Below are 57671 nucleotides of genomic sequence, written 5' to 3'. Positions count from 1 at the left end.
ATAGTTCCGGATTCATTGGCGAATGGTACTACTCCTGCATAGCAAGCCAGGTGCTTTGCGTTTTCAAAGTTATTGAAGTTATTGGTAATGATTACAAATTGTATTGCGGTTACTTTGCCAACACCTGGAACACTTTGGATCAATTCAACATTTTTCTCTATGCTAGGGCACTGTTCAATACAGTCGTTAATTTTTTGATCAATATCCTTGAGGCTTTTTTTCATTGCTTTCAGTAGTGGTCGGAATAAATCCGAGAGTTGCTTGTACATGCGTGGGTCATGTGATTTGGCTTCACGCAACTGGTTTTCCAAGGCAACCTTTTGCTCCAAGATGGATTGACGTGCTTTGCAGTTGGTGTCAAGAATTTCAATGCTCTCATCGGAAAGCACATGAAGCACTTTTTTGTCCTGATACCGCATAGCATATTCTGCAATACGCAAAGCATCCTTTCGGTCTGACTTACCTCGCATATCTGTGGCTGCACGCTTGATTTTAAGTGCGTGTTCAACCCAAAGAGGAATACCCATTTCATGACAGACACGAATCAATGGCTTGTTGTAAATGCCTGTTGTCTCGCAGCACACAAGAACAGAAGTCGACTCCAACTTCAATTTTTTCATTAGAGCTTTCAAAAAAACAGCAATCTTCTGATCATTGTTTTTGACCACCCGCTCTAGAACAATTGAGTAGTCTGAAAGAATTACGGCACAATCCAACTTTCCTTTGGAAACATCAATGCCAATAAAATACTTTTGATTCATAATTATAATATTTTTGTTTTGCTTCCACAGGAGTGCATTGACTAAGTCCTTGATAATAGGTCGTAAGCCTCAATTTCTATTTGGTCCAGTCACTCAAAGAAACAAGGGTCATAATCTTAGTATAGGCCTAAAAACCTTTAACACTAATTGATTCCCCTTGTTTCTTGTGGAAGTGATTATTCTTCAAATTTAAACACGATACAAACTAAAGGGCACTAAGGATTTTTGAAAGAAGGACACATGGGAAAAAGGTAGTGGGAAGGGGGTAGTGGGGTGTGGGTGTGGGTGTGGGTGTGGGTGTGGGGAGTGATGGGGGGTGGAAATGGGTTTTGGGAGGGGGATATGGATTTTTTTGTGGGGGAAATAAATAAAATACTATATTTGCAGCCTCAAAACCGGCCTCGTAGCTCAACTGAATAGAGCATCTGACTACGGATCAGAAGGTTTCAAGTTTGAATCTTGACGAGGTCACTAAAAATCAACAAGTTAAAAGGAGTGCGAAAGTGCTCCTTTTTTCATTTGCACACATTTTGCACACATTTTTCCGGAATTGGTTTTGTGACTGCCCTTTTTTCTTCTGCTCCTACCCACTTTGGCAGTGCCTCTTGACCATTTGACTGTTCTATTCTACTCTATCCACTTAGGCATCATTTTGGTGATTCATTTCTTATTAAAAATTAATTCAACGAATGAACAAAAGCTTTTCTCACCAAAACAGGATAACATCAACAAATCAAAAGAAACTCTAAATTAGAATGTAGCTAAATAAGGGAAGGCTTCAGTCCCAAAAGTGCGGAATTTCAAAAGCCCAGCAACGCAAAGCCCGAAAACGTTAGCTGCCAGCAATCAAGTCCATATCTTTTAAACTATCTCGTCTCGAACAGGAAGAAACCCCTTTTCACCAAGAGATTTTATAATGCTTCGAAGAAGGTAGCTATTATCAAATCGAAGTACATACTTTCTTGTGCCTTCTTTTTCATGCACAAGCATTTTTTTATCAATTAATTTCCGAATTTGCCTTGATACTTCTGCATCCACCTTTCCAGGAAAGAACTCTTTGATATCAGAAGCCTGAATAACTTGCTGTTCAACTACTTTTTTTAGAATTTTCGATTCGACATCAGTGATGTACTTACGTTCCAGCGCATGACCTATTGCCGGAATTAAAATTTCTTTACTGAGAAAATTCTTATCTAACAACTTATCAATTTTTTCAATCTCCTCCTTTAATCCTTTCAGAACATATTCTATCCATATCATCAGGCCTTCTTCTGTCCCCTTGTCCGCTTCAGATAAATTGGAATAATAATCGTTACGGTTGCTACAGAACACCGCTGTTGGATTTATTATTCTACCAACGTTTACGTTAAATCCAGTTTTTACGAGCATTGCATATGTAAAAAGCCGGACAGTCCGACCATTGCCGTTGCCGTAAGGGTGAATCCAAACAAATCTATGGTGAGCAATTGCAGTCTTTAGCAAATCATATTTTGGACTATCTTCCCTATTAACAAATTCAATCAACTCATTCATGTAATCATCAACACGTAACCACTCAGGTGGTATATGCAAGGATTTATTTATTTTCAAATTTACTCTTCTATATTCACCTGGCGTATTATCGCCTTCGCCATTTGGTGGTGGTAACAAGTCTTCCACAATCATTTTATGCATCTCGCTTAAAAATGCTCTGTTAATTGGATAGTCATTTACGTTCTCCTCAACAAAGGCCATTGCCTTTTCGATATTCTGAATTTCCTTTATGCTGGGAGCAATATTTTTAGTTTCGGTGAGTTTTGTTTCAATATATTCTGCAACTGTTGTATTATTTCCTTCAATTCTTGCGGACCCGATACTTTCAAGAGTATGAAAAATCCGTTTCAACTGAAAAAAAACTTTTGGGTGCGTTGATCCCACTAAAGGTTTCTTGCGCAAATAGTCTAACTCGATGATTAAATCGGTCAAAGAAGATCCAAAAGATGGTTCTACCAGTTTTAGATCATAATGTAAAAATTTCGCTTCTGACATTTTAAAATCCTGCTAAGATGATTTAACAATATTAAAATCAACAATTAACACTTTAAATATAAACAGCCCTACATATCAATTGATTACAAATATACACCATTTTACCACAATTAACAAATATATCAACTAACATTTACACATTAGTCCCTATGACAATTGACGACTATTGGCCAGAATTGAACAAGAAAACTGAGGTTTTTACAGCAGCACATTTGAACACAGAAAAGCCAGCAGCTAACATCGCAAAAAAAGTAAAAGCGCATTTGGTACACTCACTTTCTGTTTTTCCTAGCAGCAACGCTGCACAAAAAATTTTTAATCACAGAAATTTATTAAAAATATTTTTGCGCAGCTTGGCGGGTTAGCATTAAGTTCAGTACTTTAATCAAGGCTGCGCTACTACTTTTATGCGTAGTCCGTAAGCGGTAATACCCTTTTTAGACCAATTTGGGCGTTTTGGATGACTACAATCAGCGCTATTCTTTTTTGCTGTAAAATGCAATTCATCTTTATCAATTTTATTTCTTAGCAATAAAGCAATCGAGCTTTGCATACTTTGCAAGGTGACTCATCCCTTTGCTGGAGCTTTTATTAATAGAATTTAATTCCGCACAATGGCGGTCTCGCTCGGTTAAAACTCATTGCGCTGTTTTGGCTCTTTGCTTCGCTTTTAAAGCAGGTTTTCTATCCAATGCTATGCATATGGAGGTGACAGGTGTTTCTTTGTCTTATGATACCACTAAGATGCTGTAGCTTTGCACTACCTATAACACGGCCTTTGTGTAAGCCGGGTCACCAACTAAAAATGGTTAACCCAACTCCCTTTCCATTTTTTTTGCTATTTTTCTTTTCGTAACCTTTTTCCGACCTACTCAAAGCCCGAAACAGCTACAATAAATCGTAAATCGAAATCCATCAATATTTCAGTGCCCTTTATTACTGCTTCACATCCAAATACTGCGGCTTAAACCATTTTTAGCTCCGCCAGACTATAATTATGCATTAAGATTGTTGAATTAAATTCAACACAATGCTCGAAAAATTCAGAACACAGTATGAAAAGAAACTATCCGTAAAACTGATAACAGTTTTCCTGGTTGTAGTTGCCTCCATCGCTATCATGATTCCAATTGTACAGCTTGCTTTGCTGTTTGGAGTAGATTTGATGAAAGACAATAATGTTCAAATGAAGGTTGATTTTGGTAACGTCTTTTTCTTCTTTCTTTTTGGCACTTGCACGATTGCAATTATTGGCCTGGCACAGAAATTCCTCCACAAAAGCACACTCGCTGATCTCGGATTTAGAACCAAAATTTTAAAGCATTTCTTCATTGGTTTTTTGGCTGGCGTGTTGATGCTAGCACTGGAATACCTGGTGCTGGGTATAAGCGCAGGAAAGGTCCAATTTGTCTCGCTAATTCCCAACAATGTTTCCATAGCAGCATATATTGCTTATTACAGCTATTATTTCTTTGGGGTATTAATTTGGAATTCTTTCATTGAAGAATTGGCTTGTCGCGCTTTTCCTATTGAAGCACTACGGAAACAACTTAATCCACACATTATTTTCACACTAATAGGCCTAGTTTTTACTTTGGGACATTTTATTGTTCGCGAATTCGATATTGCTTATGCGATAGACTTGCTTATCGTCTCTTATGCTTTGTCCGGGATTTACTATTATTCCAGTTCCATTTGGTTGGCCATTGGAGTGCACACTGGCATCAATTGGTTTGGTTTTTCCTTTAGCGGAGCAATAGAAAACTGGAAATTAGGGGCCTTGGTTCGAATTGAAATTCAAGATATTCCAACAGGCATTTTTTATGCTACGGGTCCGCTCATTGGAATAGCCGTTTTCCTGCTTGTGCGACTTGCCCATAAAAAAGGGCTTTTCGATAAAAAACTAAGCTAGAAAAGGAACAACATCTATCTTTACACCACATGGCAAAGGCAACCAAGAACAACAGTTTTCGCATTTACCCTTGGGTATTCATCCCGTTAGTGGCATTGGTCTACTACACGACATTTTACATGATGAGTATGATGAGCGATGCAGATTATGGTTTCGATTGGATTGCCGTGCTCATTTTTACCATTCAATTTGGGGTAATTTGGTGGCTTTCTCAATTTACTCTTGATCGGTTGCTAATAAGAGGATGGAAGATGAACATTCCATTTTTCCTCCTTGGCGTAACTGCAATTGTTTTATTAAACGAATGTATCTATTTTACCTTTAGGAGTATTTACGTCACTATCAAGTATCCGGAATTTCCTTTATTCAATTGGTTTCTGCTTACTATCACCACACTTGAAGGTCTATTAAAAGGAATTATGATTATGAGCCTTTTGTTCAGTCTCCATTTTTTCAAGCGATGGAGACTAGAAAACGAAGAAAATGAACGCTTAAAACGAAACGAACTGGAACTACAGAACCGAGCCTTAAAAAGTCAGTTAAATCCCCATTTTCTATTCAATAATCTGAACACATTATCTGGATTAATCCGGCAGGATCCAGTGATTGCAAATGAATTTTTAAAAGAAATGTCGGACATGTATCGCTACATATTAAAAACAACTGAATCGGAGGTTGTCCCATTGATGGAAGAAATACAATTTGCAGAAAGCTACACCCGTTTACTTAAAAAACGTTTCGGTAAAAACTTCAATTACTCCACTGAAGTAAATGATTTCAATTATGTACTCCCCCCCATTTCACTGCACTTATTGTTAGAAAATGTTATCAAACACAATAGGATTGACGAAGAATGTCCTCTGTATTTAACCATTAAACAAAAGGAAGATTCATTGGTGGTTGAAAATACAATCAGCCGAAAGAATAATGTGGATTCTACAAAAAAAGGACTGCAGATTTTAAGAGAGCAATATAGCTTTCTCACCAACAAATCCATTGAAATAAACGAAAAGAACAACTTGTTCTCGGTTAAACTACCTTTATTGAAAATAACAAGATGAATGTATTAATAATAGAAGATGAAGAAAGCGCTTTTGAAAACTTGAAATGCATCTTGATGGAAATTGATCCATCAATTTACATCGTATCCTGGTTACAGAGCGTTGAACAATCCATCCAATGGTTTAAAACAAATGATTTTCCTGATCTCATCTTTTTAGACATTCAATTAAGCGATGATTTGAGTTTTAAAATCTTTGAGTCGGTTGCCGTATCAGTCCCTATTGTATTTACAACTGCTTTTGATGAATACGCCATCAAAGCCTTCGAGATAAACAGTATTGATTACATTCTAAAGCCCATCTCAAGGAGCAGTATAGAAAAGTCAATTACGAAATTTAAGTCGTGTATAAACCGAGCTCCTTATTCATACAATAATCTGATTCAGGATCTAAAGTCTTTTTCGCAGCATCAACCCTATAAAGAACGATTTTTGGTAAACAAAGCAGATGAATTATTAATCATTCCAACCGCAGATATCTCCTATTTCTTTAAGGATAACGAAACTTACATTGTATTAAAAAATGGAGAGCGCTACGCCATAAAATTTACCTTAGATGAGCTTATTCTTGTGTTAAACCCTAACCAATTCTATAGAATCAATCGTCAAATGATTGTTAGCGTTAATGCCATATCTAAAATTACATTGTGGTTCAAAGGAAAACTAAAACTGCAGTTGATTCCGGAATTTAATACTACGGTTTTTGTTAGTAGAGAAGGTGCAACAAAATTTAAAGCCTGGATGGACAAATAAAGACTTTTGATTACACCGCTATCTAACCATATTTAGAAAATTAAGGAAAAATGTAATCTAGATGTAAGTACCCCATTTACCCAACAAAAGAAAAATAGAAATCATTAGTATTCCATTATTCAAGCAGAAATGTAACTTTACTTCATTGATGCGTATATATTAGGAACTCCACATTCTTTTTCCTATTTTACACTACTCGATTAATCTATATCCATGCTAAAACACCTCCTCCCTCTATTCCTTTTTCTGAGTTGCTCGGCACGGGAAAAGGATAATCATCCTATATCAGCATCCAACGATCTTCGGGGGAACTGGGCAGTACCGCAGGTGGAAGGTCATTGGAAACTGGTAGCAAGTACCATTGTTAAAGATGTACCTTTTATCAAACCTGATCTCAAAAAACAAAATGATTTAATCGCAAGGGAAGAGGGTCCCTTCGAATATTACCGTCAAGGCGATCTCGTTTTTGAAAAGGACAGTCTCTTTCAAATCGATTACCCAATGGAAATCATCACGCGCTCTAAATTCAATATCGATACCGGTTACATTGTTACCCAATTCGGGGATTATACGAGCGCCTGTCCGATGGAACAACGAAACGACACCTTATACCGCTATGTGCCGGGAACCTATGGTCCGGAGTACCTAAAAGAAGCCTACATAAAAACGGAGTTTAGCGATAGTACCTTAAGCTTTTTAAAAAAGTACCGTGTCAACTACCCCGAACTGGCCGGCAAATGGTACTTGCAACGCGAGTATGATTACGATTACGGTACCCATTATGAATTGAAATTCCCCTATACCCTGCCCGATTCCATTGAAATAACCAAAGCGCAATTTGTAACGGCCTTAAGTCAAAAAAATGTCTATTGGATAAAAACCAGCGGAAAAAAACGGGATTATTATTTTTGGTATGATCATCCCTATTTACACGTTACACCGGGATCCTGGTACAAAGGAGATGATCCCTGGATTCATTTCAGGAGGGGGGATTAAATGGAATCATAAACAGCAAAAACAATTTGAATAAAAAAACAAGGAATGCTTAACATGGAAAATTCCTTTTTAAAATTAGTATTCGGTTTTTGGTTATCCATTACCTTTCTATGGTGTGCATGCAATCAAAAGGCGGTATCAGATTACCCTAAGCCATCCAGCACAGCTGAAAATCCATCATTATCTGAGAAGCCCGCAGAACCGGATGTTCAGTTGACCTTTTTCGATACAACCTTATTCCTGGAGGAGATTAATCGTTTTATACCAACCATTACATCCATAAAAAAAGAATTTGTTTGCAGTATAAACAAAGAGGAAACTGATGCGGCAGTACAAGTTGCATTTCAGGGCAGTTCTACAAACTCCGATCTTGTAAAAATGAATATTATCCATTATAAATTTTTCGCACCGGAAGATATAGTGTATAAAACAATTTCGGTGACGAGTTATGAACACCAGGATACGTCAACGATTAATCAACTTTTTACTGCAATGAAAAACGGTAATGGATCTGTTCCTGTACTATTCCCAAATGCTCAAAATTTTGTATATAAATCAGCGAATCACATTTTCTGGATCAACACCTATGCTTTCTATCCGTACCAGAATTTCATGAAGATCAAGGAAAGCCTGAGAAGATCTCTAAAAAATTATTTATTTGAAGATTCCATTCGTTCTACACTGGGATATAAATAGTATGAAACCAAAAAAGTATAAAATGACCTGCCCATGTTGTGGCTACATCTGCAGAAGCGATTCTCCTAAAGGTCATTTTAACACTTGCGAAATTTGCTTTTGGGAAGATGATCCGATACAATCAGAAGATCCCAACTATTCCGGAGGGGCCAATGACATTTCCTTAAAAGATGCACAACGAAATTTCAACCTATTTGGAGCATGTAATAAAGAATTCCTGAAATTTGTTCGTCCGGTCAATGAGTTGGATATCAGAGATCCGGAATGGAACTATTTTAAGGATTAGTGGGTTATTTCGGTGGATTTTTGCTATCTTTTGTCATAATTAAATTTGGGAATGAACAAAAAAACCGGAGTCTTACTTAATTCCATTTTCATTTGGCTCTTTTTTCAAATTGCCGCTGACGTCAATGCTCAGGTGGATAGTACCAACCAAAAGGCTGTTTCATTAGCTAAACAAGAATTAACCTATTATTGGCATGGGAGATTTTGTCCCAATCTGAAAAACACACTCTTCATTTACGGATTTAAAATTGAATGTGTCGGTTGTGAATTAAATAACCGAATTCGAAGAAATAATAGAAGGGTTATTAAAAAAATTAATCGTGTATATGGTGAAAATTGGTTCGAGCAAAACAAAGGAAATTTTTACTTTTCATAAGGTTAAATTAGCCAATGGATGAAATTATATGGTGATGAATCAGTTAAAATGGCACAAAAAATAATATTTTTTATAATAATCAATTTTATCATTTTAAATGTACACTCACAGGTACCATTTTACTATTCAATAAAAAAAGTAGAGGGCCTTGTCTATTCAAAGGATCATTTGCCTATCCATGTAAAAGTGGTTTCGAGAAGAAAACTAAACATTCAAGGTTGTAATGACCCTGAATTAGACACCTTGCTGCGCACGCTTCAATTGACAAGAACAGGAAGAAAATACCTGGAACATTTAATTACCAGCTCTTCCAAAATAACAATTGAAATTGAACCTAAGGTTGGCATCATCTATTATTCCGGCAAATACTATTTAATGGCAGGTTTAACAGGTCCCAGTGAAAATCAATCCGACTCCCTGATACAGGAATCTTCTAACTTAAAAGTCAAAAACAGGAGAAAAAATACAAATTGGGTTTTTCAGGAAAATACCATAACCATTTTTTCGGAATCAATAAATTATAGTCTTGACAGCAATTACAGCATCAAAAAAGAAAATGTGGTGCTGTTTGACCACAAAAAAAATGAGCACATAGCGCATTTTAATCTTGATACGATTAAAATTGAACCCGTGCAACATCCGGAAATGCTCTATCAAAATAAGCGAGAGCTATATTATTTTTGTTTCATTCACGAAATTTTCCATACTACACCTAAAAACATTGCTCTTCAAATTGAAAAAAACAATCCTGAATCGGATGCTTATAAAATCGAAAAAAAACTTTTTAAAAAAAGAAAAAAAATAAATAAACTGAAACTAAAAAAGTAATTGTTGCACTAAGAAAATATTTAAGGTTATTCGTATCATAATATTCATATAAAATGGACTTCTCCCCTTTTAATCCAATAGTAAAACTTTGCCTTCAAGGCATGGAAATGGAGGCGAATAGTCAAACCACAGAGGCTGGAGAATACTATTTGCAAGCCTGGAATGAAGCACAGGATGATTTCGGTAAATTTCTGGCCGCTTATTATTATTCCGGAATTCAGAAGGATCAAAACCTGCAATTGCATTGGTTAAGGATATCTGTTCAGCATGCAAAGGCTAGTCCTTCCATTGCTGCAAGGACCGCATTACTGACCCTTTACCAAAAAATAGTTCAGTTATTGGAACATGAGAATGAAAACTCAGTTACAGAAGCGTATAAAAAGGAGATAGAAGCTTTAATAAATCATCCGCCGGATCCAGGTCCTTTTTATCATGGTACTAAAGCGGAATTAGAAATTGGAGATTACCTATACCCCGGAAACAGATCAAATTATCAGGCGCAATTAACCATGAATCATATTTATTTTACGGCACTAATCAATGGAGCAGGATTAGCGGCAGCATTGGCTAACGGAGAAGGGAATGAACAGGTTTACATGATAGAACCATGTGGTGCTTTTGAAAATGATCCGAATGTTACGGATAAAAAATTCCCCGGTAATCCGACGCGCTCCTATCGTTCTGCTGCGCCATTAAAAATTATAGGACGGTTAGATCATTGGGAAAGATATCCGCAGGATGAAATCGAAAAATTCAAACAAAAAATAGAACAGGCAAATGGTAAAATCATCAATTAATACCGGAAACGAACAAGAACAAAAATGAAACAACTCCTTTTGCCTCATTGGTTATTTGGAATATCGGGACTCCTCTTTCTGGTCCTTGCTCTTGCCATTGGTGGACAATTAGAAATGAACTGCCACGACACCTATTATATCATCCAATTCAGTCACATTGGTCTAATGGTATTCATGATGCAAGTTTTTTATGCAGTCGTCTATTTTATTTTGCGTAGATACCTCATCTTTGCTGCCGGTATTTTTCATTTTCTCCTTGCAACACCATTATTGGTTTTCATTTACGTTTTTATCATTCAAAATATTCAGACCAATATCAATCAGTCGACACCCTATTTTAATGAAGGCTATCAATTATTCACCTATATCTGTTTGTTTATAGGCGGACAATTATTCTTTCTGATCAATAGTATTACCGCCATTTTAAAATGGACGAAAATCAAATCATCCAATAATTAATCTCTACCATGAAAGAATTTGCCCTCTTTTTCAGAATGAATCTCAGCGATCCTTCACAACAACCCAGTGAGGAACAAATGATCGAATACATGAACAGCTGGAATGTTTGGATTCAGTCGATTCGCGAAAAGAATCAACTCATTCCGGGAGGCAATCACTTTTCTAAAAAGGGAACGGTTCTGCTTCCGGGAAAACAACAAAAAGAAGGACCCTACGAAAGTGATAATTGTTCGGTGGCAGGATATATTCTCATTCGGGTGAATACCATGGAAGAGGCCATTAATATTGCAAAAGAATGTCCTATTCTAAACGGAAAAAACACCAGTGTTGAAGTCCGCGAAACCCATACCAGCGAGATGAATCAACATTCATAAGGAAATGCTCATTCTGCTCATCTGCCAAAAATGCTTATCTTTCATATGAATTTCCAGAAGCAGAGCGAAATGACATTCATAAAATTACTTCCGCTTTTTTATTGGATCGTTAACCTGACCGTTTTCGCCGGTATTCAAACGCAAATTCCATGCGATGGATTTCTTTGTGTTATTCCAATGATGGTTCTTAGCTGGACTATCTTTTTTGTTAGCACGGGACTTCTCATTTATCTTCATCCGCTTAAATTGAAAGACTATTGGAAAAGCGCATTGTTACTTTGCACCCTTGTGATGTTCATTTATTTCATCGTTTACAATAACTTTCTCGATCTTCATACCTACACCACCTACCAATGGTGGATCGATTATTCAGTTCCGGGAATGCTGTTGTCATTAGCAATTACCATCTCCATTTACCTGAACCATAAAGCACCGAAAGCGTGAATCAGGAACACGTATTATTCTGGACCAAAATAAAAAACTTCGAGCTCGACGATCCCGATGTGGACTTCAGTTTTTCTGATCGTTTGGCGCGTGAAAATGGTTGGAGCATCGAATTTGCACTTCGGGCCATTGAAGAATACAAAAAGTTTATGTTTTTGATTTCCGTTTGTAAAGAACCTTTAACACCTTCCGACCAGGTAGATCAGGTCTGGCATTTGCATTTAATCTACACCCATTCCTATTGGGAAGAATTCTGCGGTGAGATTCTGGGGCACCCGGTTCACCATGGTCCAACCAAAGGCGGTAATCAGGAGCGAAACAAATATGTGAACCTCTACCAAAACACCTTAATGAGGTATAAACACTATTTCGGTTATGAAGCACCAAAAGACATTTGGCCGGAATCTTCAATTCGTTTCAGCGAAATAGAATTCCGCCGTGTCAACATGAATCGCTATTGGGTAATTTCTAAATTTCATCGTTTAAAAAAATGATGTATCTCGAACAAATTCGTCCTGCCGAAAACCTGATTTTGCTCTACAACAATAAAGCAAATCACAAAGAAGTGCTAAAACTTACCCTGGCCGATTTATTACTTCGTCAGGTATTGGAAATCACGACTGAAATCAAACAAGGATCCAGAAAATCGCGTGAGATAAAATACATTCAGCGCGGAGTTCTTTTTGATGCCTACCATCCGCATCACTTCGAAAAACCGTTTATCAGTCCCTTTCAAAAAAGTCCCGGCATCCGCATCATTATGCAGAAGTACAGTAAAATAATTTATCAGAATACGGGAACTGAACCAGAGTTCAATTATCAATTGATAAAACATTCCGGAATACGATTGTTTTTTAGTCAGAATATTTTTCAGCGCATTTTTAATCGCTTTCGCCTTAATGATTTGGGTGAAAACGCAAGAAATGAACTCCTCGAAGAGATAGGGAATATGGAGCGGCAATTGCAATACCTGATCAAAGAAGACCGCGAAAAAGCGATAGCTGTAATTCGTTCCCTGCATGGAAATATTTATCTGCTAAAAGGAATCAACAGTTCAGAAATAAATTATCTCGACGAACTAGTGAAAGCAACCATTTATTCCTCCTATGGCACCTACAATGGTGAAGGTTGTTTTAGTTTTACCACTACCGATTTTGGTTGCTCTTCCTGCTCGGGTGATGGTTGTAGCGGTTGTAGCGGATGTAGTGGTTGTGGCGGATGTGGAGGAGCTTAAAAAAATTGAACATGAAAAAAACAAAAATATTAATCGCCGGAATTGGAGGTGTTGGTGGATTTTTCGGAGGAAAACTGGCTGCCTTTTATAAGAGCAATCCGGAGGTTGAAATTTCATTCCTGGTCCGTGGTCCCCATTTAGAAAAAATCAGGGAGAAGGGATTAGAAGTCAGAACAACCACCGGAACCTTGATGGCACATCCCTTTCATGCCGGCGATCAGTTTGATTCATCGCATCGATTCGATTTTATTTTTATTGCCTGCAAAAGTTATGATCTGGAGAAGGTCCTCCACGATATTTCCAACAACCTTCATTCCAATACCGTGATTATTCCTTTGCTCAATGGAATTGATCATCATGAAAAAATCAACCATCAATTCCCTAATCACGCTGTTGCTGATGCTTGTGTTTATATTGTTGCACGAAAAATAGCTCCCGGTATCATTGAGAACAGCGGGAACATTCAAAAATTATTTTTCGGATTTCCCCAAAAAGAAGATGAACGATTACATCTCTTGTTTCAACTTCTCGTTCAATCCGAAATCGAAGCGAACTTAACAACGGAAATTCAATCGACCGTTTGGGAAAAATATATTTTCCTTTCCCCTATTGCGTGCATCACTTCTTGTTATGATCGCACCATAGGTGAAGTATTGGCGCAAGAAGATTCCTATACGGATTTACTTTCCCTATTGGATGAAATCCTTCAACTGGCCAACTTTAAACAGATTCACATTCATCCTGAACTTCGAATGAAAACCATCGAAAAATGGAAATCACTCCCCTATTCCAGCACCAGTTCCATGCATAGCGATTTTAAGGCCAATTCATCCAGAACCGAACTGGAATCTTTGTGTGTTTATGTTTTGAAAGAGTTGCAGCAATATAAACCTGCTGAATGGAATTATGGAAAAATTGCACGTATTCTTAAGGAGAAATCGATGGACGCTACCGGGTTAAATTAAATACAGTGTTTTATTTGAGCGTATTTCAATAGGTCGTTTCGCCTTCCGCAAATATTAACTCAGGTTAAGCACTTTTCATTTGTCTTTCATCAATTTTGTATCACTAATTCAAAAGCGATGAAAAAGTTAATCCCTTTTCAGATCCTGTTTCTCTTTTTCCCATATGCCCAAAATTGGCTTAATCAAGGACAGATTCTTCAGGAATAGTCCATGCGGACTTGCTGCAACAAATGGAGGATAAAGATCCCGATGAAACCGATTCCTCAAAAATAAAAAGGCTGGCACTGGTCACCATGAAAAATGGTGATGAATACACCGTGGTAATTACCCAACGGGATAGCGTTCAACTCACCATCACCAGTAATGGTGTTGAAATCCGCTTAAACGTTCAGCAAATAAAAAAAACAGAATATTATGATACCAATGAGGAATTCACCTACCCGAATCCTCATCCTTCACGTTACTTTTTTTGTCCTTCAGCCATCCCCCTCGCTTCGGGTACGGGTTACTACCGAAATTTAATGCTAACTACGATTAGTGTATTTTTTGGAATCGGAAACCATTTTACGCTGGGAATAGGAATGGAATTAATTTCAAGTTTATTCGGCCGGCCCACTTTTTTTATTAGTCCAAAATGGGCAACCAAAGTGGCAAAAAATTTCCATCTGGGTTTTGGTGCATTGGGAATTGCATTGCTCAACCGGAGTTTTGGAAACCGCATGAATGGTATTGGTTTTGCTCTGGCCACTTATGGTACAAACGATGATCATATGACAATGGGAATAGGAATAACCAACCGTGCCGGAGAATTTGGTAAAAATCCTGCCTTTACATTTTCAGGTCAGGTTCGTGCAGGAAATAATATTGGCATCATGACCGAAAATTATTTCTTCATTTCCGAAAACCAAAAAAATTATCTTGGAATTTATGGTGTCCGGTTAATGAGTCGAAAAAATGCATTCGATATCGGGTTATTGGTTTCTAAAGACATCAGTCAGATTATACCCGCCCTTCCCTTTGTTGGCTATTCAAGGAAATTTTAGACCATCGTTCCCGGAATTATTCAGCAGGAAGTTGGTTCTTTTCCATTTGCAAGGCTTTAGGAAAAAGTATATTATTTTCCAGATGAATATGCAGATGTAAATCTCTTTCAAATTCGTTCAATAAAGCGTAGGTAACGCGATAGGTTGCACAGGCATCTGCAGGCGGATTGTAAGCGGAACTAAGTTGAGCAATTTCTGCAAATCGTTCTCCTTCCTGTATATGTTCACTTTGCATCATGGCAATCGGATTTTGTATGCTTCCGAAAGGAGAAGACGCAATAAAAGACCTTCCTTCATCACCTGGCTTATTCAGCTTTCGGATATACGGGAATAAAATCAGCTCTTCTTTTTTCATATGCTGACTCAATTCACCGGCTGATTCCAAAAACAATTCGCGAATACGAAACAATTCAGGATGCGCTTTACCATGCACACGGCATAATTTTTCAAGTAGAGGTTGAATCTGCAGAATTTTTTCATTTACATAGGTATGGTGAACCCGCTCAATGTAATCACATAGAAATACTGGGTTCCACAAATGATACTCCTGATCGTCGGCGATTTTAGTTTGCCTAACCTCCTCAAGTGTGTGGAGTAATAAATCGGTATCAATCGACCGTTCATCACAGACCTCCTGTAAAGTTCGGTTTCCACGGCAACAAAAATCAATACCCATGGATTGAAATACCGAGGCCGTACGATAGTCTTCCGCTACGATGGACCCAATAGTATGTTCAGTTTCAATTTTCATATTCAAAGTTTTAATGTTGACAGGCCAGCACTCCGGCATAAATGAGAAGGCTTAATTTTATTATTTCGAGCAAAACATAATACCTGTGCAATGAAGATGGACCGGGATTTTCATTCCTCAACCATTTTAAAGCACGCTCATCCAATGCAGGCAGTAACCAGAGGGTCTGAAGCACCAGGATAATTCCACATAAAAGAAAGAGCAATAGGAAGCGCTTTTCCGGATTCACCAAAAAGAATATGTGTAAACCAATAAGGGTGAAACAAAAAAGCCATTCAACAACATTCAACGCACGAAAAACCAATCTTCCTATGCTCAGTCCTACGGACAATGTAACACCGGGAGCTAAAAATTTAATCCAGGCTTCCATAAAACTAATGGCAGTTACAAATCCAATCCACAAAAAAATAATTGCAATAAGCATGATTCAGAATTTAATTTTCAACTAAAACAGAAAGCGTCCGAGGTTAATCGAACAAACGGTTTCAGTTTTTCATTAAGCGATTCCACTATAGGCTACAATAATTAATAGTGTATTGATAAGAACGCTGGCATAAAATACCAGTAAACAAATTTTTCCCGGAGCCTGTGCTATAAACATAGCGTTAGATGCCATGGTAATCATTGCACATCCTGCCAGTAACCAGGCAGTGCTATTTCCTTTCAAAAGATACATACAGGCAATAGAGCCTAAACAGCTTTGAAAGGTGATAAGGATGGTCATCCAGGCAAACCTCCCCTCTTCAAATTTTTGCGACTGCAGTTCCAGCCATCCGAGGCTTGCAGATTCTGATTGATTTTTTCTCTGTTCCATTTTTTTAAAAGTTAAAAAGACCTTTTTATCCTTTATTAGTGCAAATTTTTTTATCGTTTTAATACAGCACCGCCCTTGTGAATGTTATGTGATAATTCGTTTACGCTGGTACTTTCCAGCATTTTCCGTAAATCATCCCGGATTTGTTTAAACTGATTGTGTACCGGACAAGGTTTTTTGGCATTGCAATCATTTAAACCGAGTCCACACCCCTTATACACGCCATCGCCATCTATAGCAAAAACAATTTCACTGAGTTTTATTTTTTTAGCTTGTGTCGGTTCAATGAAAAATCCTCCGTTGGGCCCCTTAACTGATTCTATAATTTTATTTCTGCTTAAGGTCTGAAGAATCTTTGCCGTAAACGCTTCCGGAGAATCGATCGATGCCGCTATTTCCTTAATACCGCAACGCTCCCCTTTTTCAGATTGAACAGCAATATAAAGTGTAGCACGTATGGCGTATTCGCAAGCCTTGGAAAACATATCATTGTTTTATACAAAGATAATTGTTTTTAATTAAAAGACAAATTTGTCCTTTAATTTTAATTGAACCTTAAAAATCAACCCATAAGCTCAGAAAAAGACTGGTTTTCAAATGGTGATCTCAATGAATACCCTGTGATTCACTTCTTACATCCCAATAGCAATATTAGCACCTGCTTTAAAATAAAATCCGTTCCCTTTTAATCCGGGAATAAATCCGGCTTCGTAATTGCCGATAAATCCTCTGCGCATTCTTCCGTCTTCAAAACCAACGACAAGTCCGAATGGACGAAAATCGCGCAGGTATTCGCGTTTGGATGGTATTGCGGGAAAAGTTGTACTTCCGTCGATCGGACTGGAAGATCCGCCGTAATAATAAACATCACCAAGGGTGTGATGCACGGAATACAGGGCATGAATATAATATTGCGTGTATTTATCCCAGCGACATTCATTCCCGCTGCTGTATCGTTTGATTTCATTGTTCTTCATCTTCGTAATAGCAATACCGCCGTATACCGATTGAGAACTTGTAAATATGGATCCCTCCATTTGAGATTCCTCTGTAAAAGGATTCCCCGCAAAACCGCGACTGAAATATAGTCCGCCTGCAAAACCAAAATGCAATACACCGGTCACTTTTTCCTGCTCATAATAAGTGGTAATGATATTTCCGCTTCGTTCTGTCCGGTCGATGCAACGCAAATTCCTCCAGCTTGCTTTTCCGGCTTCACTCATTCCAAAACGCACACCGATTTTCATCTCCGAAAAAGGTTTCATTTCATCGTACTTATAGGTCAGCTTTTCAATATCGAGCCAACCACGCTTATAAATGATCTCGGGAATTAATTTCCCTTTTAACAAATAACTCTCCAGACGAATACCGCTGTGTATCCCCATAAATCCGCCATTGTATAAACTACCCAATCCATAATCGAGCAATAAAATCTGAGCACGTAATTTTAGCGGATCACTTTTTTCTTCTTTTGCATCACCTTGTGATAAAGCAGTGAATGAAAAACAAGGGATCATTAAAATAATACCTGTACAAAGGATTCGGAGTTTCATGGAATAACTATTTTATCGCAAAACAAAAATCCTTTTCCTGAAACATAAATTCAATACGCAAAAAGTAGTAAAACATTATTAATCAAAAAAAAAGAGTGGCATTTACCACTCTTGATTATTCAAAATACCAATATTTACTTTCTACCCAAAAAGTAGTATCGCTTATTCTTTCTTTTTCAGCAATTCTTCTTCAATCACTTGCTTAAATACATGTTTAGGCAATGCTCCGGGTTGCATCATGGGTTGACCTTCACCGGGAATAAAAAGAATACTTGGAATACTCCGTATCTGAAATACATAGGATAATTCCTCTTCGGCTTCGGTATCTACTTTATAAATAATAATCTGATCCTTGTACTCATCACTCAACTCTTCGAGAATGGGAGCTACCATTTTGCAGGGACCACACCAGTCGGCATAAAAATCGATAATGGCGGGCATTGTGCCTTTATATTTCCAGTCCTTTTCGGTGGTATAATCGAAAATCTCGTTGCGAAATTTTTCTGCGGTCAATTTTACGGTTGGCATATTATATATGATTTTATGAATACAAAATTACAATGCACCAACGCCAATGGAAGTGAGAAATGTCACCAAACCTATTCCGCATGCTTTTTGATATCGGGCAAATAAGCCTTGATATCATTAATCCGTGTAGCATCACTCGGGTGCGTGCTTAATATTTCGGGAACCGATCCACCTTGTGCGGCCATACGCTCCCAAAAATCAATCGCCTTCCACGGATTATATCCCGCCAGGTACATAAACACCAACCCCATCTTATCTGCTTCACTCTCGTGCGTTCTGGAGTATTTTAAAACACCCAGGGTCGACGCAACCCCGTACGATTGAAGAAACACATTACGCTTGGCAGGATCGGCCATTACGCCGCCTAAAACCTGACCAAAACCGTTCACGGCCATTTGCTGACTCATCCGTTCGTTTCCGTGGCGCGCAACGGCATGGGCAATTTCATGTCCCATTACAACCGCCAGAGAAGTATCGTCCGGACACAATGGTAAAATTCCGGTATACACCACCACTTTTCCACCCGGCATACACCAGGCGTTAACGGTATTTTCTTCCACCACATTAAATTCCCAGTTAAATCCTCTCACACGTGATGAAGCATTGTGTGCATTCAAAAAAGATTCAACACTCGATTTAATTTTATTTCCTACGCGCAAAACTTTTTGAGTGCGCTGATCATTCCGCGGAAGTACTTTATGGGTAGCCAAAAAATCGCGGTAGGCGGTATCTGCCATGGCAATTAACTGGTCTTCGGGTAATAATTTTAATTGTTTGCGATTGGTAATGGGCACACGCACACAGGCGGTGATAAAAACAAATGAAAAGGCAAGTACAAAAAATTGTTTCATGATGTGTTATTGAATTTCGGCTGTTAAACCAAGGTCGAGTAATTGAGTACAAATGGGTTTTAATTCGTCGTACGATCCGCGTTTCACACCGCATTTACCAGTGAAATGTACGAGGTAAGTACATTGCTCCGCCTGAATGGGATCGTGTTTGCAATATTTAATCAGCGAGTCAATCACAAAATCAAACGTATTGTGATCATCATTATACAACACAATATCGCGTTGTTCCGTTTCCTGTTCCAACACCAGGAGATCTTCTTCTTCCTGCCATTGGGGACTAGCAAAAGATAACTTATTCATAAACCTGTTGAATTGCGTCCGACAAAGATATTTGTTTTCCATCTTTTATTGCAACAATGCGAACGGAAGAAAGTCCTTCCGAAATCAACTTCGCTTTTAGTTTTAAAGCAGCATCCAGATCCGCCACATTTTCTGCATAGGCCATGGTGAATCCATTGGCTAAATTTTCTGTTTTCAGGGTAATTTCAGGAATGTTTTCTACAGCTTCCGAAACTTCTGCTGGTAATTCGCCCTGATATTCGGCAACAATTACATTAAAGCGTAATCCCGCAGTATAGGCTTTCGATAATGAAATTTCTTTATTGTCGGAGAAAGCAACAATGCGCACGGATGATAATCCTTCGGAAATAAAGTGAGCTTTCATTTTTAATGCTTCATCATAAGAATCGCCATCCAGCACGTAATAGATAATGGTGCCGTCCTGTAATTTTTTACGTTTTACGCCTTTATCATAATTGTTCAGGTAAACCTCGGTAGCTTCCGGTGGAACTTCTCCAATGAATTCTCCAATATAAACCTGGAATTTTACACCCTGTGCCGGTTTCGCTTCCACAATGGTGGTTTGTGTGGAGCTTGCCGGTAATTTATCGCTTACATAAGCACCCGCAATTCCTTTTTGGATAAATGCATCTGCAATATTAAAGGCTTCCGTACGTGATGTAATGTTATCAATAAAATAAATGGTTTTTCCGTCGGCCGTTGTGGCTTTGCGGATACCATAGGTCATGTTGGTTAAATAAATTTCAGCATCCTTCGTTGGGACTTCCTTATCATACTGACCCAAAATCACTTTGTAGCTCGACGACTGAGGAACGTTTTGCTGATTGTTGTTTTGCTGATTATTATTCTGCTGGTTATTGTTTTGCTGGTTGTTGTTTTGCTGGTTATTGTTTTGCTGATTATTATTAATCACGGTAGGTTCACCCTGATTGCTGATGAGGCTTGCGTCTTTAACATAAACACTTGCTCCATATTTAGCAATCGAATCGCGTGCTTGTTGAATGGTAATTGGTTTTCCATTCATGTAGGCGCGCACAAATGCATCCGTTACTCCAATCTGGCGAATCTGGTCACGTCGTGATGTGGCTACATCAAAATTGGTAAATACGCCCGTGGTATAACGAATGGTTCCATTGTTCAGTTTTTCGCTGTTGAGCGGATTGAGGTTGAAGATTTTATCCGGACTAACAGGTTTGGAATATACACCCACCTGTACGGTGAAGAATAATCCGGCAATCACTTCCACCTGATTGGCTTTCGCAGCTCCCGGTGTTTCATTATAATAATTCGTTGCATTGCGATCCGGAACAAATGTATTTACATACTCCTGGGTATTTCCGTTCTGACCGTTGTTGTTTTGTCCGTTGTTATTTTGACCATTATTATTCTGGCCATTGTTATTTTGGCCATTGTTGTTTTGGCCATTATTGTTTTGTCCGTTGTTATTTTGACCGGTATTATTTTGAGCAAGATTACCTTGTCCGATTTCTGCCAGCGCTTCATTAAGTGGAATGCGCTTACCATCTTTAAATCCTACCACAAACGCATCACTGTATCCCATTCCGCGAATTTCATTCTTCGCATCATTGGCCGAATTGAAATTGGTGAAATAACCAACCGTATACCGGGTTAATCCCGCAGGAGTACGTTCGCCGGTAATCGGAGCAAATTCTTTAAAGGTTTCATTTGGAATCGGATTACGGAATGCACCTACCTGTACTTTAAAGTAAACACCTTTTGGCATGACAGGATCTACCGGAATCGGATTAGCGGCGTTGTATACGGCTTTGTCGGATTTCGCAAAAATTTCTGTTTCTACGCGGTCGGGCACGGTGTATTTACGCGCAATTTCTTCGGCCGATAAGGTATTGATCACAGAAGGAACCGTTGAATTCCCTTCCGGATTAGGCATCGATGAATTGGAAGCCAGTGTACGAATATCTTCAGCTCTGCGCGGATCGATGCTTGCCAGATAATTGTTCGCTTCATTTTCGGCACGTACGGCTTCTGCTTTGCGTTGTTCGGCAATCAATCGTAAGGAATCACGTTTGCGTTCTTCACGAATGGCCTGACGTTCCAAATCGGAGGCCTGGGTGAGCATTTGGTTTTTACGGATGTTGTCCGTTTCATTCGCAGATGCCGTGCGGATGGATTTTACTTCATCTCGCATTTTTGTTGCGATGTCGTTCTGACGATTCAGATTTTCTTCCGCGCGTTTTGCTGTTTGGTTTTTAGCATCCGCTTCGCGTTTTAATTGATAATATCGGGCGTATTCCGGACTCTTCACCAAATCTTTTTCACGTTCCTTAAACGCCGCGAAATCATTTTCACGTTGACGCTGCTCTTCGATTTTACGGTCCTCCGTTTGCTTTTGCGTATTCGCACTGGCAAGTACTTCGTTGGAACGCTGATCGAGTGCATCGGCTTCTTTTCGTTTTTGCGCCGCATCGTCAAGAATAGCCTGACGATATTTCTTTTTCACCGTTTTGGAAGAATCTTCCAATTCAGTTGCACGTGTTCTTAAATTTTCAGCCTGTTCTTTTAAGTCATCGGCTTCTTTAAATAAAGTAGAACTCTTTCTGTTCGATGGATCCGCCATCTGTTCGGAGGTCAACCCATTTTCATTGAGCGGAAATCCTTCTTTATTTTTATTCTGAGCAATATTCTGATTACCGTTGTTATCGGTCAGATTGCCATTCCCGTTATTGCTGGTGGTGTTATTCTGACCATTATTATCCGTTGTGTTGTTTTGTCCGTTGTTGTTTTGTCCGTTGTTGTCGGTTGTATTATTCTGGCCATTGTTATTTTGACCGTTATTCTCCGTAGTATTATTCTGACCGTTATTACCATTAGAATTATTCTGTGCAATACTTACATCGCCCAGCAATACATCCATTAAGCGATCCGCCTGCGCGAGCAATTCGTTGCCTTTTACTTCGTGACTATTTGCTTCTTTCAGCAATTCATTCTTCTTCTTTTTATCTTTTTCGATTGCCGCTTTCGCTCTTAAATCTGCTGCCAGTTCAAATTCTTTGTTCGCTTCATTTCTCAACTCTTCCACCTTCTTCAGAGCGGGATGTCCGGCCGGAATATCCTTATACCCTGCTTCTTTTTTCTTCTCCTCAATTTTCTTTTCCAGGTTCTCGCGCTCAGCTGCATTAGCCATTGCAAAGGATGCGCTTACATTGGTCTCACGGGTGATCAGATCATTTTGAAGTGTTGCAATTTCTTTGTCCAGTTTCTTTTGTTCGTTCTTATCGGTACTCACCGCCCGTTGAGCCTGCAGGTTTTCCAATTTTTCACGTTCCTTACGGATTTCTTCTAACTGGGTATTAATTGATGCAATTTCAGTTTTACCTTTTTCGGAGGAATAGTCGAAGGTATTTTCATAATTCAATTCAGGATTCGGGAAACTGAAACCCGATTTGGCCATGAGCTCACGATTAGCTCCTATCTCGAGTAATTTGGCGCGTTTTAACTCCTGCAATTGTTCAATGCGATTTTCTGCATTCCGTTTTTCTTCCTCATTGGTGGTGGTGAGAACCACCGCATTGAGATCAGCAATTTCTTTATTGATTTTTTCAATCAGTTGTTCATTCAAAGCAGTGCGCTCTTTGGCTTTCACCACTTCGGGTGATACGGAAGCATTGATTCGGTCAAGTTCACTGCTATAGGAGGGATCAACACTGCTTAATACATTTTGCTGGTTTGAGCTTAACTGTGGACTCATCCTCAAACTTTGCAACTGGTTCTGGTCGGAAGTAATTTCGTTTTTCTTCTGATTGAGCAGCTGTTCAATGGCAGTCCTTTTTTCATTGGATGCCGGATCCTTTTTATCTTTCAATGCTGCCAGTTCAGCTTCGAGTCGTTTTACCAATTCCTGATTCGCTTGTATGCGCTGCTCCAGTTTTTGTTCGGTGGTAGTGGCCGAATTGGCATTATCGATGGAAGAAGTGTATTCCGGATAAATCGCTGCCACATTCACAATGGGTTCTTCTGCGTTCACACCCGTCGTGCTGCGAATGGCTTTGCGGTAGGAATTGGCTGCGTTTTCTAAATATTTATTACCTAATTGTTCCGCAACGTTTGCTTTCATGAGAAGCAGATTTTTCTTTTTCTCATCTTTTTCCTTCGCCGCTTCTGCACGGAATTTTTTAGCGTCCTCAAATTTCGTTTTTGCTTTTTCCTCGGTCGTCTGCGCTGCTAGTAAATCAGCATTATCAGCAGGTACTTTTACATTTTTTACATCCGCTTTTACAGCCGACAACTGCGTATCCAATCGATTTTTCTCCGCTTTATTGGCTTGTTCAACTTTAGCGGCAATCTCTAACTCCGTACGTGTTAATTCTTGTTCTTTCGCTAAAATCTGATCCGTAATTTTTTGTTTTTCACTTTCGGAAGTGGCCTCTGCGCGACGAAGTTTTAATTCGGTCAGTTCTTCTTCCAACACGCGAACTTTCTCAATCAGTGGTTGAATAGAAGCAATAATGGATTGTGCTTCACTCGATCCGTACTCCGGCATAAAGGCATAACCGGAAACTGCGCGACCATTTTCATCGGTGCGTTCAACACCAGCATCAATTAATTTTTTATCCGCTGCAGCAATTTCATTTTCCTTCTCCGATTTTAATTCTTTTAACGCCTCAATCTCTTTGCGATTGGCTTCCGGATTTTTCGCTGTTCCCGTTGATAATTCATTCTCCAATTGAGCAATGCGATCATCGGTTTTGCGCACCATTTCCTCATTGAGTTTCCGGATCTCCGAAGTTTTACGGATATCCGATTTATTGGAATTCTCAATGGCATCTACGTTTGATTCGTAAGAAGGATCAACATTCTTGGCCGTATTCTCTGCATTCTCTTTGGCAACATTCGATGAAATATTATTTCCGGCAATCACCGCTTCATCTTTGGTCACCATCGCTGTCAGTTGCTCCTTCAGTGTATTCAATTCCTCCACCTTCCGAGTATTGCCTGCAGCGTTTTCTTTGTTAATGGCAGCATCCACACGGGTGATGGTGGTTTCATTCAGTTTTTTGCGTTCCAGGGCTTTTTCTTGTGGACTCAAATTCGAATTCTCAATGGCATTCAACTGCGCATTGTAGGAAGGATCCACCGATTGAAGATTGGGATTTGTGCGAATGGCAGAACTGGTAATCTGCGAAGGATCGGTTACGTTATTACCGCTTTCTATGGCTGTAATTTTCTTTTCGTTCGAGGCAATATGCTGTTCTTTTTCATTCTTAAGATTCTGCAACTGATTCTTCTCCTGTTGCGCAGCAATTTTTTCCTCGGGTGTGCCCGATTCTAGTTTACGGTCCACCTCCTGAATCCGCTCTTCTACGGCGATCAGTAAATTCTTATCGAGTTCATTTTCCTGCTGCAGCTTTTCTTTGGCAGAGCTGTTGGAGGACTGAATCTCTTTCCGCTTATTTTCATAATTAGGATCAACCGTATTCACATCCACCCTGGCCACATTGGTGGTGTTCTGCTGATTTTTAAGTTGAGCAATTTCCTTTTCGTTAGAAGCAATTTCCTCTTGCGTTTGTTTTTTCAGGTTTTCGAGTCCCTCTTTTTTCTCTTGAAGTTTGAGTTTATCTTCTTCCTTGGCTGTGCTTAATTTCTTATCGGTAGCTACAATTTCTTTATCAATCTTGGCAATCAGATTCTGATTGAGTTTATTTTCTTCCTTCAGCTTCTCCTCCGGCGATTTGTTCGAGCTGTTGATTTTATCTTTCGAAGCCGTGAATTTCGGATCCACCGTATTCACATCTGCAACAATGGCCGTATTATTTTCTTCCACTTGTCCGGTCGAAATTTTACGCTCATTATTCCGGATATCTTCATTCTTCTGCTCTTTTAAACGATACAATTCTTTATTCTCTGCTTCCAGCTTATCGCGGTCTTGCGGATCAGCCTCGATCATTTTCTTATTGTTCGCCTCAATTTTCTCGTCAATCGACATCACCAACTCGCGGTTGAGTTGATTTTCCTTCTCCAGTTTTTGTTCTTTGGTAAGACCCGGATCGCTCTTAATTTCTTTTACTTTATCGTTGTATTGCGGATCAACTTTGGTTTCTTTGTCATTGGTCGTATTGTTTGCAATGACATCGCCGGTTGAATTGCCCAATTCTTTTTCATTGGCAGCAATTTTTTCTTCTTTCACTTTCCGGTAATTCGTTAAATCGGAAATCTGATTTTTTAATTCCTTTTGTTTTGCCGGATCATTTTCATTTTTCAGTTTCGATTTCAAATCAGCCAAATCCTGGTCAATCGTTTTGAGCCATTCTTTGTTCACCTTATTCTCTTCCTGCATCCGTTTCTTCTTGTCGCCAATACCAGCTACATTCTGGTCCTTAAGCAACAATCCTTCATACAACGGATTTCCGTATAGATATTTATTCAGACGTTCCTGCTCGCTGCGTTCTTCATTTACATTTTCGCGTAATTTCTTATCGTTCTCTTCAAAAATGCGACTCGTTGTTCCACTGTTCAGATCTTTCTCCAGGGCATTTTTCTCCGCTTCCGTCAAGGTTCCGGATACAGTTCCGGATTGAATTTCTTCGAGTACGGAAATCTGCGAATTCAAAATTTCAACTTCCTGCTCCAGCATCTCAAACTTGTTGAACGCCGTTTTCAAATCGACCTTCACCTGATTCAGATCTTCCGTTTTACGATCTATCTCCGCCTGAATCTCCTGTTTCTTTTTATCGTTTTTAGCGGCTTCCTGCTGACGTTTTAAGGAATTAAGTTCAACCGTTAAGTCGGCTTCATCCTGACGCAAGGTCTGTGCATTTTGTAGGGCTTTGTCGCTTTCTTGTTTTTTGGTAGCCGCTTTTGCACGAAGATCATCCAGTTCATCTTTACGGTTAGGTTCCGTCTCCATCACCTTACGAATGTAAGCTTGCTGCTCTCTTAATTTTTTCTCTGCCTCAGTCCGGTTTTTGGTGTTGATGGCTTGCTCAATCCCATTAGCAAATTCTTTGGCAACTACGGCTTCCTGTTCTTTCTTCTTCACCTGCTCTTCCAGTCCCTTCGCCACTTCGTATGCCGCAGCCGATTCGGTAATTAATCTGCGTGAATCGTTATTCAGATTATTAGCCTCTTCAATAATTTGTTTTTTCTCCTGTTCGTCGGTAGTGGTATTCAATTTCGAAATCAGAATCTCTGCCTCTTTCGATTTCTCTCTGGCTAAATCATTTTTCTTATCGGCAACCACATAAGCTGCTTCTACCGTTTCCTTTAATTCTTTTACTTCATTGGCAATATCATCCGCATCTTTCTTCACCATATCCACCAAATCCTGGTCGGAATAATTCCCGACTTTATCATTGGTCTTCACTTCGGTTTTGGTTTCTTTTACTTTATCCAGACTATCCAGATTCCAATCGGCAGCATTGGGATTCAACAATCCTTTTTCTTTCAGAATTTGCGCCACAATGGCATCGGCATCATCCACTTCCTGATCGAACATGTTTTTAATGCGCAATTGTTCTGTACCGGAATTATTGACCAATTGCAATTCCTGTTTCAGCGGACGCAATTCTTTCTGGTAGGGTACATCTACAATGCCAACGTGAGCAATTTTAGAATTATCACTCACTACGGTGAATTTATATTTCCCGCTTTTTGGTAATGTAATCAGGTAATTTCCATCGGTAGCTTTGGTGTTGTAAATTCCAACCACTTCGTTGGTCGACATATCCTCCACCCGAATGGAAGCGCCTAAATTGGAAGGAGAAATTTCGGTGGTAAATTTTCCTTTAATAATAGCGAGCAATATCGGTATGCGTTCCACACGCACATTGTACACATGAATTTTTCCGTTTTCACTTTCGCGTTTCGAAGCAAACCAGGCCATGCGGTCGAGCGAGTCCACCACATAAAACATATCATCATCAGGCGACGAAATAGCGAAATCTACATTCTCAGGCGAACTGAACTGATCACTTTCCGGATCGTACACCGATCGGAAAATATCGTATCCCCCCATGGAGTTATGTCCTTTGGAACAGAAGTATAGCGTTCTGCCGTCAGGATGCATGTACGGGAAATCTTCATCGTATTGCGTGTTCACAAATCCTTTTACAATTTGCGGCTGTGCCCATTCGCCATTGGGTAATCGCTTTACTTTGTAAATATCCAGACCATTTTTTCCATCACTTCCGTAGCTCGAATAAAAAACGACATCGGAATTTTTCGGATTGTGAATCACCACGCGGTGATTTTTCTTTTTATCGAGCGACGATTGCAATGCTTCCACCACAATGAGTTGTCCGCCGATATCTTTCATTGAATACAAACGAAAAAATCGTTCTTCGTCAATATCTCGTTTATCAATTACCACCAGATCGGTGATGTTGCGCAACAATTTTCTTCCGTTGTTACACATTTCTATCTGACGTTGCACCTGGTATTTTTCCATCTCTTTGGGAGTGGCCATGGATGCGTATTTCTGATAAGCGGAAATGGCTAATGCAAACTGATAATTGAGGTGATATCCTCTACCGAGAAAATAAAAACATTCTTTGGGTGCGTTCGGACTTTGCGCTGCAAAAACAAGATGTTTTAATCCCGTTGCTTTTTCTCCGTCGCTAAACAACAAACAAGTTCCGTAACGGTAATTGTATTCCGGACTCGCTGCATTATTAGAAAGTAATTGCGAATACAAAGGCGTAGCTTCAACATACTTTTCTTCTTCAAAAAGTTTGTTAGCCATTTTAATAAGCTCAGCTTCATTTTTCTGTGCCTGAACCAATAATGGAACGAACAGAAAAAATAAAAAATACGCTCTTCGATATGATGTCAAAAATCTCAAACGCTCGTGATTCCTAAAGGTCTGTACACCAAACCTTAAAGATAGTTGAATTATCGTTCACCTCTTTTACGGATCCGGATATTCATTCGGTTCTCTTCACGACGCATGAGTCGCTCGATGTTCTTCTGGTGAGTAATCAGGACCAATACCGCAATCACCATGGCAAAATAAATCAGTGAAAGTGGTACGGGACGAAAGAAAAAGAAAAATAAAAGCGGAAAACTCACCGCTGTGATCATTGATCCTAAGGAAACATAACGGGTAACCAGGAAGATGAGCAGGAAAATTGCAATACAAATCAATGCCGCCTGCCAATGAAGCGCAACTACTATTCCCAATAAAGTGGCCACCCCTTTTCCACCTTTAAATCCGGCGAAAATGGGGAAAATATGTCCTAAAACAGCAGATATACCAACGGCCAGTTTAAAGTTGATTTGCTCAAATGAATCGGTTTCATAGGGATTCAGCCATGCCAGTAAAGCAATGGAACCGAGTCCTTTAGAAATATCCATAATGAGAACAATTGTTCCTGCCAGCTTTCCTAAAACACGAAAGGTATTGGTGGCTCCGGCATTTCCGCTACCGTGTTGGCGAACGTCTTTACTGTAAAAAATTTTCCCTATCCAAACTGCCGAGGGAATGGATCCCATCAGATAGGCCACGCAAATGGCCATTAGGTTGTAAGGTGTAAAAATTTGTTCCATTCAGTTTCAATCAATTAATAAGTCCGATCCAACAATTCCTGCGCTCTTGAACGCTTGGCCTGGTTAAATCGGAATTCAAAATCCTGTTCTCCCTTTTCGCCTTTATACTTCCTTTTATCGTCTTTGGTTTCCTGAATCGCTGTATTAAACGCATTATCAGACGAAACCACTTCCAGCATCTCCTTCGAATAGGTGAAAAAATACCAGTTTTGGTCGTCCAATTTAAGAATAATACTCACAACATCGAACTGTCGTCCCTTTTGGATCATCACCCTACCCTCTACGTACTTGAAAACCTGCTTTTTATAAATATTACTAATACCGATTTTTCCTTCCGAAATCCATACGCCTTCTTCGGGGATCCATTTCATGCTGACATCCGCCAGTACAATGGGTTTATCCAGCTCGTTCGGGAATTTTTTCACTTCACCGTTTAAGCTCAGATCCGAAATCACTTTATCCGCCTTCTCCATTCCAATCAATTCACGGAGTGCTTTTTCGTAGTTGGATTTCTCGTACTCAAAAGGCTGCAGCTCGGGATAGTTGTTGATTTTATCCGCCATTTTCTCCATAGCACTTTCCAGGAACGGAAAGTCAAACATGATGGCCACCTTCATAGCGGTTTTTCCTGTGGCAAGATCCTGCTCCACGGTTCCGATCGGACTCACCTTCATTTGTCCGGTCTTGGTACCAAAACTCAGAGCACCATCACCGCGAAGGAGACATTTCTCCTTGGCAAAAGCAACAAAGTTTCCGGGTAAGGTATTTTCTTTCAATTTGTCTTCTTTGGCAATCTGATATTCCTGAAGTCGCTTATCAAATACCAGGAAGCCCTCTGCTTTCACCACATCGGGGTGCTCTTTTTTCATTTTGGTGGATAAGAAGGTCGGATACAATGAAACCGAATCGGAATTCACGCTGAGTCCTGCACCCAAAAATCCGCCTTCAATGTTCAACATATCTGCGCCAACAGGAATGCGGATATCATTCGGATCCACTACCCCTTTAAAGGCCAGCCATTTTTTATCAATCGCTGCACATTTGTGAACCAGACGAACACCGCCATTAAAGTTCAAACCTTTATCATTGGCCTTCAACTCTACCCCACCTTTGTATTCGAAGTGCGGACTTAACATAAACCGTTCTTCTTCTTTTACGTCACCCTTTGCATAGGTTTGGAAAGTGGTATCGAGCGATATATTGGCGAAATGGATTTTTTGCTCCATTTTATTTTCATCCACATAACTGTAATCGCCTTCTGCCTGATATTTTTTACGCGCCGAAACTTTTACGGTAGCATTGTAAATACTGTGGTACTTGGTAACATAGTTACAAACGATTTTCGCGTTTTTCAGCGTTTCCATTTCTGCTTTTTTGCGAATAACTACACGTTGACTATCCGGATAAATCCGTGCATCACCAATGTTCATATTATCCACTTTCTGGCAGGTAATAATTTTCTTTTTCAAATCGAATCTCGCTTTCGGTGCTGAGAAATTAAGCGAATCCTGATCGGGATGCACCGAGAAGAAATTAGATCCGCTCAAGTCGATATCCGTATCAATATTGATGTTACCCGATACAGCGCGTTTGTCGGATTCGAGTTCGATGTCCTCATTATCCATAAACCACTTAAAGCGGTCCATATAACAGATGTACTGGTTCTCGGGGAACTCTACAAAGGTTTCTTCACCATTCGATTTAAATTCGCCCACCCGCTGGGTGAAGTCGATATGTGCATTTACATTATCGGTCTTAAAGGCTAATTCGGATGTTAAATCGTGATTCTTTAATTTAAAATTCGCCGTATCCGCATCAATGATCTTCGCCTTAAACTTATAGTTCCGCGAACTTAGTTCGGCAGTGGAGAAATATATTCTTCCACGACCCGTCATTCCGTCGGGACGCAAAGCTGTAAAGCCGCGCATTTTGCAGGTGTTGTCGAACAAATGCAATAAAGAATCGGTGGACTGTGCATAGAGCACTTTGTTTTTCGGATGATAACGTACAATAATTTCACTGGCGTGAACTTCGGGTACTTCCTGGATTCCGGATTTCTGCTCAACATTTTTATACTTCTGCGCAACACCCGAAAGAGAATCCGGAAATAACGTAAAGGCATTCGACTCAGCAGAGGATGTCAAAAAGTTTAGCGTACCATCTGCCTGAAGTCCTTTGTTCGATAAACGAATTTCATTTTTAAATACGGCTTTATCGCCATACAATTTCATCCCTTCGGGACCCAGCTTCCGAATGAAACCAAGCGAATAATCTTTTTGTACCATTAACTCTTCGCGAATGGTAGGCAAGATACCGGCCGACTTAAATTCTCCGGGGAATTTTTGTGTGGTGGATTTAAAATTATCGAGACTATCCATGGTAAACGGATCAACCTTGAAATAAAATGCGGTACTGTCGTACACCCCTTTGTGAATGGATTTATCGTTATAAAACACATAGGTTGGAGCAGTAGAAGTGAGAATCGGATAATTCTGGAATCCTTTTTTCACACCGGATTTATTATCCTTCCCGTCAATGGCAATGGAACCTTTTACCCCGCGTATAGATGATTTTACACGGATTTGTTTATCCTTCGGCGGCTCAAAAGGCCATACACGCAAACGCATACTATCGCAACGCAAGAGATCTACTTTAAAATCGGCATAATTAAAAAAGAACTCCGATCCGAAATATTCCGTTGAACCTGCATTGACAATTCCTCCGAATTTCATATTGCGATTCTTCATCACAATCAATTCCTGTTTCTCGGGATAAATTTTTACAAACTGACTATCCGAAAGTGTAACGCGTTTAACGCCGCGAATCAATAAATCGTTCGTGAGCAAATTAAACGTAGCATTCATTTGTGTTTCTATGTCACTCTGAATCTCGATGGGATCGTAGTCGATTTTTTTTGCATTCGCTCTCAAATAATTGGTAAGCTTTTTCTTTACGGTTACCAATTGCCGATCCGGATCATAAGAAACAAATCCGCCTTCATTCAGTTTTCCGATTATAGAAATTACCTGATCTGTTGGTCGACCCATAAACGATGCAACCTCATCCAATGGCAATACCGTGGTATCTTTTCGAATAGATAATTGTTCAATAGGCGTCATTGGATGTACGGCATCCATTCCACGCAATTCCTGATAAATCCGTTCGCTGTAAAAGTTATTCGATTCGAAGGTTGCTCCCTTTTCGGAGGAACCGAAGAGTGGTCCAAACTCCATTACGGGATCTTCGAGTTTCCAGTACAAGGCCTCGAATTTCATTTCGAGATTGTGGTAGGTATTAAAGAAAGGCGATTGAGCCAAACCGGATTTATCACGCGAGAGCGTGACTTTATTTTCGCTTTTCTGGTATTTAAACCGCAATCCCGGATGCGAAATCGAATCTTTTTCAATGTAGATGATATTGGCAGCAAACTCTGCATCGATACTTTCCGGCTTAATGGTAAAGCTGGTGGATAAAGCACGCATGAAGATTTTGTTATTGCGGTAAATATTAATTTTTGCCAATTCATCGGCTGTACCGAAGGCTTTCAAACTGGCACCATGCATCATGAATCCGCCTTCGTAATCGATATTGGGAAAAATGTTTTTAATGAACAGTCGTTTCGAATACGATTGAAACTGCGGATAAACTGCCAGACTTGCTTTTGGAACGGAAACAATGCGCTCGATTAATCGTCCCGATAAAGGTGATTTAAAATAAGGCGTGTGAAAAATCACGGAGTCGGCATCATAACCTACCGATTTTAAACTGATGTCGAACCGCTTTAATTCTGCATACGTTTGATCGGCCGCTAAACCTGCGCGTTCCCAGGTGATAATTCCACCTTTACCATCGAATTTTTCCTTGAGAATGGAAAGTGTACCGGAGGTTCCTTTTAAAACGGAACTATCATTCTTAGCATACCCGATGATATCTGTTTTCGCAAAAATAATTTTCGGCGAATTATCGTACTCATAGGTGTAATCATTGCTGCGCGCTTTCCAGGATGAGCTGGAAGTTTTGTAAATGGTTCCGTCGGTATAAAAATTAAGACAGAACTGTAAAAATTCAGGCAATTGCTTTTTATCCTTTGCTGCCAGCGTTTTTTCCAGTGCAGATCTCCAGGAAGGATAAATTTTTTCGAACATGTTGTTCTCCGCCATGTAGTGGAGTCCCGTTAAATACCCGAAAAACTCCGGAAAGGGTTTTGCTCCTTTGGCCGAGAGGTTATTGGCCATGGTGTAGGCGTCGGACTGAATATTCGATGGCATTTTTAAAAACACCGGCTCGAATTTGTCCATGAAATTTTTTGCCTCTTTACGATCGTACTGCGCGAGGTAATCCTGCAACTGAGAAATGAATTTCTCCGGATTGGCCGTGAACGATGTTTGTGCGTTGACAAATGAAAATGAAGCGATCAGAATGATCGCAGTAATTGCTCTCCTCAATACTGGCATATCAGCTTTTTTTGAATTCCAACACCACCCAATTGTTCTTTTCATCCTGACCTTCAAAAATCAGGCCTTGCTTTTCTGCAGCTTGGCGGATCGTCTCCACATCACTTACAAAAAAACCGCTGAAGAGAATCCTGCCACCTGCTTGCAGACACGTTGCATAGGTTCCCATATCAGCCAAAAGAACGTTTCGGTTGATGTTAGCTAATATAACCTGAAAGGAGCGCCCAGCCAATAAAGAAGCATCTCCTTTTTCAACAATCATCCCCGATATGTTGTTAAGTTGATTGTTTTCCAGTGTGTTTTCGTAGGACCACTCATCAATATCTATCGCAGTAATTGGTCCGGCTCCCAGCTTTGCAGCAAGTATTGCGAGTACCCCAGTTCCGCAACCCATATCGAGTAAGGATTTATTTTTCAGCTCCAAACCAAAAATCCTGCGCGACATCAGCCAGGTGGTTTCATGGTGACCCGTACCGAAGCTCATTTGGGGACGAATGATCAATTCTATCTCGGTATTGGGGAATGAAGGATGGAAAGGGGCGCGGATTGAACATTTTTCATTCACCACAATCGGATGAAAATTCGATTCCCATTGTGCATTCCAGTTTTGCTGAGGAATCGTTTCAAAGCTTAATTCCCATTTAAACTGATTCGCATAAGGAACCAACATTTCATCCAAAGCCTGTTTATTGAAATGATCAGAAGGAATGTAAGCCGATAATCCTTCTTCATGCTCTTCGAAACTTTCGAAACCCAGTTCACCCAATTCGTACAATAAAATTTCGCGAAAGGGAAGCAGTTCTTCAAGATCAAAATGAGCAGCTACATATTCCATCAGATAGCAGCTTTAATAATGGGTAGAAAGGTGGACAATTTCAACGACGCACCACCGATTAATCCGCCATCCACATCTTTGCAACGAAATAGTCCCGGTGCATTTTCTGCATTGCATGATCCGCCGTACAGAATGGAAATGTTATCCGCAACTTCTTGCGAAAACAGGCTTGCTATCACCGAACGGATGTGGGCATGCATTTCCTGTGCCTGTTCAGTAGTGGCGGTTAGTCCCGTACCAATGGCCCATATAGGTTCATAAGCAATGATTACTTTGGAAAGTGCAGCAAGATCCAATCCACTTAAAGCCGAACGAATTTGTTGTTCAACAAAACCAAAATGCTCCTGCTTTTCGCGGATTTCTTTCGGCTCCCCACAGCATAAAATCACATTCAGGGAAACCTGAAGAGCAGAGCGCAATTTTAAAGCGACGATTTCATCATTTTCATTGCACATCATTCGGCGTTCAGAATGACCCACAATGCAATATTTTGCACCAATGGATTTCATCATCTCCGCACTTACTTCGCCGGTAAAGGCACCTTCTTGTAAATGGTGACAATTCTGCGCTCCCACAGCAATGGCCGATCCCGCTTTCTTGGCAAATTCGCGAATGTAGATGGAGGGTGGACAAACAATTACTTCCGCCTTACGGGGAAATTCATCTTTGTGCTCCAGCAACTGAGCAAAAAAAGCGTGGGCTTCATGATAACTGAGGTTCATTTTCCAGTTACCTGCAACAATTTTTTTTCTCATTATTTTAATCTGATTCGGGGATCTAGAATTCCGTAAATAATATCAACCATGATGTTGATGATAACAAACATGGTGGCGATGATCAAAACACTACCAACCACCACCGGAAAATCGTCGTTCACTACTGAGTCGAACACTTTTTTTCCAATTCCATTCCAGTTGAAAATATTCTCAACAAACACAGCTCCTGCCAATAGTGATGCAAACCAACCGGAAATAGCGGTGATTACCGGATTCAATGCATTTTTTAAAGCATGCTTGGCAACAACGGTATATTTCGACAGTCCTTTTGCAGTAGCCGTTCGAATATAATCTTGCGACATTACATCGAGCATGGAACTGCGGGTAAGCTGAAGCACAATGGCGAGTGGACGAATTCCCAATGTAAGCGCCGGCAGAATAAGATTGCTGAGCTTGAGATATTCGTTACCGGTCAGGTTATCTACCTCATACAAGGAACCATTTGTTTCAAGTCCAGTTCCGGGTAATCCGAAATACGAATTGATTAAGGGTAACCATTCATATCCCATAATTCCATTGATTCCCAATCCAACTAACCAACCTAAAATTCCAAGTCCGAATCCTTTTAATCCCGACTCAAACAAAAACTGCCAGGAGAAATTCTTCGCGACTTGTTTTCGCGTGCTGTACTTGTTAAACGCGACACCCACAATTAATCCGGCCACTAAAAAATACATCGGCAATTGCGGTATCCACGTGACTTCATACCACAGGTACCCTCCTATCCAGGCAATAATAATCGCCATAAAATGCGATGGTCCGCTCATCCCCAACACTGCCACCACCAATGAAAAACTATCGAAAAATGATCCTTTGTACAATGCAGAAAATATTCCAAGAATAATTCCAATAAAGGTGGCAAACACAATGGCAGATGCAGCAAGGACAATGGTACCCGGTAAAGATTCCATAATGATATCCGCCACTTTTTGTTTAGAACGGTAGCTTCTTCTGAAATGCGGAAGTTTTAGTGTTAAAACTTTATCGCCACCCAATGATACCAGTTCTGTTCCGCTGTATTTGGTCGTATCCCAATACAGATGAGATTCTTCATTGCTGGAATTGATGGAAATCGGTGAAAGGTCGTTGAGATAAAGCAGGTATTGTTTGTACAATGGAAGATCCAGACCGAGGTCGTGACGAATGGATTTGATGATTTCTTCATTGACGTTTTGTCCGCCCAACATCCTTGCCGGGTCACCGGGTTTGGTATGGAACAAAAAGAAAATAACCGTAATCACCCCGAACAATACGAGGAATCCATACATTAATTTTTTTATTATAAACCTCAGCACTCGTCGGTTATTTAGTAGTTAAACTTTGTATTTCCTCCACATTCGGCAATCGTGTACCCGGCCACATTTCTGTTACCACACCTTTGCGCAAATACATTAATCCCGGATTACTGCGAATCATCGTCTTCAATACCTTCTCATCGCTCAGACAGAAATTAAATTCCAATTGATATTTCGATGCAATCTCACGGATCTGATCGGGTAAGGTTGAAGTCAGCAAATAGGTATGCATTCCGGATTCGGAAGCGGTTTTACTTAATTGCTGAAGTGTTTGGAGTCGGCCAACCGGACTATGCGTTAAATCATAAGCAACCACCAGCAAGGCATGATCCATATGTAAAACGGAATCTGTAATATCTGTTCCATCTTCCATCCGGCTAATTGAAAAATCGCGTGCAGGTGCATCTTTACCCGGATCGATGATCTCCGATTTGTTGGTTACGTATTCGTATTTCTCTTCGTAGTTTTCAGGAAACTGATCGAACCAGATTTCTTTTCCGCTTGCTTTTTCCTTGAGCAAATACTGAAACTTGAGAACCGGAGGAATATCTGTGCGTTCTACATTGATATCGTGACCAATGGCGTAGGGACGAAAATCTTTGATTGGAAGATAGTACGTGCAATACAAAGTAAATACCAATGATGCAATGATCATTCCGATGGCAACGGTCCATTCTTTACCCAATGCAGGGATGAACCATTTTTTAAGCAGATAATAAAGTGCAATGCAAATCAGCGTAAACCAGAATGGGAACCACCAGCTGAAGAGTCCGCCCGCAAATAATGCAATGGCCAATAAGGAAGCAGGTAAAATCACTACATCATCACGCAGTGTGTTGAATGCGATTTTCTTTTGTGCGACCAATAGCACCAGTACAAAAAACATGAGGGTGATGTCCTTGTAAAAACTTTCCCACGGTGTGAGTGAGCGGCCAATGCTTCCTTTGAGCGCATCACCAAAACATCCGCAATCGTTGACGCATTCGCGATCGAAATGCAGGGTATCTACGGCCTGAAATTTTTCTCTGCAGGAAGTAATTCCGGCTACCTCTTCGGGTAAATACGATTCATCAATTACATCGTCCTTGTATTGAAACCATTCTCCACATTCTTTTTCCACCTGTTCCATCTTCAAGGCACGGTCGGCCTGAAACTGATCGCGGGAATCGTTGCAGGATGCGGTAAACCAGGTGAGCCAGGCAAAAAACAAGGCCATGGCAAAGAGGGTCCAATTGGTTAAACGCGATTTTCCTCCGAACAACACTGCCAGCCCCAATACCACTTCACTCGAAGCAATGAGAATGGCCAATGGTAAAGCCCAGTCGTGAAAGTTCGACCAGAATCCACCCAGACTATCTTCTCGGAAATATTCTTCCAGTTTATATCCAAAACCACGCGGATCATTCGCTTTAATCAATCCGGATACAATGAACAGCGAACCGGTAAAAATCCGCGCAATAAACGTGGCAATGGTAAAACCGGCTTCATGCACCAGCATCAGGAAACCGAGTCCCAATGCCGAATAGGTAAACATGTAATAAATATTAAACTCATCCACCACTGTTTCACTTTGTGAAGGCAGGTACAGGAAAATTCCTGCTGCAATCACAAACAGTATGGCTAATACACCCTGAAGACTTAAAACTCGTTTCATACGCTGAACAATTTTTTCGAAAATAGACGATCGATTTTCATGGGGCGCTTCTTTAACAGGTATTTAACGTTCCCCTTCATCCAGTTTGATGAGAGCAAAAATAGCATAATTGATCATATCGAAATAGTTGGCATCTATTCCTTCGGATATGAGTGTTTTTCCTTTGTTATCTTCAATTTGTTTGATGCGCAACAGCTTCATTAAAATGAGATCCGTAAAGGAGGAAATCCGCATACTTCTCCAGGCTTCTCCGTAATCGTGGTTTTTATTTTCCATCAGCGATTTAGCCTGGGCTGCCATTTTGTTGAATAAGGTCAATGCCTTTTCCGCAGGCATATCTGTTTCGGCTTCCGAGCCTAATTCCAATTGGACCAAAGCCATAATGGAATAATTAATAATTCCGATAAATTCGGGTTCAATCCCTTCATCCACTTTGGACGTCCCCTTTTCCTCGAGGGTACGAATGCGTTGTGCTTTAATGAAGATCTGATCGGTAAGTGAAGAAGTGCGCAAAATTCGCCATGCACTGCCGTAATCGTGCGTTTTTTTAACAAAAATATCCCTGCACTTGGCAATTGCAGAATCGTATTGTGAGGATGTATGGTTCATTTAGTTTTTGTTTGCACAAACCTTATCTTGCGAAAAAACTGCAAAAAGGTGCCGAAAGATAACGTTTTTCCCCTTACAAAAAGCTTATTTCTCAGAGGAGAATTGATAGCCCTGAACAGGCCTTTCATCTTGGGAATTCTAAACCTTACCGAAGATTCCTTCTATGCCGGTAGTCGCGTTAAGGGAGAAGCACTGGAACAGCGGGTCCGCCAAATGCTGGAAAACGGGGTGGATATTCTCGATATCGGAGCGGCTTCATCCCGACCCGGAGCTAAGCCGGTTTCGCAGGAGGAAGAGCTGAACCGACTCCTTCCGGCACTGGAAATCATACGGAAAATGAATCCCGATATTCCGGTTTCTATCGACACCTTTCACGCTTCGGTGGCCGAAAAATGCTTAGATGCTGGAGCTGATTTAATCAATGATATTTCCGGAGGAACACTGGACCCGGAGATGGCCGGGGTGTTGGTCAGACATAAGTGTCCCTATATCCTCATGCACATGCGGGGCACACCGGAAACGATGCAGGGATTGACGGATTATCATGACATTGTCGGGGAACTGATCCGCTATTTTTCCTCAAAAATCGAGGAGCTGCATCGCCTGGGAATTCACGATATTATCATTGACCCGGGAATTGGTTTTGCAAAAACAGCCGAACAAAATTTCGAACTATTGGAGCGATTGAATGAATTGCACATTCTGGGAAAACCCATTCTCATTGGCGTTTCAAGAAAATCCATGATTTATAAATCATTGGGAATTTCCGCCGAAGAGGCCTTACCCGGAACGGATGCACTGCATGCGCTTTCGCTGCTCAAACAAGCCCGTTTTTTACGCGTACACGATGTGAAAGAAGCAAGGCAAATCGCCGATTTATTCCATCATTTTAGCGCAAAATAATTACGGGGAAATCCTGACCAAAACTATAGCTTACCGGATATTGAGCAGAACCTCTGAACTCCATCGATAATTCGGGGACACGCTCTTCAACGTAGGTCTTCATTTCATTAACTGTAATCTTTTTATCGTTGTCGGAAATTTTTCCTTCCAGCATTTCCAGCAATGCATAGGTAAATAATCCATGTTTAAGATTACCTGATTCATTGGCAAACTGAGCATCCTGAGATGCCGTGAGAAAAAATGTACCCGTACTTCTTGCCAATTGAGCAATGGCCTTTTCTCTTCCGTCACCTCGTGAAGCCATGGCATTAAGCGCGCCACCACTGTGACATGCATCCAGAATAAACAACTGCTTTTGTGCTGGAATGGCCACAGAATATGCCATTAATTCGGTAGCTGAAAACGCTTTCGATTGCAATGTGGAAGGATCCGCGTAGAAATTGGTGATATCGGTGGTGACGAGAAAAAAATCACTCTTTGAAGGATCGGATTCCACACTCATTACACCGTGACCCGCATAATAAAAAACAAAGACATCTTCAGGACCAATCTTCGTTTTTAATTCTTCGAACTTCTTTAGAATATTTTCGCGCGTTGCGTCTTTGTCCGACAACCAAACTTCGTTTACGGAATTAAATAATCCGGAGGCTCCGTGTTGAACTGCAGCAGAAAAAGAGCGTGCGTCGTTAACAGCAAATTTTAAGTGATACTGTGGATTTTTATATTCATTGATTCCGATACAAAACAAAAACAAATCTGTTTTTCCACCTTCGGCATCATACTGAACCTGCATAAGCGCAGGAGAAGATTCCGTTTTATTTTCATTGATCACCACACAGGAAATCTCATTGGTTCCGCTAAACAAGGGCACATCAAAATCACGCACATTTTGTTCCCCTCCGCGAAAAACGGTATTGTCTTTTAAAACATCATCAATCAACAATTTTCCATTGTTATAAATCCGGATCCGTTCAGCTGCATTTCCGTTGGAACTTACTTTCACTTTCACCGGAAATTTTGCCGTGCTGGTTTTAAAAACCACATCTCCGCTATCGGATAGGGAACGCTGTTTTTCATCGAAAACAAATTCAACATAAGCACTTCCGGTCATGTCCTTTTTCAAGGAACCGGTAGAACTTTTCAGCTCTCCGTTATTGATCTTTTCAATAAGCGATGGCGTATAGTATTTATCAAATAAAGACCCTACAGGAACCACGGTAACACCATCCACATAATTCACCATTTTTAAGGCTTTTGGTGAGCCATCGAAAAAACCGGTGGGACTAATCGCTAACCATTCCTCGAATGAAATCTGCATACGCGAATAAAGTTCTTTTCCGCTTTTTAAATCCCAGATTTTAAACACCCCATCATCACTTAATGAATACAACCAGCGATCATCCTCCGAAAAACGCAAACAGGTAACTGCAGCCTGATGTCCCTCGAGTATACGAAGCACATTCTTTTTTGAAGTAGAATATAAAACAATGCGATTATCCCCTCCTCCACTGGCAATTAAATCACCCTGGTGCGACCAGCGAAGGGAATATACCGGTGCATGGTGATCGGAATAACGTTGAATTTGCATGGCGGATAACACATCCCAGATTTTAACTTTTCCATCCCATGAAGCACTCGCCATTTTGGTTCCATCCGGAGAGAAATCGAACGAAGAAACTAAATCGGTATGTCCGATCAACGTGCGGAATATTTGTCCCGCATCCGGCTCCCAGAAATGGAGTCCCTTCCCTAAATCTGCCGTAACCAAATATATTTCATTGGGAGAATAGGAAATGGCATAAGGAGAAACATCGCCAAGATCGATAACGCGAAATTCATCTTCTTTTAAATCCCAATTCCGCAATGTACCATCCCATGAACCGCTGATCAAATGTGAACCGTCGGCACTGAACTTAACATCGAATATCAATTCTCTGTGACCCGTCAATTTTTTTACCAGCTTTCCATCCGCAGCATTCCATATTGAAATATTTCTGTCGGCTCCTGCCGTTGCAATCATTTTCCCATCCGAACTCCAGTCGAAGGCGTACACCACACCACTGTGTCCGCGCAAACGGTGCATAACTCTGCCCGAGTGCAAATCAATAACGAGTGCACTTGAATCTACATTCCCCAACAATAATTTTCCACCATCGGGCGACAATGAAAAACTTCGTTTCATGCTGATGAATTTCAATATCGCTTTATCGCGCCAATAGGAATAATCGAAACGCAATCCATCGTCTTTCGGTTTATTTAAATAGCCCTCCAGTTTACGGATCACCTTTCCGTTGGCAGCATCCATTACGCGGATTTCATTCATATCTCCGGGCAATAAAAACTGATTGGATGAGGGAAGAAACTGAAACTCGATGGCACCTGCATGTGGATTTTTAACGGCGGCAATTAATTTTCCAGATTTCAAACTATAGCACTCTACTTCATCATCAAATGCAATTAAAATGAGGTCCTCATTATCGTTAAAACAGATGAATTCGGGACTATCCTCACGTGGACAAAACGTATGTACTTTCTTTCCGTTGATGGTCCACAAAACCGCCGGTGTACGTGATGATTTAGTAACGATAAAATTCCCCTTGGGAGAAATGGCGTGACGATCATTACAACCATCACAATTTTTCTCGGGGTCGGCAATTAAATCCATTTTTTTCTTTCCGGTATTGGCATCAAAAACCGTTGTAAATAATTTAGCCGATGAAATAATAATATGTTTTCCATCCGGAGAAAAACTCATTCCATTGGCTTTGTCGAACGGAATTTTTAAAACCGTATCGCCGCTTGATATGTTTAATACAACTGCTTTTTGATAATCAGCGCTGCTCAAAATCCATTCATCATTCACGGAAATGATGCGATCCTGATGGAAGGCAGAATAACTTTTTTCTACTCTTCGAACATGTTTTCCGGAAAGGCGGTCAAAAACCTCAACGCCATCCCGATTATCGATCAAATAGACATAGGTATTTAAAGGCGAAAAATGGGCTTCGAATAAATCGTTTTTTTTCAATTCATATTCCTGCAAAAGCTTACCGTCGTTAACGGAAAATAATTTGGACTTCCCATCGGCCGATGAAGTAAGAATTTGGGAATTGTCCTTACTCAATTCAACCGTTCGCAAAGCATTGCTGTGGCGGGAAATACTTCGAATTTGTTTTCCCGTTTTAAAATCCCACAGGATAATGGAATTATCATAACTACCGGTAACAAGTAATTTTCCGTCGCTGCTAAAATCGTAACAGGTAAAATAGCGGGAATGTCCTTTTTGCAACGCAACGGCAACGCCATTCTCCTGCGAATAAAGGTTGATTACGAATAGAAAAAATAAGACGGAAAAAATTGACTTCATAATCCTTGCATTGGGTTCTAACCAAATGTAAGGAATTGATGCTTAAGAATTAGAAAGTGAACGCCATACTTCGGGCACTTCGGTGGTGCATTTGCGGGTGTAATCGAAACAAACCAATACAGATTTACCTTTTGCCTTTATTTTTCGGGAACCGGATTCGGGAACAAATACTTCGTATTCCATTTCAAGACTTTTTGTCCCCACCTTACCCAGCCAGGTTTCGATATGCAAATCGTCGAATAAAAGCGTGGGCTCTTTATAATCAATTTCATTTCTGGCCAGGAGAATTCCATGATTCACCCAATCCCACTCCGTTCCAATTTTTGCGCGAAAAAAATGCATCCTTGCCTGCTCGAAATAATTGAGGTAAACCGCATTGTTTACATGTCCCATTACATCGATATCTACAAAGCGGACTTCAATCTTACAGGTATGAGAAATGCGCTCCATGTTTAGCTGATGGGGTTTAATACCACACTATAAACAATGATGGAATGAATATCGCGTCCATAGGTAAGTTTATCCAATGCCTCAAACACATTTCTGGCACGGAAATAAGAAGTATGCAATTCAACTCCGCCTCTTAGTGACCATTGAATGGTATATGAGCTTTCGCGTTCCTTGTAGTTTTTTACGTAATCCAGCATTTTTTTCAATGCGTCTGCTTTATCATAACCTTCTACGGTTTGAAAAAGAAACGATTGATTGTGACGTGGGTTTACGGTAATTAAATCCAAACGAATTTTACCCGCATCACGCGTGCTGAATTCGAATAAGAGACTCTCTGGTTCGAGTCCGCCGATATACGTCCCAATCTCCTTCTGGAGAGTGGCAATTTCTACAAGTTCATTATTGTTCATGATCATTATTGTGCGGCGCCTGCTGCTTTAACAAATGAAACAAACAAAGGATGCGGGTTCGAAACGGTGCTCTTGTATTCCGGATGGAATTGCACACCAACAAACCATGGATGATCTTTTATTTCTACAATCTCTACCAATTGATTATCGGGATTAATTCCCACCGGACTTAATCCTGCTTCTTCCAATTGGGTTAAATACAAATTATTGAATTCGTAACGGTGACGGTGACGTTCTGAGATGGCCGATTTTCCATAGGCCTGGAAAGCTTTGGAATCCTCCCGTAAATTACAAGGATAGGCACCCAAACGCATGGTTCCTCCTTTAGCAGTAATATCCTTTTGCGATTCCATCAATGCAATAACCGGATGCTTGGTATTGGGTTCAATTTCCATCGTATGGGCATCTTTTAATCCCAATACATTTCGTGCATACTCAATAACGGCGCATTGCATTCCCAGACAAATTCCGAAAAAGGGAATACGGTTTTCGCGTGCATACTGAATCGCAAGAATTTTACCTTCAATACCGCGCGAACCAAAACCTGGAGCAACCAGAATTCCTTTTAATCCATCCAGTTTTTCGGCAAGGTTTTCTTCCGTTAAAGTTTCAGAACTGATCCATTGCAAATCCACCTTACAATCATTCGCTGCACCGGCGTGAATAAACGATTCTACGATGGATTTATAACTGTCTTTTAATTCAATGTATTTTCCTACCAATCCGATTTTAATTTTTCGGGTTGGATGTTTTAACCGGTATAAAAATTCATTCCATTTCGAAAGATCCGGTTCACTGCGTTGTGGCATGTTTAATTTTTCCAATACCACCTGATCCAGTTCTTCATCCTTCATCAACAATGGAACTTCATAAATGGTAGAAGCATCAATCGATTCGATAACGGCATTCTTACTCACATTACAAAACTTCGCAATCTTCTCTTTGATTTCTTTGTTGAGGTGATGTTCCGTTCTGCAAACCAAAATATCGGGCTGAATTCCCAATTCGAGTAATTGTTTTACGGAGTGCTGCGTAGGCTTTGTTTTTAATTCGCCCGATGCGGCCAGATATGGAATTAGCGTGAGGTGAATAACGATACAATCGCCACCCAATTCCCATTTTAACTGACGTACTGCTTCAACATAGGGTAAGGATTCAATATCGCCTACCGTTCCACCGATTTCGGTGATGACAAATTCAAAATCGCCTTTGTTCCCGAGAATTTTGATGCGGTTCTTGATCTCATCGGTGATATGAGGAATAATCTGTACTGTTTTCCCCAGGTATTCCCCTTTGCGCTCCTTCTCGATCACATTCATGTAAATGCGACCAGTAGTTACGTTGTTCGATTGGGAAGTTGGAACATTGAGAAAACGTTCGTAGTGACCTAAATCCAAATCCGTTTCGGCACCGTCTTCGGTTACGAAGCATTCACCATGCTCATAAGGATTTAAGGTTCCCGGATCCACATTGATGTAGGGATCGAGTTTCTGAATGGTAACGGAGTAACCTCTGGACTGAAGAAGCTTGGCTAGAGATGCAGAAATGATCCCTTTTCCTAACGACGATGTAACGCCCCCGGTTACAAAAATGTACTTGGCTGGATTCGACATGATTTTATTGTGTAACTACGGGGTTCAAAGTTAACCGAAAAAGACCACCAAATGTAAAATGAGCAAAAATAAAAAGGGACAAGCAAGCTTGTCCCCCTCTAAAACAGTAATTTTTACTTATTTAAAAATAGGTTCAAAGATGGTAAGATCAATTACAAAACTTCCGTTTACCTCTCTTATTCCAATGCGCGCAGAAGGCTGTTTCGCTTGCTGGGCAAAGATTTCAGAGTCGTACTCCACCACATAAGCCGTACCATCGAGGTAATTCTCATCCCAGCTGTCGCGCAGGAGAAATTTAGCCGGCATATTGGCCTTTATGATTTCCGTCATTTCCGATAAAACACGCTTTGCAGCCGCTTTGTCGGCACCGATTTTAAAACGGGTATCGTGACCGAAAATTCCGTCTTTATCCACCACAATGCGCGAATACTGTGATTGGTTAAATGTGGTTGTTGCATTGTACTGCGCCACAAAACCATATTCTGAAATATCCTTTTTGGTACCTGTTTTTTCGGTAGTCCATCTTTTCTTCGCCAATTCGAATAAGCTCTTAAACTTGGCCGAAAAATCGGGCGAATCGATGGTAAACTGTGCCTGAGCAAAGGCAGATACCAAAAGCAAAGTGAAGAATAGTATTGATTTTTTCATATTGAAGTTTTTGAAAATCATGCAAAAAATGAACCAAAAAAATCAGAATCTGAAACGGAGGAATCCAACAGAGAAGGAAATGGTAGGACCATTCTGCGTAAAGAAGGTCACCACATCACGACTCGCAATACCGCCTTCCCAGCGACCATCCTGCGCAATGAACGTAATTCCGAGAGGAACAGAGAAATCATAATTTCCACCCGTCATAAATCCTGCCGATAAGCGTACCCATTTCACCGGGGTGATGTCGCCACCAAATCCGATAATTGCTTTCTGAAAACTACCTGCTTCGGTATTGGTAGGAACGATACAGTCAAAACCTAATTCTGCAATTTTTCCGATTTTCATACTTGCACCAAAACGAACTGTAGTGGGTAAATTCACTTTGCGTTTTTCAACACCTTGCCAGGCGAACAATCCTTTATCACCGGATAAATCGCTGAGTTGACCCACAATATTGTAATTGTTTGCACCCGGATTATCGGTATCATAAATCAAGGTATCACGCATGGTGTACACATTTCCATCCCAGGTCATGCTACCAATATTGGTAATGGCCGCACCGATTTTTATTTTGTTTTTGATCAGGATGTTCACCCCTAAATCAAAACCAAATCCCATACCCACCGGCTTAGGAAATTTTCCGGTTTGGGTAACCGTAGAAGGATTGCTCGATGCTGCAGTTCCGTAATCGATATTAAAAGCGGGAGAAATGGAAGAAAAGGCATTCAGTTGACCTCCTTCTGCATTCACATCCAGATAAGCCATCCCTTGATAATATTTAATTCCTGCTCCGGCGTAAATAGCGAAGGTGCTATCGTTACCAAATAATTTTCTGCCATACGATAAATTGTATTCGCGTGTCCACGACATCGTCATTACAGTTCCGTCGAGCAATTGGGAAATCATTTTAGGTGCATTGGTAAATCCTAACACCACATTATCAATACTGTCTTGCGACATGTTCGGATTATTCGCAATGGTTACGGTATCGATTCCGTTGTTGTATAGAAGACTATCGAAATATGGAGCATTAAAACCGAGGAAAAGCATTTCACTGGCTTGTTGTCCTAATTTAGAATACCACTGAAAACGGTCGCTCATGCGGAATGCAATACCACCGATTTTCGGATCGCAATAAGAGAAACCGAAACCTCCAACGTCTGCATTAATCGCAAAACCGGCATCGGTAAAACTTTTGGCTGCATTGATTTTTTCTGCCTGAGTAAAATTATTGGTAGAGTCGCCTCTGATCCATGCACTCAGGTTATCGCGTAAATCTTGTTTGGTTAAAGCTTCGGAGTGAAGTGAGAAAGTCATTTCCGAAAATCCCATGGCCATTTTTTTGCCATATTGGTTTTGGAGTCCCACATTGGCAGGATTAATTCCCACTGCCTGATAGTCGGTTACAAAAGTGGTGGCTCCACCTCTTCCTGTTGCCGTAAATGAGGAATACTCCTGCTGTGCATGAAGGGTTCCAACCCATCCGCAGGCGATCAACAGTAAAAGTCTTTTCATGCGCTTAGAATTTGCAGGAAAAGATAGAAATTTTTTTTTGTGTTAGAACTTAGAGACGTTTTTGTCCGGGTTGTAATAATTTCAACGTTTCAGCCTCTTTGCTCCCTTGTGCAGGCTGATGGTTATACAACCAGGATGCCGTTTCCGGTAAACTCATGAGAATCGATTCGATCCGACCATTGGTTTCCAGTCCAAAGCGTGTCCCTCTGTCGTAAACCAGGTTAAATTCCACATAACGACCTCTGCGCAACAGTTGCCATTGCTTTTCGGTTTCTCCGTAAGGGAGATGGCGGTTTAATTGAACTTGTTCGGAATAAGCGGGGACAAAAGTCCTGCCTACACTGCATACAAAATCAAAAAGTGATTTTCGTTCCTGATCATTGGCAGGTTTCTGGTGATCGAAAAATATACCGCCAATACCACGGGTTTCGTTGCGGTGGCGAATAAAAAAATATTCATCAGCCCATTGAGAAAACTGCGTGTAGGCATCGGGACGAAAAGCATCGCATACTTTTTTCATGTGCAAATGAAAACGCTCAGCCTGATCGGGTCGTACATAATGCGGAGTTAAGTCAATCCCCCCACCAAACCAGCAGGTGCCATTACTCATTTCGAAATAGCGGATGTTCATGTGAATGATGGGCACCCAAGGATTTTCGGGATGAAGCACAATGGAAACTCCGGTAGCGTAGAAGGTAGTATTTTCTTCTCCGAATTCTTTTTTCATGTGGGCAGGCAATTCGCCATGGACCTCAGAAAAATTTACACCGCCTTTTTCAATTAAAGCACCATGCATTAATACTCGGGAACGACCACCTCCTCCACCATCACGTTGCCATGCATCTTCTACAAATTTTCCGCTGCCATCCAATTGCTCCAAACCTTTGCAGATTTCATCCTGAATCAGTCGAAACTCATGAGCAATCGCTTCCTTGGTTGTTGTCATTTTTTAACCGGTATTAATCGGAAATCCTCATACTTAAGGATGTAAACATTCGAGTTAATGTATCCGCTTCCATTCGAAACCCTGCGGAATTTGAATCGGGTGTGAACCAACTCTACATCAAAATCTTCTAAATGCGAGGCAAAGGATGTTCCCTCTTTTAAATAACCACCCAAATAGAAATAGGCCAGATCAAATCCCATCATGGCATATTTATCCGGATCGGTAGAAAATTTAGAACGGAATGCCTGAATGAAAGGAACCGTACGAAGGGTGTCGTTAAACGAAATAGATACACTGGATGGAATGTGAACCCCAAACTTCACTTTCAGATGCGCCTCAATATCGTCCCACTTAATCCAATCTTCCGTTCCAATCACCGCAAAACGATATTCCTTGTACTGAGTTTTTAAACTGGTCCCCTGTAACGTATTAAAGAAGCTGGACACAAAACTTAAATCACTGCTGGGAACGACCAATACATTGATTTTATCTTTCGATAATCGTTCAACCCATGCTTTATTTCCGGAGACATCTGTTTTTACTATTCGAATGGAATCTTTTCTTCCACCCGATATTAATTTTTCATTGAGTTCCTTTTTATAGGCGGCAACAATGGTTTCATCTTTTTTCCCTTTGCCGTCAATTAGAATAATATTTTCATTGGCATAGGTAGTAGCGATGTATTCCGACATCTCACTCACCATGATTGAAGTGGTGGAAACGGCTTTGGTGACGTATGGATTTTCGAATAGAATTTTATTGGTGTAACCAAAGGGACAAACCATCGGGATCTTTTTTTCTTTGGCAGCGCGAGCCACAATTTCAACGAGGTCGGTTGGACCAATAATTAAATCCAGATTGGCGAAATCAGCCTCTGCTACATATTTGGCGAGCTTTACCGAATCGCGTGCCGTGTCGTATACTTTAAGATCGACATTTAATCCGTATTTACTTAAAGAATCCAGCGCCAATAAAACCCCGTGGTAAAAATCGAGCGACTGACGGGTAGGTTCAAATAATTCAACATTGGACAATGGTCCTTTGTTTTCCATCATACTCTGATTTTTATCGAGGTAAAATGGTAAAAACAATCCAACTTTATACACTTCCTTCACCCCATTTCCACGCGGCATTTCAACTTTGGTTTCCTCATTCTTGCGAATATCCGGATAAGCCTTCCAGCCATTTTTCTCAGCTGCAATTTTGCTTACGGGAATAATTAAAACCTGTCCGGATTTTATTCCCTCCGGTAAACCATTGTTGTAAAGTTTTATGGAATCCTGACTAACATGGTATTTTTGCGACAAACCATAGAGCGATTCTCCTTTTTGTACGGCATGTTCCAGCAATACAATATCGCCACTAACAATTTCTTTAGCAGGATTATCTTTAATTACTTTTTCATTATTGCCTTCCCCTTCTGCCGGAATTTTTAGTATTTGTCCTTCCTGCAATCCGTGAATGGCATCGGGATTTAATTCCAGTATTTTTTCCTGCGATATTTTCAGTTTCCTGGAAATACCATAAATGGTTTCTCCCTTTTCAACCTTGTATTCTTTGGTTGCAACTGGAGCACCATTTTTTTGCTCCTTCTGTTGCGCAGCCAGTGCCTCATCCGCTTTTTTATACGCAGCAAAAGCAGTGGGCGATTCCGGTTTTAAATCTTTGGCCGATTTATAAAATTGTAAAGCCTTGGCATAATCTTTTGCACTCATCGCCTTATCGCCATCGGCCATGTACTGATTAAATTTCTTATCAATCTCCGATTGATCTTTGGAGTTATCTTTTCCTCCATCTTTAACCGTTTTTTCCGAAGCAACAGGAATGCGCAATTGCTGACCAATACTCAATCCTTTTTCACTTCCCGGATTGGCTTTTAAAATGGCATCCTGGGTTGTTTTGTAGGTTTTGGAAATACCATAAATGGTTTCACCTTTAACAACGGTATGGATGTAGTATTCCTTTCCATCAATAACTTCTTTTTTTGCACCGGAAGGCTGAGCAAAAGCAGATGAGCCGGTCATCACCAGGGTGACCAGACACAGCATTATACCAAGTATATTTCTTTTTATTCCCATTCTATTGTTGCAGGTGGTTTTGAACTGATATCATAAACTACACGGTTAATACCTTTTACCTTGTTGATGATCTCATTCGAAATGTGTGCCAAAAATTCATAAGGCAGATGAACCCAGTCGGCCGTCATCCCATCTGTACTGCTTACTGCCCTTAAAGCCACTGCATTTTCATAGGTTCTTTCATCCCCCATTACACCCACACTTTGAACCGGCAACAAAATTGCTCCTGCTTGCCAAACCTGGTCGTACAGTCCATGTTTTTTCAGACCGGAAATAAAAATATGATCCACTTCTTGCAAAATGGCCACTTTCTCCGGCGTAATATCACCAAGAATACGAATACCTAATCCCGGACCGGGGAATGGGTGTCGACCCAAAATCGCCTGATCAATTTCCAATGCTTTTCCAACGCGACGAACTTCGTCTTTAAACAAAGCACGCAAAGGCTCCACCACCGAAAGTTTCATATAATCGGGTAATCCTCCCACGTTGTGATGCGATTTAATGGTAGCGCTCGGACCTTTTACGGAAACCGATTCAATAACGTCCGGATAAATCGTTCCTTGTCCCAACCATTTCGCTGCGCTGTGTTTTTTGGATTCGTCATCAAATACCTCAACGAAAACGCGACCGATGGTTTTTCTTTTTTGTTCCGGATCGGTTTGTCCTTTTAACGCCGAATAAAAACGATCTCTGGCATCCACACCGGTAACGTTGAGTCCCATGTGCTTATAGCTTTCTAAAACTTCATTGAATTCGTTTTTACGCAACAATCCATTATCTACAAAAATGCAATGGAGATTTTTCCCAATTGCTTTATGCAATAAAACAGCGGCAACTGATGAATCTACTCCTCCGGATAGGCCCATTATCACCACATCGTTTCCGATTTTATTTTTTAATTCCTCAACGGTAGAATCGATGAAGGAACCGGGTGTCCAGCTTCCTGAACAAGCACAAATATCCTTAACGAAATTTCCGAGTAAAATCATTCCTTCGGTGGAGTGATACACTTCCGGATGGAACTGAATTCCCCACACTTGTTTATCCTTAAACTGATAACCTGCCACATTCACGTCGGAAGTAGAAGCGATGATTTCACATCCTTCCGGCACTTTGGTGATGGTATCTCCGTGCGACATCCACACCTGCGAGTTTTCGCTCATGCCCTTGGTCAATGCCGAATTTTCATCCACATATTTCAAAGTTGCTCTTCCATATTCGCGAATCTGCGAACGCTCTACTAAACCGCCATTGGTCTGCGCCAGAAACTGAGCTCCGTAGCATACACCTAACACAGGCACCTTACCAATAAAATCGCTCAATTCAGGCACCGGGTGATTGGGATCGTGAACTGAAAAAGGACTTCCCGATAATACAACACCTTTCAGGTGATGATCGATAGCGGGAATTTTATTAAAGGGGTGGATCTCGCAGTAAACATTCATTTCGCGGAGACGGCGGGCAATCAGCTGGGTGTATTGCGACCCAAAGTCGAGGATGAGGATCATTTCATGCATGGGCGCAAAGATAACATTCGGAAGGCCAGCAGAAGAATGATGCACCTTTCAAATTGTTAACAATGAATATCTGTCCTTATCTGTTGATTATCTGCCAGATTGATACAGATGTATATAAAAAATAATTTCAACATTTTAATTTCTAAGTTTCAAGCCCTTAGATTCTCCTTTTAGGGTTTATCAACCAAATTCCCCGCTACCCTTTTTTTATTTAGCAAAATCTGTTTAGATTTGGAAAAGCGAACACCCTTGAGAAGCATTCTGCTTCGAAGCCGCCCGGACAAAAACTCAAGTTCCAGGTGGCGCATATTTCCCACCGGATAAAACATACGAGACCTTAACCGGTCAACAAGTTTTGAGTCGCACTGCGACCCTGCTTGCGAAAAATGCCGATGGCAAATTGAACATGACCTCTCTGATTTTGATTGTTCAACCAGCGGCATTTTTTTTTGCCCATCCCTTCCTTTTTACCGTTCAATATTTTTTTTCTCCTTTCCGCTTTTTGATGTCTTCTTTTATTATTTTTAGGCGATTATAGTGACCAAAAAACAGCAAAATCACCAATCCATGAGCAAGACAGCAAAAATTATCCTTGACGGCAAAGAGTACGAACTGCCGGTAATTGAAGGAACAGAAGGAGAGAAAGCCATCGACATCACTAAACTTCGTGATGAAACCGGGTACATTACACTGGACACCGGGTACAAAAACACCGGTGCAACAAAAAGTGCCATCACGTTCCTTGATGGTGAAAATGGAGTATTGCATTACCGCGGTTATCCCATTGAGCAACTTGCTGAAAAATCTTCATTTGTAGAAGTCGCTTATTTGTTGATTTTTGGTGAACTTCCAACTGCTGAACAACTCAAACAATTCAACGATAACATCACCAATCACACATTGGTGCATGAAGACATGAAACGTTTTTATGAAGCGTATCCATCCGGAGCACATCCAATGGGAATTCTTGCTTCATTGATGTCATCACTATCTACTTTCTATCCCAACTCATTAGATCCAAACAGGTCCAATGAAAAAGTAATGCTCACCATTTACCGTGCACTTGCAAAAATGCCAACACTTGCTGCGTGGGCTTATAAAAATTCAATTGGTCACCCGGTGGTTTATCCATTAAACAAATATTCCTACACCGAAAACTTCCTGCACATGATGTATTCCATGCCAACGCTGGACTACACTCCTGATCCGGTTGTTGCACGTGCATTGGATGTATTGTTGATTTTACATGCCGACCACGAACAAAACTGTTCTACTTCTACCGTTCGTATTGTAGGATCTTCGCAAGCAAATTTATATTCTGCAATTTCTGCAGGTATCGATGCATTGTGGGGACCACTTCACGGTGGTGCAAACCAGGAAGTAATTGAAATGTTGGAAGCGATTCGTCAGGATGGCGGTAACGTTGACAAATGGGTTGCTAAAGCAAAAGACAAAAACGATCCGTTCCGCTTAATGGGATTTGGTCACCGCGTTTACAAAAACTTCGATCCGCGTGCCCGCATCATCAAAAAAGCGTGCGACGATGTATTGAACAAACTTGGCATCAACGATCCGGTTCTCGAAATCGCGAAGAAACTCGAGGAACATGCATTGAACGATCCATATTTCAAAGAAAGAAACCTCTATCCAAACGTGGATTTCTATTCCGGTATCATTTACCGTGCACTTGGAATTCCTGTAGATATGTTCACGGTTATGTTCGCTATTGGACGTCTACCGGGCTGGATTGCTCAGTGGAAAGAAATGCGCGAAAACAAAGAACCAATCGGTCGTCCGCGTCAGATCTACACTGGTTATACCAAGAGAGATTATGTGGACATCAAAAGCCGCAAATAATATCCGCAATAACTATGAAATCCCGGTCAGCAATGAACCGGGATTTTTTTTGTCACAATTTCTGCGATGTAATCGATAAGCTTTTGGATTTGAACCGAGAATAATTTAAATTGTTATAAAGTCACACAGGTGAATTATATCGGAATCATAGAATCATTAACAAAAAGTTCTGCTATCCGGCATGGCGATTTGGATGTGGCCATTCATGAAATTCTGGTAAAAGCGGCAGAGGGATTACAAGTGGCGCGCGTGAATGTGTGGACCATAGATCCGAAGTTTACAGCACTTACCTGTATCGGTTCCATTGAAAAAGGACTTGAAGGTTTTAGCAAAGGACAATTGTTGCCGGTAGAATTATATCCCAATTATTTCAAACATATTTCGGGTGCAGAAAAAATTGTGAGCGACGATGCCGTTTCTGCATCATTCAACAAGGAATTATTAGACAGTTATATTTTGCCACTGGGTATCCAGTCTATGATGGATATTCCTGTCCGCATCGAAGGAGAAATGGTAGGACTGGTTTGTTTCGAGCATGTGGGAGAAAAACGGTTATGGACCATTTCAGAACAAAGTTTTGCCATTAGTATTGCGCAAATGCTTTCACTCTGTATGGAGACACATCGTAGAAATGAATTGCATCATCAATTGGAGATTGCCTTGCATGAGAAGGAAGTCCTGCTCAATGAAATCAATCACCGGGTGAAAAATAATATGATGATTATTTGCAGCCTGATCAATCTTCAGAAATACAAAGCGAAAGATGAATTTCATGAAGGCTTATTGGATGAAGTAAGAAGTAAAATTTTATCCATGGCCTATATCCATGAGCAACTATACACTTCCAAAAATTACGCACAGATTGATTTTGGAGTTTACCTCGAGAACTTACTCAGTCACCTCAACGGATCCATGGGTGTAGGTATGCATGTGAATATCGATAAGAATATTCAGCATGTGCCTATTGCTATTAAAAAAGCCATTCCTTTTGGACTCATCACCAACGAAGTGGTGACCAATGCATTTAAGTATGCCTTTAAACCAGGAAAACCCGGGATATTGAATGTACGATTCGAAAAAAACAACACCGGATTTCATTTGGCATTCAAAGACAATGGTCCCGGTTTCGATTCAAAAAATGAAAAACGAAATTCGATCGGACTTGGCTTGGTAGAAGATTTGGTGGAACAATTAGAAGGACAAATTGCCTTTGACACCAGCAATGGAACCCTGGTAGAAATTCATATCCCCGATCAGAGCTCCCTGGCCTGAAGTTCCTTTAACCAGGCAATGGCATCATCAAGCGTATTGAACATACGAGTTGGCCGTACCGGTTTATTAAAGCGAACGTAAAAATTACCGATTATTTTTTGAGCCAACGATCGAACCACATAGGCATCTGCAATGGTATACTGATTGTTTTCGGAACTAGCGGCTGCCCTTCTTAAATCATCACTTACCAGGGAATTTTCTCCAGACTCGTAAAGAAAAAGATACTTGTCGGTTTTACCGAGCGACTGCATCAGTTCAATCCCTTCAAAATAATCATCGAGAGTAATGGTTTCCCAATCTCTGAAACGAACGTGAACAATTCCATCTGGACGGAAATCGAAAATTGTTCGTTTTAATTCGTATTTACCGAAAACATCGGACATAGCTTTACAATTTGCAAAAATTAATTCTGAAAATCAAATGTTTGAATCAAATAATTGAAGAATATAGAAATCTCTAACTAAAAAAGCGTTTGCTCGTGGCATTGCGAATTGTATTTTTGCTCCTCATGAAAAACTGGATAAAAGCTTTTCGCTTACGAACGCTCCCCCTATCATTTAGTACCATCATTACAGGATCGGGATGTGCGCTTTTGTCCGGACATTGGAATACCTTCATTTTTATACTGGCACTTACCACCACTCTATTCCTACAAATCCTTTCCAACCTGGCCAATGATTATGGCGATTTTGTAAAAGGGACCGACAACGCTCAACGTGTAGGACCTGAACGCGCCTTGCAAAGTGGAAGCATTAGTCAGCAACAGATGTTCAGAGCTATTCTGCTTTTTATCGTCTTCAGTTTAATTTCCGGATTAAGTCTGATTTACATTGCAACACAAACCTATGGGTGGAGAATGGCTCTCTTCTTTTTGATATTGGGTATTGCCTCTATTGCGGCGGCTTTATTTTATACCATCGGAAAAAGAGCGTATGGATATTCAGGATTGGGCGATTTGTTTGTATTTCTATTTTTCGGATGGGTTGGCGTTGCGGGTAGTCATTTTTTAATGACCGCCGAATTACAATTCGATATTTTTCTACCTGCTTCCGGAATCGGATTGTTGAGTGTTGCTGTATTAAACATGAATAACATGAGGGATCATGTTAACGATAAAGCATCCGGAAAAAACACCCTGGTGGTAAAAATGGGATTTGATGCTGCCAAATGGTATCATATACAGCTCATGGTGCTGGCACCTTCACTTTTTATTACCTGGACCAGTCTGCGTTTTGAATCCTGGTTTCAATTTTTATTTCTACTGGTGAGTCCCTTATTTATAAAAAATATTTTCACTGTATTCTCTTGTAAAGAACCCAAACAACTGGATCCGGAGTTAAAACGAATTGCAATAGGTACCTTTTTATTATCACTCTTGTTTTTAACGGGTCAACTTCTTTCACTATGAGCAGCATGTTTCAACCTTTTCAATTGCATCCCTGGCATGGCATCGACTGGCACGCAGAAAGTCCGGATATGGTCAATGCTTTTATTGAGATTGTACCTACCGATACCGTGAAATATGAAATCGATAAAAAATCGGGATTCCTGAAAGTGGATCGTCCACAAAAATTTTCAAATGTAGTCCCTGCTCTATACGGATTCATTCCGAAAACGTATTGCGGAACAGCAGTGGCCGATTTATGTATGCAGGCTACATCCAAGAAAAACATCAAGGGAGATGGAGATCCGATTGACATTCTGGTTTTTTCTGAGCGTCCGATTATGCACGGTGCCATCATTATTCAGGCCATTCCCATTGGAGGAATCAGAATGATCGACAAGGAAGAAGCGGATGATAAAATCATTGCTGTTATGAAAGACGATGCGGTATATGGTCCTTACCAAAACATTTCGGACCTGCCACAAAAATTGCGCGACCGGATTTTACACTACTTTTTAACCTATAAAGATTTACCGGGACAAGCCAAACCGAGTGTAGAAATTGCAGAAGTTTACGATGCTAGCGAAGCCAGAAAAGTGATTGAAGCCAGTATGGACGACTACAAAAAATTAATTGGTCAGGCTTTTTAATTTTTCCAGCAGGATTGCATTTTCCGCAGGTAATCCGATTGAAATCCGCAGGCAGTCGTCGCATAAAACCACAGAAGACCGATCGCGTACAATTACTTTTTC

50 protein-coding genes and 1 tRNA gene (1 of these 51 running past the window's edge) are annotated in these 57671 nt (G+C 40.5%); 23 read left to right on the top strand and 28 right to left on the bottom strand.

The window, feature by feature from the left end; genetic code table 11:
- A protein-coding gene (locus K1X56_07220) for an IS110 family transposase (GenBank protein MBX7094491.1) crosses the window boundary here: on the bottom strand, positions 1-761 show its 5' portion. 244 nt of this gene lie to the left of the window's left edge; only the first 761 of its 1005 coding nucleotides appear in the window; the start codon lies at positions 759-761; its stop codon lies off the left edge, out of view.
- A gap of 397 nt (positions 762-1158) precedes the next feature.
- Here K1X56_07220 and K1X56_07215 point away from each other — a divergent pair.
- A tRNA-Arg gene (locus tag K1X56_07215) sits at positions 1159-1232 on the top strand.
- Between the two features lie 390 nt (positions 1233-1622).
- Here K1X56_07215 and K1X56_07210 read toward each other — a convergent pair.
- A complete protein-coding gene (locus K1X56_07210) occupies positions 1623-2789 on the bottom strand; it encodes a Fic family protein (GenBank protein ID MBX7094490.1) in 1167 nt (388 codons plus the stop codon).
- A 149-nt stretch (positions 2790-2938) separates the two neighbouring features.
- Here K1X56_07210 and K1X56_07205 point away from each other — a divergent pair, with 149 nt between their 5' ends.
- From K1X56_07205 to K1X56_07125, 17 genes are all read left to right on the top strand, one after another.
- Entirely contained in the window at positions 2939-3154 is a 216-nt protein-coding gene (locus K1X56_07205; GenBank protein MBX7094489.1) for a hypothetical protein, read from the top strand.
- A 665-nt stretch (positions 3155-3819) separates the two neighbouring features.
- On the top strand, positions 3820-4701 hold the full coding sequence (locus K1X56_07200; protein ID MBX7094488.1) for a CPBP family intramembrane metalloprotease: 882 nt from the start codon (positions 3820-3822) through the stop codon (positions 4699-4701).
- Positions 4702-4730: 29 nt separating this feature from the next.
- On the top strand, positions 4731-5762 hold the full coding sequence (locus K1X56_07195; protein MBX7094487.1) for a histidine kinase: 1032 nt from the start codon (positions 4731-4733) through the stop codon (positions 5760-5762).
- Positions 5759-6514, top strand: coding sequence for a LytTR family DNA-binding domain-containing protein (locus K1X56_07190; GenBank protein MBX7094486.1), 756 nt, complete (start codon positions 5759-5761; stop codon positions 6512-6514). The genes K1X56_07195 and K1X56_07190 overlap by 4 nt, the downstream gene beginning before the upstream one ends.
- Positions 6515-6727: 213 nt before the next feature.
- The gene (locus tag K1X56_07185) at positions 6728-7510 is read left to right on the top strand and encodes a hypothetical protein (GenBank protein ID MBX7094485.1); all 783 of its coding nucleotides are present in this window, start codon (positions 6728-6730) and stop codon (positions 7508-7510) included.
- 54 nt (positions 7511-7564) lie between these two features.
- Positions 7565-8206, top strand: a complete 642-nt coding sequence (locus tag K1X56_07180) for a hypothetical protein (GenBank protein MBX7094484.1) — start codon at positions 7565-7567, stop codon at positions 8204-8206.
- A 1-nt stretch (position 8207) separates the two neighbouring features.
- The gene (locus tag K1X56_07175) at positions 8208-8492 is read left to right on the top strand and encodes a hydrolase (GenBank protein ID MBX7094483.1); all 285 of its coding nucleotides are present in this window, start codon (positions 8208-8210) and stop codon (positions 8490-8492) included.
- 51 nt (positions 8493-8543) lie between these two features.
- Positions 8544-8867, top strand: a complete 324-nt coding sequence (locus K1X56_07170; GenBank protein ID MBX7094482.1) for a hypothetical protein — start codon at positions 8544-8546, stop codon at positions 8865-8867.
- Positions 8868-8885: 18 nt separating this feature from the next.
- Positions 8886-9695 carry a hypothetical protein gene (locus K1X56_07165; GenBank protein ID MBX7094481.1) on the top strand — a complete coding sequence of 270 codons (810 nt, stop codon included), beginning with the start codon at positions 8886-8888 and terminating at the stop codon, positions 9693-9695.
- Positions 9696-9748: 53 nt separating this feature from the next.
- On the top strand, positions 9749-10492 hold the full coding sequence (gene arr, locus K1X56_07160; protein MBX7094480.1) for an NAD(+)--rifampin ADP-ribosyltransferase: 744 nt from the start codon (positions 9749-9751) through the stop codon (positions 10490-10492).
- Between the two features lie 24 nt (positions 10493-10516).
- Entirely contained in the window at positions 10517-10951 is a 435-nt protein-coding gene (locus K1X56_07155; protein ID MBX7094479.1) for a hypothetical protein, read from the top strand.
- A gap of 8 nt (positions 10952-10959) precedes the next feature.
- Complete coding sequence (locus K1X56_07150) at positions 10960-11325, top strand: hypothetical protein (protein MBX7094478.1); 366 nt, start codon at positions 10960-10962, stop codon at positions 11323-11325.
- 45 nt (positions 11326-11370) lie between these two features.
- Entirely contained in the window at positions 11371-11769 is a 399-nt protein-coding gene (locus K1X56_07145; GenBank protein ID MBX7094477.1) for a hypothetical protein, read from the top strand.
- Complete coding sequence (locus K1X56_07140) at positions 11766-12263, top strand: hypothetical protein (protein ID MBX7094476.1); 498 nt, start codon at positions 11766-11768, stop codon at positions 12261-12263. Before K1X56_07145 ends, K1X56_07140 begins: the two co-directional genes overlap by 4 nt.
- A complete protein-coding gene (locus K1X56_07135) occupies positions 12260-13003 on the top strand; it encodes a hypothetical protein (protein ID MBX7094475.1) in 744 nt (247 codons plus the stop codon). The genes K1X56_07140 and K1X56_07135 overlap by 4 nt, the downstream gene beginning before the upstream one ends.
- Before the next feature lie 11 nt (positions 13004-13014).
- A complete protein-coding gene (locus tag K1X56_07130) occupies positions 13015-13968 on the top strand; it encodes a 2-dehydropantoate 2-reductase (protein MBX7094474.1) in 954 nt (317 codons plus the stop codon).
- A 218-nt stretch (positions 13969-14186) separates the two neighbouring features.
- A complete protein-coding gene (locus K1X56_07125) occupies positions 14187-15011 on the top strand; it encodes a hypothetical protein (protein ID MBX7094473.1) in 825 nt (274 codons plus the stop codon).
- A gap of 16 nt (positions 15012-15027) precedes the next feature.
- On the opposite strand, the gene ric is transcribed toward K1X56_07125, so the two are convergent.
- From ric to K1X56_07045, 16 genes are all read right to left on the bottom strand, one after another.
- Positions 15028-15762 carry an iron-sulfur cluster repair di-iron protein gene (gene ric, locus K1X56_07120; GenBank protein MBX7094472.1) on the bottom strand — a complete coding sequence of 245 codons (735 nt, stop codon included), beginning with the start codon at positions 15760-15762 and terminating at the stop codon, positions 15028-15030.
- A gap of 10 nt (positions 15763-15772) precedes the next feature.
- Positions 15773-16186, bottom strand: a complete 414-nt coding sequence (locus K1X56_07115; protein MBX7094471.1) for a hypothetical protein — start codon at positions 16184-16186, stop codon at positions 15773-15775.
- 72 nt (positions 16187-16258) lie between these two features.
- The gene (locus tag K1X56_07110) at positions 16259-16576 is read right to left on the bottom strand and encodes a hypothetical protein (protein ID MBX7094470.1); all 318 of its coding nucleotides are present in this window, start codon (positions 16574-16576) and stop codon (positions 16259-16261) included.
- A gap of 50 nt (positions 16577-16626) precedes the next feature.
- On the bottom strand, positions 16627-17061 hold the full coding sequence (locus tag K1X56_07105) for an Rrf2 family transcriptional regulator (GenBank protein MBX7094469.1): 435 nt from the start codon (positions 17059-17061) through the stop codon (positions 16627-16629).
- A gap of 147 nt (positions 17062-17208) precedes the next feature.
- Positions 17209-18129, bottom strand: a complete 921-nt coding sequence (locus tag K1X56_07100; protein ID MBX7094468.1) for a hypothetical protein — start codon at positions 18127-18129, stop codon at positions 17209-17211.
- Between the two features lie 162 nt (positions 18130-18291).
- Positions 18292-18657 carry a thioredoxin gene (trxA, locus tag K1X56_07095; GenBank protein ID MBX7094467.1) on the bottom strand — a complete coding sequence of 122 codons (366 nt, stop codon included), beginning with the start codon at positions 18655-18657 and terminating at the stop codon, positions 18292-18294.
- Between the two features lie 71 nt (positions 18658-18728).
- Positions 18729-19508 (bottom strand): M48 family metallopeptidase, encoded by a 780-nt coding sequence (locus tag K1X56_07090; protein ID MBX7094466.1) that lies wholly within the window; start codon positions 19506-19508, stop codon positions 18729-18731.
- Between the two features lie 6 nt (positions 19509-19514).
- Positions 19515-19808, bottom strand: coding sequence for an ATP-dependent Clp protease adaptor ClpS (locus K1X56_07085; GenBank protein ID MBX7094465.1), 294 nt, complete (start codon positions 19806-19808; stop codon positions 19515-19517).
- Complete coding sequence (locus tag K1X56_07080; protein ID MBX7094464.1) at positions 19801-28527, bottom strand: hypothetical protein; 8727 nt, start codon at positions 28525-28527, stop codon at positions 19801-19803. The genes K1X56_07085 and K1X56_07080 overlap by 8 nt, the downstream gene beginning before the upstream one ends.
- Positions 28528-28676: 149 nt before the next feature.
- On the bottom strand, positions 28677-29330 hold the full coding sequence (plsY, locus tag K1X56_07075; GenBank protein ID MBX7094463.1) for a glycerol-3-phosphate 1-O-acyltransferase PlsY: 654 nt from the start codon (positions 29328-29330) through the stop codon (positions 28677-28679).
- 14 nt (positions 29331-29344) lie between these two features.
- Entirely contained in the window at positions 29345-33784 is a 4440-nt protein-coding gene (locus K1X56_07070) for a hypothetical protein (GenBank protein MBX7094462.1), read from the bottom strand.
- 1 nt (position 33785) lies between these two features.
- Positions 33786-34619, bottom strand: a complete 834-nt coding sequence (gene prmA / locus K1X56_07065; GenBank protein MBX7094461.1) for a 50S ribosomal protein L11 methyltransferase — start codon at positions 34617-34619, stop codon at positions 33786-33788.
- Positions 34619-35374, bottom strand: coding sequence for a triose-phosphate isomerase (gene tpiA / locus K1X56_07060; GenBank protein MBX7094460.1), 756 nt, complete (start codon positions 35372-35374; stop codon positions 34619-34621). The genes prmA and tpiA overlap by 1 nt, the downstream gene beginning before the upstream one ends.
- On the bottom strand, positions 35374-36663 hold the full coding sequence (locus K1X56_07055) for an ABC transporter permease (protein ID MBX7094459.1): 1290 nt from the start codon (positions 36661-36663) through the stop codon (positions 35374-35376). The genes tpiA and K1X56_07055 overlap by 1 nt, the downstream gene beginning before the upstream one ends.
- Before the next feature lie 34 nt (positions 36664-36697).
- A complete protein-coding gene (locus K1X56_07050; protein ID MBX7094458.1) occupies positions 36698-38344 on the bottom strand; it encodes a DoxX family protein in 1647 nt (548 codons plus the stop codon).
- Between the two features lie 63 nt (positions 38345-38407).
- On the bottom strand, positions 38408-38953 hold the full coding sequence (locus K1X56_07045; GenBank protein MBX7094457.1) for a DUF1599 domain-containing protein: 546 nt from the start codon (positions 38951-38953) through the stop codon (positions 38408-38410).
- On the opposite strand from K1X56_07045, the gene folP reads away from it, so the two are divergent.
- Complete coding sequence (folP, locus tag K1X56_07040) at positions 38945-39856, top strand: dihydropteroate synthase (protein MBX7094456.1); 912 nt, start codon at positions 38945-38947, stop codon at positions 39854-39856. The genes K1X56_07045 and folP overlap by 9 nt on opposite strands.
- Here the strand turns inward: folP and K1X56_07035 are convergent.
- The 9 genes from K1X56_07035 to guaA all read right to left on the bottom strand — a co-directional run bounded on the left by K1X56_07035 (position 39843) and on the right by guaA (position 52406).
- Complete coding sequence (locus K1X56_07035) at positions 39843-43223, bottom strand: caspase family protein (protein ID MBX7094455.1); 3381 nt, start codon at positions 43221-43223, stop codon at positions 39843-39845. The genes folP and K1X56_07035 overlap by 14 nt on opposite strands.
- A 42-nt stretch (positions 43224-43265) precedes the next feature.
- On the bottom strand, positions 43266-43673 hold the full coding sequence (locus tag K1X56_07030) for an acyl-CoA thioesterase (protein MBX7094454.1): 408 nt from the start codon (positions 43671-43673) through the stop codon (positions 43266-43268).
- Between the two features lie 2 nt (positions 43674-43675).
- Positions 43676-44086: a hypothetical protein gene (locus tag K1X56_07025; GenBank protein ID MBX7094453.1), complete on the bottom strand. Its 411-nt coding sequence runs from the start codon at positions 44084-44086 to the stop codon at positions 43676-43678.
- A 2-nt stretch (positions 44087-44088) separates the two neighbouring features.
- Positions 44089-45696: a CTP synthase gene (locus K1X56_07020; protein ID MBX7094452.1), complete on the bottom strand. Its 1608-nt coding sequence runs from the start codon at positions 45694-45696 to the stop codon at positions 44089-44091.
- A gap of 117 nt (positions 45697-45813) precedes the next feature.
- Complete coding sequence (locus tag K1X56_07015) at positions 45814-46344, bottom strand: hypothetical protein (protein ID MBX7094451.1); 531 nt, start codon at positions 46342-46344, stop codon at positions 45814-45816.
- Between the two features lie 42 nt (positions 46345-46386).
- On the bottom strand, positions 46387-47862 hold the full coding sequence (locus tag K1X56_07010) for a hypothetical protein (GenBank protein ID MBX7094450.1): 1476 nt from the start codon (positions 47860-47862) through the stop codon (positions 46387-46389).
- A gap of 49 nt (positions 47863-47911) precedes the next feature.
- Positions 47912-48808, bottom strand: coding sequence for an oxygen-dependent coproporphyrinogen oxidase (gene hemF / locus K1X56_07005; GenBank protein ID MBX7094449.1), 897 nt, complete (start codon positions 48806-48808; stop codon positions 47912-47914).
- Positions 48805-50856 carry a LysM peptidoglycan-binding domain-containing protein gene (locus tag K1X56_07000; protein ID MBX7094448.1) on the bottom strand — a complete coding sequence of 684 codons (2052 nt, stop codon included), beginning with the start codon at positions 50854-50856 and terminating at the stop codon, positions 48805-48807. Before K1X56_07000 ends, hemF begins: the two co-directional genes overlap by 4 nt.
- A 20-nt stretch (positions 50857-50876) precedes the next feature.
- Positions 50877-52406 (bottom strand): glutamine-hydrolyzing GMP synthase, encoded by a 1530-nt coding sequence (gene guaA / locus K1X56_06995; GenBank protein ID MBX7094447.1) that lies wholly within the window; start codon positions 52404-52406, stop codon positions 50877-50879.
- 567 nt (positions 52407-52973) lie between these two features.
- Here guaA and K1X56_06990 point away from each other — a divergent pair.
- Both K1X56_06990 and K1X56_06985 read left to right on the top strand, forming a co-directional pair.
- Positions 52974-54263 carry a citrate synthase gene (locus K1X56_06990; protein ID MBX7094446.1) on the top strand — a complete coding sequence of 430 codons (1290 nt, stop codon included), beginning with the start codon at positions 52974-52976 and terminating at the stop codon, positions 54261-54263.
- A 129-nt stretch (positions 54264-54392) separates the two neighbouring features.
- A complete protein-coding gene (locus K1X56_06985) occupies positions 54393-55535 on the top strand; it encodes a GAF domain-containing protein (protein MBX7094445.1) in 1143 nt (380 codons plus the stop codon).
- On the opposite strand, the gene K1X56_06980 is transcribed toward K1X56_06985, so the two are convergent.
- On the bottom strand, positions 55517-55918 hold the full coding sequence (locus tag K1X56_06980) for a hypothetical protein (protein ID MBX7094444.1): 402 nt from the start codon (positions 55916-55918) through the stop codon (positions 55517-55519). The two genes, K1X56_06985 and K1X56_06980, sit on opposite strands and share 19 nt — an antisense overlap.
- Before the next feature lie 125 nt (positions 55919-56043).
- Between K1X56_06980 and K1X56_06975 the strand changes: the two genes are divergently transcribed.
- The gene (locus tag K1X56_06975; protein ID MBX7094443.1) at positions 56044-56943 is read left to right on the top strand and encodes a 1,4-dihydroxy-2-naphthoate polyprenyltransferase; all 900 of its coding nucleotides are present in this window, start codon (positions 56044-56046) and stop codon (positions 56941-56943) included.
- 5 nt (positions 56944-56948) lie between these two features.
- A complete protein-coding gene (locus K1X56_06970; protein ID MBX7094442.1) occupies positions 56949-57569 on the top strand; it encodes an inorganic pyrophosphatase in 621 nt (206 codons plus the stop codon).
- Positions 57570-57671: the final 102 nt, after the last annotated feature.

This window comes from Flavobacteriales bacterium, assembly GCA_019694795.1.
Lineage (GTDB): Bacteria > Bacteroidota > Bacteroidia > Flavobacteriales_D > UBA2798 > UBA2798.
Note: the sequence above shows the minus strand (reverse complement) of the source record. Positions and strands in the feature narration are given on the sequence as shown.

What these genes read in the sequence shown, in the direction of transcription:
- K1X56_07015 (MBX7094451.1), bottom strand. Translation starts at nt 46,344, where the DNA reads ATGAAAAAATCAATACTATTCTTCACTTTGCTTTTGGTATCTGCCTTT.
- K1X56_07205 (MBX7094489.1), top strand. Translation starts at nt 2,939, where the DNA reads ATGACAATTGACGACTATTGGCCAGAATTGAACAAGAAAACTGAGGTT.
- folP (MBX7094456.1), top strand. Translation starts at nt 38,945, where the DNA reads ATGGTTCATTTAGTTTTTGTTTGCACAAACCTTATCTTGCGAAAAAAC.
- K1X56_06975 (MBX7094443.1), top strand. Translation starts at nt 56,044, where the DNA reads ATGAAAAACTGGATAAAAGCTTTTCGCTTACGAACGCTCCCCCTATCA.
- K1X56_06970 (MBX7094442.1), top strand. Translation starts at nt 56,949, where the DNA reads ATGTTTCAACCTTTTCAATTGCATCCCTGGCATGGCATCGACTGGCAC.
- K1X56_07080 (MBX7094464.1), bottom strand. Translation starts at nt 28,527, where the DNA reads ATGGCTAACAAACTTTTTGAAGAAGAAAAGTATGTTGAAGCTACGCCT.
- K1X56_07135 (MBX7094475.1), top strand. Translation starts at nt 12,260, where the DNA reads ATGATGTATCTCGAACAAATTCGTCCTGCCGAAAACCTGATTTTGCTC.
- K1X56_07110 (MBX7094470.1), bottom strand. Translation starts at nt 16,576, where the DNA reads ATGGAACAGAGAAAAAATCAATCAGAATCTGCAAGCCTCGGATGGCTG.
- K1X56_07050 (MBX7094458.1), bottom strand. Translation starts at nt 38,344, where the DNA reads ATGAAACGAGTTTTAAGTCTTCAGGGTGTATTAGCCATACTGTTTGTG.
- K1X56_07130 (MBX7094474.1), top strand. Translation starts at nt 13,015, where the DNA reads ATGAAAAAAACAAAAATATTAATCGCCGGAATTGGAGGTGTTGGTGGA.
- K1X56_07045 (MBX7094457.1), bottom strand. Translation starts at nt 38,953, where the DNA reads ATGAACCATACATCCTCACAATACGATTCTGCAATTGCCAAGTGCAGG.
- K1X56_07035 (MBX7094455.1), bottom strand. Translation starts at nt 43,223, where the DNA reads ATGAAGTCAATTTTTTCCGTCTTATTTTTTCTATTCGTAATCAACCTT.
- arr (MBX7094480.1), top strand. Translation starts at nt 9,749, where the DNA reads ATGGACTTCTCCCCTTTTAATCCAATAGTAAAACTTTGCCTTCAAGGC.
- K1X56_06990 (MBX7094446.1), top strand. Translation starts at nt 52,974, where the DNA reads ATGAGCAAGACAGCAAAAATTATCCTTGACGGCAAAGAGTACGAACTG.
- K1X56_07115 (MBX7094471.1), bottom strand. Translation starts at nt 16,186, where the DNA reads ATGCTTATTGCAATTATTTTTTTGTGGATTGGATTTGTAACTGCCATT.
- K1X56_07090 (MBX7094466.1), bottom strand. Translation starts at nt 19,508, where the DNA reads ATGAAACAATTTTTTGTACTTGCCTTTTCATTTGTTTTTATCACCGCC.
- K1X56_07000 (MBX7094448.1), bottom strand. Translation starts at nt 50,856, where the DNA reads ATGCTGTGTCTGGTCACCCTGGTGATGACCGGCTCATCTGCTTTTGCT.
- K1X56_07175 (MBX7094483.1), top strand. Translation starts at nt 8,208, where the DNA reads ATGAAACCAAAAAAGTATAAAATGACCTGCCCATGTTGTGGCTACATC.
- K1X56_07145 (MBX7094477.1), top strand. Translation starts at nt 11,371, where the DNA reads ATGAATTTCCAGAAGCAGAGCGAAATGACATTCATAAAATTACTTCCG.
- K1X56_07150 (MBX7094478.1), top strand. Translation starts at nt 10,960, where the DNA reads ATGAAAGAATTTGCCCTCTTTTTCAGAATGAATCTCAGCGATCCTTCA.
- guaA (MBX7094447.1), bottom strand. Translation starts at nt 52,406, where the DNA reads ATGCATGAAATGATCCTCATCCTCGACTTTGGGTCGCAATACACCCAG.
- K1X56_07200 (MBX7094488.1), top strand. Translation starts at nt 3,820, where the DNA reads ATGCTCGAAAAATTCAGAACACAGTATGAAAAGAAACTATCCGTAAAA.
- K1X56_06980 (MBX7094444.1), bottom strand. Translation starts at nt 55,918, where the DNA reads ATGTCCGATGTTTTCGGTAAATACGAATTAAAACGAACAATTTTCGAT.
- K1X56_07155 (MBX7094479.1), top strand. Translation starts at nt 10,517, where the DNA reads ATGAAACAACTCCTTTTGCCTCATTGGTTATTTGGAATATCGGGACTC.
- K1X56_07020 (MBX7094452.1), bottom strand. Translation starts at nt 45,696, where the DNA reads ATGTCGAATCCAGCCAAGTACATTTTTGTAACCGGGGGCGTTACATCG.
- tpiA (MBX7094460.1), bottom strand. Translation starts at nt 35,374, where the DNA reads ATGAGAAAAAAAATTGTTGCAGGTAACTGGAAAATGAACCTCAGTTAT.
- K1X56_07185 (MBX7094485.1), top strand. Translation starts at nt 6,728, where the DNA reads ATGCTAAAACACCTCCTCCCTCTATTCCTTTTTCTGAGTTGCTCGGCA.
- K1X56_07190 (MBX7094486.1), top strand. Translation starts at nt 5,759, where the DNA reads ATGAATGTATTAATAATAGAAGATGAAGAAAGCGCTTTTGAAAACTTG.
- K1X56_07030 (MBX7094454.1), bottom strand. Translation starts at nt 43,673, where the DNA reads ATGGAGCGCATTTCTCATACCTGTAAGATTGAAGTCCGCTTTGTAGAT.
- K1X56_07170 (MBX7094482.1), top strand. Translation starts at nt 8,544, where the DNA reads ATGAACAAAAAAACCGGAGTCTTACTTAATTCCATTTTCATTTGGCTC.
- K1X56_07195 (MBX7094487.1), top strand. Translation starts at nt 4,731, where the DNA reads ATGGCAAAGGCAACCAAGAACAACAGTTTTCGCATTTACCCTTGGGTA.
- prmA (MBX7094461.1), bottom strand. Translation starts at nt 34,619, where the DNA reads ATGGAATATGTAGCTGCTCATTTTGATCTTGAAGAACTGCTTCCCTTT.
- K1X56_07100 (MBX7094468.1), bottom strand. Translation starts at nt 18,129, where the DNA reads ATGAAACTCCGAATCCTTTGTACAGGTATTATTTTAATGATCCCTTGT.
- hemF (MBX7094449.1), bottom strand. Translation starts at nt 48,808, where the DNA reads ATGACAACAACCAAGGAAGCGATTGCTCATGAGTTTCGACTGATTCAG.
- K1X56_07105 (MBX7094469.1), bottom strand. Translation starts at nt 17,061, where the DNA reads ATGTTTTCCAAGGCTTGCGAATACGCCATACGTGCTACACTTTATATT.
- plsY (MBX7094463.1), bottom strand. Translation starts at nt 29,330, where the DNA reads ATGGAACAAATTTTTACACCTTACAACCTAATGGCCATTTGCGTGGCC.
- trxA (MBX7094467.1), bottom strand. Translation starts at nt 18,657, where the DNA reads ATGCCAACCGTAAAATTGACCGCAGAAAAATTTCGCAACGAGATTTTC.
- K1X56_07055 (MBX7094459.1), bottom strand. Translation starts at nt 36,663, where the DNA reads ATGTATGGATTCCTCGTATTGTTCGGGGTGATTACGGTTATTTTCTTT.
- K1X56_07070 (MBX7094462.1), bottom strand. Translation starts at nt 33,784, where the DNA reads ATGCCAGTATTGAGGAGAGCAATTACTGCGATCATTCTGATCGCTTCA.
- K1X56_07180 (MBX7094484.1), top strand. Translation starts at nt 7,565, where the DNA reads ATGGAAAATTCCTTTTTAAAATTAGTATTCGGTTTTTGGTTATCCATT.
- K1X56_07165 (MBX7094481.1), top strand. Translation starts at nt 8,886, where the DNA reads ATGAAATTATATGGTGATGAATCAGTTAAAATGGCACAAAAAATAATA.
- K1X56_07085 (MBX7094465.1), bottom strand. Translation starts at nt 19,808, where the DNA reads ATGAATAAGTTATCTTTTGCTAGTCCCCAATGGCAGGAAGAAGAAGAT.
- ric (MBX7094472.1), bottom strand. Translation starts at nt 15,762, where the DNA reads ATGAAAATTGAAACTGAACATACTATTGGGTCCATCGTAGCGGAAGAC.
- K1X56_07210 (MBX7094490.1), bottom strand. Translation starts at nt 2,789, where the DNA reads ATGTCAGAAGCGAAATTTTTACATTATGATCTAAAACTGGTAGAACCA.
- K1X56_07010 (MBX7094450.1), bottom strand. Translation starts at nt 47,862, where the DNA reads ATGAAAAGACTTTTACTGTTGATCGCCTGCGGATGGGTTGGAACCCTT.